Origin of the sequence: Dactylosporangium darangshiense (assembly GCF_039537565.1) — a bacterium.
In the GTDB taxonomy this organism is placed as follows: Bacteria; Actinomycetota; Actinomycetes; order Mycobacteriales; family Micromonosporaceae; genus Dactylosporangium; species Dactylosporangium darangshiense.
In genome coordinates, this window is record NZ_BAABAT010000018.1 from 1 (window position 1) to 57671 (window position 57671).

The 57671-nt window shown below is 73.4% G+C and carries 42 protein-coding genes (1 of these 42 running past the window's edge); 22 read left to right on the top strand and 20 right to left on the bottom strand.

Translation table 11 applies throughout. The annotated features are described in order from the left end of the window. The 4 genes from kdpB to ABD901_RS29200 form a co-directional block, all read right to left on the bottom strand. A partial coding sequence (gene kdpB / locus ABD901_RS29185) for a potassium-transporting ATPase subunit KdpB (protein ID WP_345131317.1) occupies window positions 1-1699 on the bottom strand: 1699 nt, incomplete at its 3' end. Continuing rightward, entirely contained in the window at window positions 1696-3363 is a 1668-nt protein-coding gene (kdpA, locus tag ABD901_RS29190; protein ID WP_345131319.1) for a potassium-transporting ATPase subunit KdpA, read from the bottom strand. The genes kdpB and kdpA, both read right to left, overlap by 4 nt. Continuing rightward, window positions 3363-3452 (bottom strand): K(+)-transporting ATPase subunit F, encoded by a 90-nt coding sequence (gene kdpF / locus ABD901_RS29195; protein ID WP_344617409.1) that lies wholly within the window; start codon window positions 3450-3452, stop codon window positions 3363-3365. Before kdpF ends, kdpA begins: the two co-directional genes overlap by 1 nt. A gap of 72 nt (window positions 3453-3524) precedes the next feature. Beyond that, complete coding sequence (locus ABD901_RS29200; RefSeq protein WP_345131321.1) at window positions 3525-3980, bottom strand: hypothetical protein; 456 nt, start codon at window positions 3978-3980, stop codon at window positions 3525-3527. 172 nt (window positions 3981-4152) lie between these two features. On the opposite strand from ABD901_RS29200, the gene ABD901_RS29205 reads away from it, so the two are divergent. Beyond that, window positions 4153-4683, top strand: coding sequence for a universal stress protein (locus tag ABD901_RS29205; RefSeq protein ID WP_345131323.1), 531 nt, complete (start codon window positions 4153-4155; stop codon window positions 4681-4683). 164 nt (window positions 4684-4847) lie between these two features. Further along, on the top strand, window positions 4848-5393 hold the full coding sequence (locus tag ABD901_RS29210) for an NUDIX hydrolase (protein WP_345131325.1): 546 nt from the start codon (window positions 4848-4850) through the stop codon (window positions 5391-5393). Here ABD901_RS29210 and ABD901_RS29215 read toward each other — a convergent pair. Further along, window positions 5374-5796 carry a hypothetical protein gene (locus ABD901_RS29215; protein WP_345131327.1) on the bottom strand — a complete coding sequence of 141 codons (423 nt, stop codon included), beginning with the start codon at window positions 5794-5796 and terminating at the stop codon, window positions 5374-5376. The two genes, ABD901_RS29210 and ABD901_RS29215, sit on opposite strands and share 20 nt — an antisense overlap. 158 nt (window positions 5797-5954) lie before the next feature. Between ABD901_RS29215 and ABD901_RS29220 the strand changes: the two genes are divergently transcribed. The 7 genes from ABD901_RS29220 (at window position 5955) to ABD901_RS29250 (ending at window position 13756) form a co-directional block, all read left to right on the top strand. Continuing rightward, a complete protein-coding gene (locus tag ABD901_RS29220; protein ID WP_345131328.1) occupies window positions 5955-7859 on the top strand; it encodes a diguanylate cyclase domain-containing protein in 1905 nt (634 codons plus the stop codon). A 70-nt stretch (window positions 7860-7929) separates the two neighbouring features. Continuing rightward, on the top strand, window positions 7930-8685 hold the full coding sequence (locus tag ABD901_RS29225) for a DUF5995 family protein (RefSeq protein WP_345131330.1): 756 nt from the start codon (window positions 7930-7932) through the stop codon (window positions 8683-8685). A gap of 18 nt (window positions 8686-8703) precedes the next feature. Then, a complete protein-coding gene (locus tag ABD901_RS29230) occupies window positions 8704-9501 on the top strand; it encodes an MIP/aquaporin family protein (protein WP_345131331.1) in 798 nt (265 codons plus the stop codon). Continuing rightward, window positions 9498-10976 (top strand): glycerol kinase GlpK, encoded by a 1479-nt coding sequence (gene glpK / locus ABD901_RS29235; protein ID WP_345131333.1) that lies wholly within the window; start codon window positions 9498-9500, stop codon window positions 10974-10976. Before ABD901_RS29230 ends, glpK begins: the two co-directional genes overlap by 4 nt. 1 nt (window position 10977) lies before the next feature. After that, on the top strand, window positions 10978-12663 hold the full coding sequence (locus ABD901_RS29240; protein ID WP_345131335.1) for a glycerol-3-phosphate dehydrogenase/oxidase: 1686 nt from the start codon (window positions 10978-10980) through the stop codon (window positions 12661-12663). 25 nt (window positions 12664-12688) lie between these two features. Next, entirely contained in the window at window positions 12689-13120 is a 432-nt protein-coding gene (locus ABD901_RS29245; RefSeq protein ID WP_345131336.1) for a MarR family winged helix-turn-helix transcriptional regulator, read from the top strand. Between the two features lie 54 nt (window positions 13121-13174). Next, a complete protein-coding gene (locus ABD901_RS29250) occupies window positions 13175-13756 on the top strand; it encodes a cysteine hydrolase family protein (RefSeq protein WP_345131337.1) in 582 nt (193 codons plus the stop codon). A gap of 7 nt (window positions 13757-13763) precedes the next feature. Here the strand turns inward: ABD901_RS29250 and ABD901_RS29255 are convergent, their stop codons facing one another. The 5 genes from ABD901_RS29255 to ABD901_RS29275 form a co-directional block, all read right to left on the bottom strand. Next, on the bottom strand, window positions 13764-14822 hold the full coding sequence (locus ABD901_RS29255) for a cytochrome P450 (protein WP_345131340.1): 1059 nt from the start codon (window positions 14820-14822) through the stop codon (window positions 13764-13766). Then, window positions 14819-15928 carry an AAA family ATPase gene (locus tag ABD901_RS29260; RefSeq protein ID WP_345131341.1) on the bottom strand — a complete coding sequence of 370 codons (1110 nt, stop codon included), beginning with the start codon at window positions 15926-15928 and terminating at the stop codon, window positions 14819-14821. Before ABD901_RS29260 ends, ABD901_RS29255 begins: the two co-directional genes overlap by 4 nt. 10 nt (window positions 15929-15938) lie before the next feature. After that, window positions 15939-17441: a glycosyltransferase family 2 protein gene (locus ABD901_RS29265; protein WP_345131343.1), complete on the bottom strand. Its 1503-nt coding sequence runs from the start codon at window positions 17439-17441 to the stop codon at window positions 15939-15941. Between the two features lie 67 nt (window positions 17442-17508). After that, complete coding sequence (locus ABD901_RS29270; RefSeq protein ID WP_345131347.1) at window positions 17509-18531, bottom strand: glycoside hydrolase family 5 protein; 1023 nt, start codon at window positions 18529-18531, stop codon at window positions 17509-17511. A 198-nt stretch (window positions 18532-18729) separates the two neighbouring features. Continuing rightward, window positions 18730-19698 carry a cation diffusion facilitator family transporter gene (locus tag ABD901_RS29275; protein WP_345131349.1) on the bottom strand — a complete coding sequence of 323 codons (969 nt, stop codon included), beginning with the start codon at window positions 19696-19698 and terminating at the stop codon, window positions 18730-18732. 152 nt (window positions 19699-19850) lie between these two features. Here ABD901_RS29275 and ABD901_RS29280 point away from each other — a divergent pair, with 152 nt between their 5' ends. After that, window positions 19851-21158, top strand: a complete 1308-nt coding sequence (locus ABD901_RS29280) for a cytochrome P450 (RefSeq protein WP_345131351.1) — start codon at window positions 19851-19853, stop codon at window positions 21156-21158. Window positions 21159-21219: 61 nt separating this feature from the next. Here the strand turns inward: ABD901_RS29280 and ABD901_RS29285 are convergent, their stop codons facing one another. Next, a complete protein-coding gene (locus tag ABD901_RS29285) occupies window positions 21220-22443 on the bottom strand; it encodes a cytochrome P450 (RefSeq protein ID WP_345131353.1) in 1224 nt (407 codons plus the stop codon). A gap of 118 nt (window positions 22444-22561) precedes the next feature. Here ABD901_RS29285 and ABD901_RS29290 point away from each other — a divergent pair, with 118 nt between their 5' ends. The 4 genes from ABD901_RS29290 to ABD901_RS29305 all read left to right on the top strand — a co-directional run bounded on the left by ABD901_RS29290 (window position 22562) and on the right by ABD901_RS29305 (window position 27031). Further along, a complete protein-coding gene (locus tag ABD901_RS29290; protein WP_345131355.1) occupies window positions 22562-23437 on the top strand; it encodes an alpha/beta fold hydrolase in 876 nt (291 codons plus the stop codon). Beyond that, window positions 23434-24669 (top strand): NAD(P)/FAD-dependent oxidoreductase, encoded by a 1236-nt coding sequence (locus ABD901_RS29295; RefSeq protein WP_345131357.1) that lies wholly within the window; start codon window positions 23434-23436, stop codon window positions 24667-24669. Before ABD901_RS29290 ends, ABD901_RS29295 begins: the two co-directional genes overlap by 4 nt. Before the next feature lie 122 nt (window positions 24670-24791). Further along, entirely contained in the window at window positions 24792-26201 is a 1410-nt protein-coding gene (locus tag ABD901_RS29300; protein WP_345131360.1) for an acyl-CoA carboxylase subunit beta, read from the top strand. Beyond that, a complete protein-coding gene (locus tag ABD901_RS29305) occupies window positions 26198-27031 on the top strand; it encodes a metallophosphoesterase family protein (protein WP_345131606.1) in 834 nt (277 codons plus the stop codon). Before ABD901_RS29300 ends, ABD901_RS29305 begins: the two co-directional genes overlap by 4 nt. Window positions 27032-27085: 54 nt before the next feature. On the opposite strand, the gene ABD901_RS29310 is transcribed toward ABD901_RS29305, so the two are convergent. From ABD901_RS29310 to ABD901_RS29320, 3 genes are read right to left on the bottom strand one after another with little or no spacing between them, the layout of a single operon-like run. Next, window positions 27086-27286: a ferredoxin gene (locus tag ABD901_RS29310; protein WP_345131362.1), complete on the bottom strand. Its 201-nt coding sequence runs from the start codon at window positions 27284-27286 to the stop codon at window positions 27086-27088. After that, window positions 27283-28422 carry a TIGR03620 family F420-dependent LLM class oxidoreductase gene (locus ABD901_RS29315; RefSeq protein WP_345131363.1) on the bottom strand — a complete coding sequence of 380 codons (1140 nt, stop codon included), beginning with the start codon at window positions 28420-28422 and terminating at the stop codon, window positions 27283-27285. Before ABD901_RS29315 ends, ABD901_RS29310 begins: the two co-directional genes overlap by 4 nt. A 14-nt stretch (window positions 28423-28436) precedes the next feature. Then, window positions 28437-29669: a cytochrome P450 gene (locus ABD901_RS29320; RefSeq protein WP_345131365.1), complete on the bottom strand. Its 1233-nt coding sequence runs from the start codon at window positions 29667-29669 to the stop codon at window positions 28437-28439. A 181-nt stretch (window positions 29670-29850) separates the two neighbouring features. On the opposite strand from ABD901_RS29320, the gene ABD901_RS29325 reads away from it, so the two are divergent. From ABD901_RS29325 to ABD901_RS59160, 4 genes are all read left to right on the top strand, one after another. Next, window positions 29851-31290, top strand: coding sequence for an FAD-dependent monooxygenase (locus ABD901_RS29325; RefSeq protein WP_345131367.1), 1440 nt, complete (start codon window positions 29851-29853; stop codon window positions 31288-31290). A gap of 71 nt (window positions 31291-31361) precedes the next feature. Beyond that, on the top strand, window positions 31362-32243 hold the full coding sequence (locus tag ABD901_RS29330) for a fructosamine kinase family protein (RefSeq protein WP_345131368.1): 882 nt from the start codon (window positions 31362-31364) through the stop codon (window positions 32241-32243). A gap of 865 nt (window positions 32244-33108) precedes the next feature. Continuing rightward, the gene (locus ABD901_RS29335; protein WP_345131370.1) at window positions 33109-33942 is read left to right on the top strand and encodes a carbohydrate-binding protein; all 834 of its coding nucleotides are present in this window, start codon (window positions 33109-33111) and stop codon (window positions 33940-33942) included. 27 nt (window positions 33943-33969) lie between these two features. After that, the gene (locus ABD901_RS59160; protein WP_425556726.1) at window positions 33970-36627 is read left to right on the top strand and encodes a beta-1,3-glucanase family protein; all 2658 of its coding nucleotides are present in this window, start codon (window positions 33970-33972) and stop codon (window positions 36625-36627) included. Between the two features lie 18 nt (window positions 36628-36645). Here ABD901_RS59160 and ABD901_RS29350 read toward each other — a convergent pair whose 3' ends face one another. Then, entirely contained in the window at window positions 36646-37248 is a 603-nt protein-coding gene (locus ABD901_RS29350) for a TetR-like C-terminal domain-containing protein (protein WP_345131371.1), read from the bottom strand. A 138-nt stretch (window positions 37249-37386) separates the two neighbouring features. On the opposite strand from ABD901_RS29350, the gene ABD901_RS29355 reads away from it, so the two are divergent. Next, a complete protein-coding gene (locus tag ABD901_RS29355) occupies window positions 37387-38877 on the top strand; it encodes an MFS transporter (RefSeq protein ID WP_345131373.1) in 1491 nt (496 codons plus the stop codon). 126 nt (window positions 38878-39003) lie between these two features. On the opposite strand, the gene ABD901_RS29360 is transcribed toward ABD901_RS29355, so the two are convergent. Continuing rightward, complete coding sequence (locus ABD901_RS29360; RefSeq protein ID WP_345131375.1) at window positions 39004-39231, bottom strand: DUF5988 family protein; 228 nt, start codon at window positions 39229-39231, stop codon at window positions 39004-39006. A gap of 132 nt (window positions 39232-39363) precedes the next feature. Beyond that, window positions 39364-42321 carry a helix-turn-helix transcriptional regulator gene (locus ABD901_RS29365; RefSeq protein WP_345131376.1) on the bottom strand — a complete coding sequence of 986 codons (2958 nt, stop codon included), beginning with the start codon at window positions 42319-42321 and terminating at the stop codon, window positions 39364-39366. A 605-nt stretch (window positions 42322-42926) separates the two neighbouring features. Here ABD901_RS29365 and ABD901_RS29370 point away from each other — a divergent pair. From ABD901_RS29370 to ABD901_RS29380, 3 genes are all read left to right on the top strand, one after another. After that, the gene (locus tag ABD901_RS29370) at window positions 42927-43367 is read left to right on the top strand and encodes a hypothetical protein (protein WP_345131378.1); all 441 of its coding nucleotides are present in this window, start codon (window positions 42927-42929) and stop codon (window positions 43365-43367) included. A gap of 361 nt (window positions 43368-43728) precedes the next feature. Continuing rightward, a complete protein-coding gene (locus tag ABD901_RS29375; protein WP_345131379.1) occupies window positions 43729-44484 on the top strand; it encodes an AfsR/SARP family transcriptional regulator in 756 nt (251 codons plus the stop codon). Between the two features lies 1 nt (window position 44485). Beyond that, window positions 44486-45265 carry a thioesterase II family protein gene (locus ABD901_RS29380; RefSeq protein ID WP_345131381.1) on the top strand — a complete coding sequence of 260 codons (780 nt, stop codon included), beginning with the start codon at window positions 44486-44488 and terminating at the stop codon, window positions 45263-45265. Between the two features lie 6 nt (window positions 45266-45271). On the opposite strand, the gene ABD901_RS29385 is transcribed toward ABD901_RS29380, so the two are convergent. The 3 genes in view from ABD901_RS29385 to ABD901_RS29395 are tightly spaced (each overlapping or abutting the next) and all read right to left on the bottom strand, a layout consistent with a single transcriptional unit that may run on beyond the window. Continuing rightward, entirely contained in the window at window positions 45272-46153 is an 882-nt protein-coding gene (locus ABD901_RS29385) for an alpha/beta fold hydrolase (protein ID WP_345131383.1), read from the bottom strand. Beyond that, complete coding sequence (locus tag ABD901_RS29390; protein ID WP_345131385.1) at window positions 46140-50381, bottom strand: type I polyketide synthase; 4242 nt, start codon at window positions 50379-50381, stop codon at window positions 46140-46142. Before ABD901_RS29390 ends, ABD901_RS29385 begins: the two co-directional genes overlap by 14 nt. Next, a protein-coding gene (locus tag ABD901_RS29395) for a beta-ketoacyl synthase N-terminal-like domain-containing protein (protein ID WP_345131387.1) crosses the window boundary here: on the bottom strand, window positions 50378-57671 show its 3' portion. Its footprint extends 3701 nt past the window's final position; 7294 of the gene's 10995 nt are visible here — the last part of the coding sequence; the start codon falls outside the window, past its right edge; it ends in the stop codon at window positions 50378-50380. Before ABD901_RS29395 ends, ABD901_RS29390 begins: the two co-directional genes overlap by 4 nt.

Below are 57671 nucleotides of genomic sequence, written 5' to 3' on the forward strand. Positions count from 1 at the left end.
CGATCTCGATGAGTTTCGTCGGGTCGGAGTCCAGGTCGACCATGTTCCCGGCCTCTTTCGCGGCCGAGGTGCCGGTGTTCATGGCCACGCCGACGTCGGCCTGGGCCAGGGCGGGGGCGTCGTTGGTGCCGTCGCCGGTCATCGCGACGAGCTTCCCGCCGGTCTGCTCCTTCTTGATCAGGGCCATCTTGTCCTCGGGGGTGGCCTCGGCGAGGAAGTCGTCGACGCCGGCCTCCTCCGCGATCGCCTTGGCCGTGAGCGGGTTGTCGCCGGTGATCATCACGGTGCGGATGCCCATCCGGCGCATCTCGTCGAACCGCTCGCGCATGCCCTGCTTGACGACGTCCTTGAGGTGGATGACGCCCAGGGTGCGGGCCGGCTGGCCCTCGACGTGCTCGGCGACGACGAGCGGCGTGCCGCCCGACAAGGACACCGCGTCCACAATGGACCCGACCTCTTCGGTCGGGCGGCCGCCGTTCTCGCGGACCCACTTCATCACGGCCGTGGCCGCGCCCTTGCGGACCCGCCGGTCGCCCTCGAGGTCCACGCCGGACATCCGCGTCTGCGCGGTGAACGGCACCCAGGTCGCGTGGGCGAGCTCGCCGGTGGAGCGCTCGCGCAGGCCGTGGTGCTCCTTGGCGTACACCACGATGGAACGCCCCTCCGGGGTCTCGTCCGCGAGGGAGGACAGCTGCGCCGCGCTGGCGAGGTCCTGGACGGCCACGCCCTCCACCGGCAGCAGGTCGCCCGCCTGCCGGTTGCCCAGCGTGATCGTGCCCGTCTTGTCCAGCAGCAGCGTGTTGACGTCCCCGGCGGCCTCGACGGCGCGGCCGGACATCGCCAGGACGTTGCGCTGCACGAGCCGGTCCATGCCGGCGATGCCGATCGCGGACAGCAGCGCCCCGATCGTGGTCGGGATGAGGCAGACCAGGAGGCTGACCAGGACGATGCCGGTGACGCCGTTGGAGTTGAGCGCGGCGCTGTCCGGCGCGAAGGCCTGCACACCCTTGGAGAAGATCGCCAGGGGCTGCAGCGTCGCCACGGCCAGCAGGAAGATGATGGTCAGCGAGGCGAGCAGGATGTTCAGCGCGATCTCGTTGGGCGTCTTCTGCCGGTTAGCGCCCTCGACGAGCGCGATCATGCGGTCGATGAACGACTCGCCGGGCTTCTGCGTGATCCGCACGACGATCCGGTCCGACAGCACCTTCGTGCCGCCGGTGACCGCGCTGCGGTCGCCGCCCGACTCGCGGATGACCGGGGCCGACTCGCCGGTGATCGCCGACTCGTCGACGGAGGCGATGCCCTCGATGACGTCGCCGTCACCAGGGATGATCTGCCCGGCCTCGACCACGACGATGTCGCCCAGCCGCAGGTCGCTGGCCTGAACGGTGGTGCCGTCCTGGCGGTGGGCGACGGTGTCCTGCTTGGCGCGGCGCAGGGTCGCCGCCTGCGCCTTGCCGCGGCCTTCGGCGACCGCTTCGGCGAGGTTGGCGAACAGCACCGTCAGCCACAGCCACACGGTGATGACCCAGGCGAACACGCTCGGGTGGATGACCGCGAGGACGGTGGTGAAGACCGAGCCGATCTCCACGACGAACATGACCGGGTTACGCCAGAGCGTTGCCGGGTTGAGCTTGCGCAGCGCGTCGGGAACCGACTTCCACAGCTGCTTGGGATCCAACAGACCCGCGGCAATCATGAGCTGCCGAGTCCTTCCGCGAGGGGGCCGAGCGCGACGGCCGGCAGGTACGTGAGCAGCACGACGACGACCGTGACGGCCACGACCATGCCGATGAACAAGGGTTGGTACGTCTTGAGCGTGCCCGTCGACGCCGGCACCGGCTGCTGGCGGGCGAGGGAGCCGGCCAGGCCGAGGACGAAGATGATCGGCAGGAACCGGCCGAGCAGCATGCACAACCCGAGCGCGGTGTTGTAGAAGTCGGTGTTGACGCTGATGCCGGCGAACGCGGAGCCGTTGTTGTTCGACGCCGACGTGAACGCGTAGAGCACCTCGGACAGGCCGTGCGCGCCGGGGTTGGCCATCGACGCGCGGGCCTTCTCGGAGCCCATCGCGATCGCGGTGCCGACCAGCACGAGCGCCGGTGTGGTGAGCAGGTAGAGCGACGCGAACTTGATCTCGCGGGCGCCGATCTTCTTGCCCAGGTACTCCGGCGTGCGCCCCACCATCAGCCCGGCCACGAAGACCGTGATGATCGCGAGGACGAGCATGCCGTACAGGCCGGACCCGACACCGCCGGGCGCCACCTCACCGAGCATCATGTTCAGCATCGTGACCATGCCGCCGAGCGACGTGTACGAGTCGTGGAACGAGTTCACCGCACCGGTCGACGTCAGCGTCGTGGTAGCGGCGAAGGTCGCCGACTGCGGCACCCCGAACCGGGTCTCCACACCCTCGCTCGCCGAACCGACCGCGGTCGGGACGGTGCCCGCGTGGTGGATCTGCAGCACGTTGAGGGCGATGACGCTGCCGATGGCCAGGATCGCCATGATCCCGGCGATCGCCAGGCCCTGGCGCTTGTCGCCGACCATCCGGCCGAAGACGCGCGGCAGGCAGAACGGGATCAGCAGGATCAGGAAGATCTCGAACCAGTTCGTCCATCCGGTCGGGTTCTCGAACGGGTGCGCGCTGTTGGCGTTGTAGAACCCGCCACCGTTCGTCCCCAGCTCCTTGATGACCTCCTGCGAGGCCACCGGCCCGCCGGTGATGTGCTGCGCCGTGCCGGCGAGAGTGGTCACGTCGGTGCCGGCGGAGAGGTTCTGCACCACGCCGCCGGCGATCAGCACGAGCGTGCCGAGGACCGCGACGGGCAGCAGGATGCGGATGCTGACGCGGACGAGGTCGACCCAGAAGTTGCCCAGCTGGTCGGTCTTGGCGCGGGAGAAGCCGCGCACCAGGGCGACGGCGACAGCAACACCGACGGCGGCGGAGACGAAGTTCTGCACCGCCAGGCCGCCCATCTGGACCAGGTGGCCCATGGTGGCCTCGCCGGAGTACGACTGCCAGTTCGTGTTCGTCACGAAGCTGACCGCCGTGTTCCACGCCTGGTCGGGTTTGACCGGGTCGAACCCGAGGCTGAGCCACAGATGGTTCTGCAGGCGCTGGAACAGGTACAGGAACAGGATCGACACGGCCGAGAACGCCAGCACGCTGCGTGCGTAGACGCCCCACGACTGCTCGCCGTCGGGGTTCACGCCGACGGCCCGGTACAGCACCTTCTCGGCGCGCAGGTGCCGCACGGACGTGATCGCCCGGTACATGTAGTCCCCGAACGGCCGGTACAGCAGCACCAGCACGAGGACCAGCGAGGCGATGAACAGCACGCCCGCCAAGGTGGGGCTCATCAGAACCGCTCCGGGAAGAGTAGGGCAGCGATCAGGAACGCGGTCAGGGCGACCGCGAGGACGAGGCCGACGAGGTTCTCGGCGTTCACAGCCGCTCCACCGCCCGCACCGCCAGGCCGAGGACCGCGAACAACGCGATCGTCAGCAGCACGAACACCACATCAGCCACGGGGGCTTGCCTCCTTATGTGCATGGACCGACGACGCGAACCCGTCGCCGTAGAGCCAGACGCGCATCCGGACCACGTCCCGCCGGTGCCGCGCCACCCGGTACGCCAGCGCGCCGAGCCAGCCGGCCAGGGCCGAGCCGGCGAGCACGCCGAGACGGGCCGCGTCCGCGGCGCCGTCCCAGGTCAGCGCGCCCAGCCGGTTCACCAGGAACCCGTCGAGCACCGACCAGGCGATGCCGGCCGTGGCGAGGGCGGCGATGAGGTCGCCGCCGAAGGCACCGATCGCGGCGACGCACAGCGCCATCGCAACCAGCCTCGCGACCAGTTCCGACGGCGCGATCAGCGCCGCGGCGGCCAGCGCCGCGGCGACGACCGCCGCCGAGCCGGCGGCGAGGGTGATGCCGGTCGGCGCGGAACGCAGCCGAACCAGCCACCATGTCCCGTTCATCGAGCACCCCGCTCCCACACTCGCGCCAGGGGCCTTCCGTCCGGCCCGCTGCCAGTGAAGACCGGGCGGTTTTCGCTGCCCAGGTGTCTTGACAGAATCCCTACGCGGTGGGTGCGTTTCTTGACGCGCTCTTGATGCCGCTCCCGCGGCCCGCCGGTCTACCGTCGGTTGCGTGGTCGAGCGTCAACGCCGCGTCGTCGTCGGCGTCTCCCAGTCCCTGGCCGGCCTCGCGGCCATCCGCTACGCGATCCGGGCGGCGCGCGAGCGCGGCACACCGCTCTACGCGCTGCGCACGTGGGCGCTGCCCGCGCACTGGCGCGGGCCGGCGGTGGATGCGTGGCAGTACGAGCTGAGCCTGGAGGCCCGCCGCTACGTCGTCGGTGCGTTCGACGCGGCGCTGGGCGGCCCGCCCGACCTCGACGTCTTCGTCGCGGCGCCGTACGGCCGCGCCGACCACGTCCTGACCGCGACCGCCGACGGCGAGGACGACCTGCTGGTGCTGGGCGGGCGCGGCGGCTTCTGGCGCCGCCCGAGCTGGATCGTGCGCGGCTGCATCGGCGCCGCGCGGTGCCCGGTCATCGTGGTGCCGCCGCCGGCGATGGCCTCGGACGCGGGCCCCTTGGCGCGGCGCCGCCTGTTCCGCGCGGTCGCACGCCTCAATGATGTCGGCGACGCGCGCCACCACGAGCGACCTCGGCGCTGAACCAGGTCAGGTTCCCGGCGCCGGGCACATCTGTCACGCCTTGGTGCAGGTGGTGCCGTTGACGGTGAAGTCGCCAGGTGCGCGTCGATCTTGGGCCTTGTCTATGTACTGCGCCTCGCTTAATCAACAGCGACCCGATGTGATCATGAACTAGGCTGCGAGGCGTGCTTGCCGACGCCCTGGACCGCTACCGTGCCGCCGACGCCGCCGAGGAGAGCGACGTCGAGCGGGTCCGCGCGCTGCTCGCCGGGCCCGGCGACCCGTGGACGCGGGCGAGCCCGTTGCACGTCACCGCGTCGGCGTTGATCGTGCACCCGCCGAGCGCGCGGGTGCTGCTGCGCTGGCACGAGCGGCAGCGGGCCTGGCTGCACGTCGGCGGGCACGCCGACGACGGCGAGACCGACCCGCTCGCGGTCGCGCTGCGCGAGGGGCGCGAGGAGACCGGCCTGTCCGACCTCGCGCCGTGGCCCGACGCCGGCATCGTGCACGTGGTGATCGTGCCGGTGAACGCCAAGGGCGACGAGCCCGCGCACGAGCACGCCGACGTGCGCCTGGTCCTGGCCACCGCCACCCCCGACGAGGCCCGCCCCGAGCGGCCGAGCGCGCCGCTGCGCTGGCTCACCGTCACCGACGCCCTCGCCGCCACCGGGGAGCCGAACCTGCGCGAGACGATCACCCGCGCGGCCCGGCTCATGACGCCCGGCGGCTGATCGGGTCGGGGAGCACCAGGAGTACCGACAACACCAGCACGGCACCGAGGGACACCGCGTTGCCGATGCGGTCGGCCGCCGGGAAGACGGCCAGGTGATCCACGTGCCACAGGAAATGCAGGGCGTTGAACACCAGCCAGGCGGCGCCGGTCATGCGCAGCGCCTGCGGGGTCGGGCGCAGGGCGGACCAGGCGGCCAGCACACACAGCGCCAGGTAGAGGGCGCCCACGTCGCGGACCAGGTGCTCGTTGTACGGGCCGATGGTCGACACCCAGCGGCGGCCGGGCAGGGGAAAGTCCGAGTAGAACGAGAACGGCAGGAACGCCGCCCACGCGCCGACGACGACGGCGGAGGCGGCGAGCAGGGCGGCGGCCGCCCGCTTGACGGCCAGGGTCACGGTCATGCGGCATGGACGGGGCAGCGGCGGCGAACGTGACGCCGGGCCGTTGATCCTTCTCAGCTCCCGTTGATCCTTCTCAGCTAAAGGGCCGTATGGACGATAAAGACGGCACTGTACGGTACCCGTCCAGGCGGTAGAGTCCGGCGCAATGAAGGAGTGCCGTGAGCACATCCCGTGAGGAGCGGACGCGCCCGGCGCCCTCGGCCGCCGTGCTGGGCGACCCTATCCTGCGCGCCCTGCTCGCGCTCACCGCCGCCTGCACCGTCTGGTATCTGCTGCCCGGCGGGGGCGCTGACGCCAAGCTGGCGCTGTTCTGGCCGATCCAGGTGCTGCTCGACGTGGTGTTCGCCGTCCTGTCGGCGCGGATGAGCGCAATGCCGGCCGCCGACCGCTCGGCCCGGCGGTTCTGGCGGTTGATCTCCACCGGCGCGGTGCTGTTCACGGTCGCCGACACGGTCCAGGGCGCGGCCACGTTCGCCAACCCGGTCGCCGGCATGGTGCAGGGCGGGCCGGTCCAGTCGGCGCTGGTGACGCTCGGCTCGCTGGTCACCCTGCTCGCGATGGTGCTGCACCCCACGCGCACGGCCGGGCGGGAGAAGCTGCGGTTCGTGCTCGACGCCGCCACAGTGGTCGCCGCGACGGCGGTCTTCGTCTGGTACCTCTCCCCGACCGTCGACGTGCGCCGGGGCGGCGTCGCGCTGCTACTGCCCTTGGCCTCCGCCGGCGCCAGCCTGGCCGGCTCGTTCGGCCTGGTGAAGCTCATCCTCGGCCGGAACATGCCCTTCGCCCCGTTCGCCGGCTGGTGCGCCGGGCTGGCCGGGCTGCTCGTCGGGCTCAGCACCGGGCTCACCGGCGCGCTGGTGGAGGTGGCCCGGCCCGAGGTGGCGATGCTCGCCCGGCTGGTGCCGTGCGTGCTGCTGGCCGCGGTGCCGCGGATCAACGAGGTCATCCTGCGCGCCGACCCGGACATCCTGGCCCGCCGCCCGGCGCGGCCGTTCAGCCTGCTGCCGTACTTCGGCGTCGCCGGCGTGTTCGCCCTGCTGGTCGTCGCGCTGTCCGACGGCGCGCTGACCGTGCGGGTGTGGGGCGTCGTCGTCGGGGTGGTGCTGGTCACCGGGATCGTGGTGACCCGCCAGCTCGTCGCGTTCGCCGACAACGCCCGGCTGCTCGGCGAGGTCGACCGCAGCATGCGGGCCCTGGCCGAGCAGGAGGAGCGGTTCCGGGCGCTGGTGCAGCACTCCTCCGACGTCACCGTCATCGCCGGCCCCGACCACGTCGTCTCCTACGCCAGCCCCGCCCTCGAGCGCACGCTCGGCGTGCCGGCCGAGGCGGTGATCGGCCGGCGCATCGAGGACCTGGCCGCGCCCGGGGAGCTGGCCGCGCCCGAGGGCCACGACGCGCTGCGCGCCCAGCTGGCGGGCCTGCTCGCCCGGCCCGGGACGAGCACGACGCTGCGGCTGCGGGTCCCGCACGCCGACGGCACGGTGCGCTGGCTCTCGGCGGTCGCCACCAACCTGCTGCACGTGCCGAGCATCCGCGGCGTCGTCTACAACGCGCACGACATCACCGAGGTCGTCGCGTTCCAGGACCGGCTGCGCCACGAGGCCACGCACGACCCGCTGACGGGCCTGGCCAACCGCGCCCTGTTCGCCGAGCGCATCGCCCTGGCCGGCGGCACGGCGGCCGTCATGATCATCGACCTGGACGGCTTCAAGGCGGTCAACGACACCCACGGCCACCACGCCGGCGACGCGCTCCTGCGGGCCGTCGCCGGGCGCCTGCGCGCCTGCGTGCGCCCGGGCGACACGGTGGCCCGCCTCGGCGGCGACGAGTTCGCGGTGCTGCTGCCGGGCGCCACGCCGGCCTACGCGCGGGAGCTGGCGGCCCGCGTGCACGAGGCGTTCGCCGAGCCGGTCCCGATCGACGCGGTCACGGTGGCGATCCGGGCCAGCATCGGCGTCGCGCACGGCGCGCTGGCCGCCGCCGAGCAGCTGCTGCGCGACGCGGACGTCGCGATGTACTCCGAAAAGCACGGCCGCGACCGCGAGACCGCCGCGAGGGTCTGACCCCGTCGGCTCATGTGACGCACGCCACAGCTGTCGATCACGCGTGGTGACGGCGTGGGAACATTTCGCCGTGTACGACAGCATTCCGGCGCTCGTCGAACGGATGCAGGGCGAACTCGCGCGGCTGGGCGAGCGGGACGCGCGGCGGTACTTCCTCGCGACCTACCTGCGGACCACCGTTGCCGTGGCCGAGGAGATCGAGCGGGGCGGGTTCCTCGACGGGGAATGGCTGGAGCGCTGGGATCTCATGTTCGCCCAGCTGTACCTCGACGCGCTCGACGCCGAGCTCGCCGGGCGACCCGTGCCGGCGCCGTGGCGGATCGCGTTCGACGTGGCGCGGGACCGGCCGGACCTGCCACCGCTGCGCCATGTGCTGCTCGGCATGAATGCCCACATCAACTACGACCTGCCCCAGGCCCTCGTCGCGGTCATCGCGCCCGAGGAGTTCGACGAACCGGCGACGATGGCGAGGCGGGAGCGCGACCACACACACGTCGACACGGTCCTGCTCGCCCGGGTCGGTGCCGAGGACGACCAGATGCGGGCCGCCTCGCGCGTGAGCCTGCTCGACCGGGTGCTCGGGCCGCTCAACCGGGCGGCGACGCGGCGGCTGCTGGCCGAGTCGCGGGCCAAGGTGTGGCACAACACCGGCGTGCTCGATCGGGCGCGGCGGGAGGGAGCACAGCGGTACGACACCGTGCTGAAGGACCTCGAAGGGCTCTGCGCCGCCAAGCTCGTCGAGCTGACCGCGCCGGGCCAGGTGCTGCTGCGCCTCGCCCGCCGCGGGTTCGGCGTGCGCCTGAATGAACGCAGCCCTGCCGGGTAGTCCGGCGCGATGCGCTGGATGCGGGAGCGTGGGCTGGCCGGGGAGCTGGTGGCCGAGTTCGCCGGCACCATGATCCTCATCCTCTTCGGGTGCGGCGTCGTCGCGCAGGTCATCGGGGCCGGGCTCGGCGGGCACGACAGCATCGCATGGGCGTGGGGTTTCGGGGTCATGTTCGGCGTGTACGTCGCCGGGCGGATCAGCGGCGGGCACCTCAACCCCGCCGTGAGCGTGGCACTGGCGATGTTCAGCGGGTTCGAGTGGCGCAAGGTGCTGCCGTACTCGCTGGCGCAGACGGCCGGCGCGTTCGTGGGAGCGCTGCTCGTGCGCTGGAACTACGACACGATCCTGCAGGCCGTCGACCCGCGGCACACCACCAAGACGCAGATCGTGTTCTCGACGTTGCCGGGCAACGGGACGCTGCCCGTCGACCCGGTCGGGGCGTTCCGCGACCAGGTCATCGGCACGGCGATCCTGCTGTTCCTCATCCTCGCGGTGACGGACACGTTCAACCTGGCGCCGAAGGCCAACCTCATGCCGTTCGTCGTCGGGCTCATCGTGGTGGCGATCGGCATGGCGTGGGGCGCCGCGGCCGGATACGCCATCAACCCGGCGCGCGACTTCGGGCCGCGGCTGGCCTCGTTCCTGACCGGGTACGGCGGCGCGTTCGTCGACCAGACCGGCTATCCGTACTTCTGGGTGCCGATCGTCGCCCCGATCCTCGGCGGCATCATGGGCGCCGCCCTGTACCGGGTGGCGATCGGGCGGTTCCTGCCGGCGCCGCAGCGCGAACCGGGCAGGGTGGAGGTAGAGCCGTGACTGAGTACATCGGCGCCGTCGACCAGGGCACCACCAGCACCCGGGCGATGGTCTTCGACCACGACGGCGGCGTCGTCGCCCGCCACCAGATCGAGCACCGGCAGATCCTGCCGCGGGCCGGCTGGGTCGAGCACGACCCGGCCGAGATCTGGCGGCACACGCAGGAGGCGATGCGGGAGGCCTTCCAGGGGTACCAGATCCGGGCCCTCGGCGTCACCAACCAGCGCGAGACGACCGTGGTGTGGGACCGGCGCACCGGCCAGACCTTCGGCAACGCGATCGTGTGGCAGGACACCCGCACGGACCGGATCGTCGACGCGCTCGATCACGACCGGCGCGGCGAGATCGTCAGCCACCGCAGCGGGCTGCTGCCGGCCACATACTTCTCCGGGGCCAAGCTGCAGTGGATCCTCGACAACGTCGACGGTGCGCGGGACGCGGCCGAGCGCGGCGACGCGCTGTTCGGCACGATGGACACCTGGGTCCTGTGGAACCTCACCGGCGGGCGGGTGCACGCCACCGACGTGACCAACGCCAGCCGGACCATGCTCATGGACCTGGATACCCTGGACTGGGACGACGAGCTGCTGGGCTTCTTCGGGGTACCGCGGGCCATGCTGCCGCGGATCCGCCCGTCGAGCGACCCGGAGGGCTACGGCACGACCGGCGACGGCGTGCCGATCACCGCGGTGCTCGGCGACCAGCAGGCGGCCACCGTCGGGCAGGTCTGCTTCGCGCCCGGCGAGGCCAAGAACACCTACGGCACCGGGAACTTCCTGCTGCTCAACACCGGCACCGAGCCGGTGCGCTCCAAGCACGGGCTGCTCACGACGGTGGCGTACCAGCTCGCCGACGAGCCGCCGGTGTACGCGCTGGAGGGCTCGATCGCCGTCACCGGCGCCGCGATCCAGTGGCTGCGCGACCAGCTGCGCATCATCGACACCGCGGCGCAGAGCGAGGAGCTGGCCGCGAGCGTGCCCGACAGCGGCGGCGTGGCCTTCGTGCCCGCGTTCTCCGGCCTGTTCGCGCCCTACTGGCGCGCCGACGCGCGCGGCGCGGTCGTCGGGCTGTCGCGCTTCAACACCGGCGCGCACCTGGCCCGGGCGGCACTCGAGGCGATCTGCTACCAGTCCCGCGACGTCGTCGAGGCGATGGAACAGGACTCGGGCGTGGCCCTCGGCGTGCTCAAGGTCGACGGCGGGGTCACCGCCAACGACCTGTGCATGCAGCTGCAGGCCGACATCCTCGGCGTGCCGGTCAGCCGGCCCGAGGTCGCCGAGACCACCGCGCTCGGCGCCGCATACGCCGCCGGGCTCGCCGCCGGCTACTGGGGCGACACGGACGAGCTGCGCGGCAACTGGCACGAGTCGCGCCGCTGGCAGCCGGGCTGGACGGCGGCGCAGCGCCGCGACGGGTACCACCAATGGCGCAAGGCCGTCGAACGCACGCTGGACTGGATCGAAATCGAGGCCTGAGATGGACACCGGGACCATGTCACCGGCCGCCCGCGACGCGGCCATCGCGGCGCTGACCGGCGCGGAGCTCGACGTCGTCGTGATCGGCGGCGGCGTCGTCGGCGCCGGGTGCGCCCTGGACGCGACCACCCGCGGCCTGTCCACCGGGCTGCTGGAGATGCGCGACTGGGCCGCCGGCACGTCGAGCCGCTCCAGCAAGCTCATCCACGGCGGGCTGCGCTACCTGGAGATGCTGGACTTCCGCCTCGTCCGCGAGGCGCTGCACGAGCGCGGGCTGCTCCTGAGCCACTTGGCCCCGCATCTGGTACGACCTGTGCCGTTCCTCTATCCGCTCACGCACGCGGTGTGGGAGCGCGGCTACGTGGGCAGCGGGCTCGTGCTGTACGACGCCATGGCGGGCCGCGGCCCCGGCGCCCTGCCGCACCACCGGCAGCTGACCCGGCGCGGCGCCCTGCGCGCCTGCCCGGCGCTTCGCCCCGACGCGCTCACCGGCGCCCTGCAGTACTGGGACGCGCAGGTCGACGACGCCCGGCACACCCTGTTCGTGGCGCGCACCGCCGCGGCCTACGGCGCGCACGCGGTGTCCCGCGCGCAGGTCGTCGGCTTCCTGCGCGAGGGCGGACGGATCAGCGGCGTGCGGGTGCACGACCTCGAGCGCGACCGCGAGTTCGAGGTCCGGGCCCGGCAGGTGATCAACGCGACCGGCGTGTGGACCGACGACGTGCAGGCGATGATCGGCGAGCGCGGCCAGTTCCGGGTGCGCGCCTCCAAGGGCATCCACCTGGTGGTGCCCCGCGACCGGATCCGCTCCACGACCGGCGTCATCCTGCGCACGGCGACGAGCGTGCTGTTCCTCATCCCGTGGGGCCGGCACTGGATCATCGGTACCACGGACACCGACTGGACCCTGGACAAGACGCACCCGGCGGCCACCCGCGGCGACGTGGACTACCTGCTGCACGAGGTGAACCAGGTCCTCGCCACACCGCTGCGCCGCGACGACGTCGAGGGCATCTACGCGGGCCTGCGCCCGTTGCTGGCCGGCGAGTCGGAGCCGACGTCGAAGCTGTCCCGCGAGCACGTGGTCTCCGCGCCGGTGCCCGGGCTCGTCGCGGTCGCCGGCGGCAAGTACACAACGTACCGGGTGATGGCCGCCGACGCCGTCGACGCGGCCGTGCACGGGCTGAACAACCCGGCGCCGCCCTCGTGCACGGACCGGGTGCCGCTCGTCGGCGCCGACGGGTACACGGCGCTGTGGAACCGGCGCGAGACCCTCGCCGCCGATAGCGGCGTGCACGTAGCCCGGATCGAGCACCTGCTCGGGCGGTACGGCACCCTCATCGACGAGGTCCTCGCGCTCGTCCGCGCCGACGCGCGCCTGGCCGGGCCGATCCCCGGCGCCGACGACTACCTCATGGCCGAGGTCGCCTACGCCGTCGACGCCGAGAGTGCGCGGCACGTCGAGGACGTGCTCACGCGGCGTACGCGGATCTCGATCGAGACGTTCGACCGCGGCCTGGAAGCGCTGGAGCCGGTCGCCACGCTCATGGGCGAGCGGCTCGGCTGGACGGCGGAGCAGGTCCAGGGCGAGATCGACGGATACCGGGCGCGGGTGGCGGCGGAGCGGGCGTCGCAGGACGAGCCGGACGACGAGGCCGCCAACCGGGCCCGGCTGGCGTTTGTGTAGGTAACCTACGTAGTATCCTACGGATGTGAGCCCAGATCCGTCGCCCGCCGCGGCCGCCGCGGCGCGGGACCTCGTCGTCGTGTTCCGCCGCCTGCGGGCCCGGCTGCGCGAGCTGCCCTCCGGCGGCCTGACCCCGTCGCAGACGTCGGTGCTGGTGCGCCTGCACCGCGACGGCGCCTCGACGACCACCGCCCTGGCGCTCGCCGAGGGCGTGCGATCCCAGTCGATGACGGCGACGCTCAGCGCGCTCGACGACCTCGGCCTGATCGAGCGCTCCCCCGACCCCGACGACGGCCGGCGGCACATCATCGCGCTCAGCGCGGCGGGGCGGGCCAAGGCGAGCGCGGACAAGCAGGGCCGGGGCGAGTGGCTGGCCCGGGAGCTGGACCGCCGCTTCGACGCTTCGCAGCTCGAGACCATCAGTGCAGCACTCGCCCTGCTCGGCGAGCTTGCTTAGACGAGTTTGCTCACACGAGTTTGCTTAGATCAGTTTGCTAGAGAGGAACCATCCATGTCCGACGCCCGTCAGGTCCTGCTCGTCATGGACTTCCAGCAGGGCATCGTCGCGCGGCTCGGCAACGAGGCCGTGCTCGCCGCGGCCGGCCGCGCGGTCGAGGCCGCCCGAGCCGCCGGCGTGCCGGTCATGTTCGTGCGGGTCGCGTTCCGCCCCGGCTTCCCGGAGGCGGCCGAGTCGAACCGGACGTTCGGCGGCATCCGCGGCACCGGCGACGCGATGACCCAGGACAGCCCGCTGACGCAGATCCATCCCGCGCTCGCGCCGCGCCCCGACGAGCCCGTCATCGTCAAGCGCCGCGTCAGCGCCTTCAGCGGCAGCGACCTGGACGTCCTGCTGCGCGGCGCGCGGGCCGGCTCGCTCGTGCTGGCCGGCATCTCCACCAGCGGCGTGGTGCTGTCAACGCTGCGCCAGGCGGCCGACCTCGACTACAGCCTCACGGTCCTCGCCGACGCCTGCGCCGACCCCGACCCGGAGATCCACCGGGTGCTGACCGAGAAGGTGTTCCCGCGCCAGGCCGACGTCGTCGGGGTCGACGAGTGGGCCGGCACCCTGGCGCCGGCTCAGCCCGTGCGGTAGCCGCGGTTCAGGCGGTCACGAGCAGGCGGGTCGGGGCGTGCACGATCGGGTCGTGGTCACGCCACGGCGGGTCGGGCTCGGCGAGCGTCAAACGGGGAAACGCGTCCAGCAGCGCGGCGAGGGCGGCCCGCGCGGTGAGGCGGGACAGCTCGGCGCCCGGGCAGTAGTGGCGGCCCAGCCCGAACGACAGGTGCGGGTTGGGGCGGCGCGCGACGTCGAAGCGGTCCGGGTCGGGGAAGCGGGCCGGGTCCCGGTTCGCCTCCGCGGTCATCACGACGAGCTCGGCGCCGGCCGGCACGGAAACGCCGCCGAGGACGACGTCGCGGGTGGCGCGGCGCAGGACGCCGAGCACCGGCGGGGCGAGCCGTGCGCCCTCCTCGACGGCGCCCGCCGCCGGTGCGGGCCACAGGTCACGGGACAGCAGGGCGTGGACGGTGTTCACGATGAGGTTCTGCGTGGTCTCCACGCCGGCGAAGAGCAGCATCAGGCTGTGTGCGGGCACGAGGTCGTCGTCCGCGCCCCATGCCGCCCGCAGGGCCGTCGGGATCGGGGCGTCCACCGGCGTGCGCAGCGCGGCGGTGACGGCGGCGATCGCGTCCAGGCCGGCGCCGCGGGCGGCCCGGTCGCGCGCCGCGGCGTCGGCCCGCTCCAGGGTCCGGGCGTGTGCCAGGAACTCCTGCGTCGCCGGGCCGGGCTGGCACAGCAGGCCGGCGATGACCCGCGCCGCGAGGGGGTGCGCGAAGTCGGCCAGCACGTCGAAGCCCGGCCGGGGCAGGGTGGCGACGAGCCCTGCGGCCAGCTCGGCGACCGGCGAGGCCAGATGACCGACCGAGCGAGGGGACAGCGCCCGGGCGACCGGGGCCCGCCGGGGGGCGTGCTCGGGCGGGTCCAGGAAGAACAGCCAGCGCGCCGACAGCCGGGTGAAGTCGGACAGGCGGTCGCGGTCGGCCGGCGGGACCTGCGGCACGACGGCGGAGGAGAACGCAACGGGGTCCTGCAGCACGGCGACGACGTCGTCGTAGCGGGTGACCACGAAGCGTTGCAGACGGTCGCTCCAGGCCGTCATAGCAGGATGTCCACCGCCTCGACGGCGGTGGCGAAGCACTGGTCGCGGTCGCCCTCGAGCGTGAAGTACGGCTGCGAGAGGCGGTCGAGCTCGCGTCGGCAGGCGTCGTAGAACTCGCGGCGCTGCGATGGTTGGTTGCTGATGTTGGGGCCGACGAACGGGACGTCGGGGGACGTCAGCAGGTACAGGTCGGCTGTCGGGCGGTCGGCGGCGTCGACGAGCCACTGCGGCGCCGCGCCGAAGAGGCGGTCGGACCACAGGCGGGCCGAGAGGATGTCCGTGTCGCAGATCAGCACCCGGCTCGCCCGGCGGGCCAGGAGGTCCTCGGCGGCCTGCTGGCCGAACGCCGCCCGGGCGACGTCCACGGGGGCGACCGGGAAGCCGACGGGGGTGCGCAGTCGCTCCGGCACCCAGAGCGTGTCGTAGTGCGCCGCGAGACGGACGGCGAGGGTGGTCTTGCCCGAGGACTCGGGGCCGATCAGGCAGACGCGCTTCGTGTACCAGGCCCGCACCGGCGGCGGCAGGTAACGCTCGTATGCCCACGGGTCGGCGCGGATCTGCGTGCCCGACACGGGGATGATTTCGCGGTCCACCCCGACGTAGCTCGCCCGCAGGCGACCGGCCAGGGCGTAGGCCCAGTTCTCGCCGGCGAAGACGTAGTCGGGGTGGACCTCCGACAGGATCCGCTCGGTCCACCTGAGCTCGTTCACGTCCGGGCCGGGCGTGTCCTCGATCGCGGCGACGTGCGCCCGCGGGAACAGCTCGGTCAGCCAGGCCTGGCGGACGGGCCACGGCACCGGGTCGTCCGGCGTGACGCGAACGAAGATGTAGACCTCGCCGGCGTGGGCGCTCGCGAACTCGATGAGGTACCGGTGGCCGTCGTGCACCGGCATGAAGCGGCCTGGCACCACGGCGGTGCGCTCGGCGCCGCCGGGGTGGGGGCCGAACCGTTCTGGCGTGAACCCGGCCGTGCGCACGGCGCGGGCCGCCGCGGCGGCGGCGTCGCGCTCGGCGTCGGTCGGGGGCTCCGGCTCCGGCTCGTCGTCGTAGTAGGCGAAGCTGGAGCCGTACCAGGCCAGCGGGGGCGGGCTCGCGGCGAGCGTCATGCCCCAGAGGCTACGAGGGCTTCGCAATCACGGCGAAGCGGTTCTCGGTGCGGCGCGCGAACTTCATGAAGCCGCGCAGGCCCGGGATGCCCTCCATCAGGCCGAAGATCGGGATCAGCATGACCACGGCGACGGGTTCCCACCATTTGCGGCGGCCGTCACCGGAGACCTCGGCGTTGACGCGCAGGCCCTCCCAGTACATCCACACGACGTACGCCATGTTCAGCGCCCACACCGGGATGACCAGCGCCGTCACCGGGGACGTGTTCGGGTCGGCGATGAGCACGCCCAGCAGCATGATCACGCCGACGTTCTGGATCGGGCCGACCACCCACGACAGCACTGAGTAGCCGAGCAGGACCCGGTTGCGCAGCTGCAGGGAGCGGTTGAACACGAGCGCGGCCAGTCCCCAGGACCAGCGCTCCCGCTGGCGGAAGAAGTCGCGCATGGTGGCCGGCGACGCGCCGTAGCAGCGGCCGGCGAACCAGGCGCTGTGGCCGGGGTACCGCGCGCTGAAGATGAGGGCGAACTGCGCGTCCTCGACGAGGCTGCGCGGTCCGAAGTCCCAGCCGATCGTGGCCTCGATCGAGGCCCGCACGAGCAGCAGCTCGCCGTGCACGCCGGCGCGCGGTGTGCCGCTGCCGGTCCAGGCGGAGAAGCGGCCGACGTCCTCGGCCGGGCGGGCGGAGTCGGCGAGCCAGGTGAGGCGGTTGCGGGCGTACTCGCGCGGATAGGTCAGGATGCCCTGTGCCAGGTGCCGGGGCGGCCCCTCGCCGCCGGCCGCCTGCTCGGCGATGAACCGGGCCATGGCCAGGGCGGTATCGGGGCCGACGCCGGTGTCGTCGTCCATGTGCAGCACCCACACGTCGTCGCGCGCCTCGCCCTCACGGATGCGCTGCTCGTGCAGGTAGTGGCTGGCGCGCGCCTTGAAGCGGGTGCCGTTCGGGGTGCGGTACGCCTCCGGCACCGTCACCAGGCGCACCGCGTCACTGCTCGCGGCCAGCTCGGCGATCCGCTCGGCGGCCTCGCAGCCCTCGTCGACGACGAGGTCGATGCGCAGGCGCGGGAAGCAGCGCGGCAGGTGGTCCAGGTAGGAGCGCACCGAACGCTCCAGCGCCGGGTAGGTGTCGTGCCGCCCCACGGTCGGCACGGTGACGACGAGCAGGTCGTCACTGGTGGTCACGCCCTGCCCGGCCCAGCGCCCGGCGGAGCGGCGCAGCGCCTGCCGGGTGCGGCGGATGCCGATGATCCCGGTGATGGTGGTGAAGATCGGCCATGTCCACAGCACCGTCAGCGGCCAGCCGAGGGTGCCGGGTGTCGGGCCGTTGGACCAGTAGTCGCTGGCCACGATGACGATGTACGCCACGATCAGCGGGAGGTATCCCGGTCTCCACCGGGCCAGGCGGCGGTAGACGTCCGCCGCGCGCCGCGCACCGACCACGCGCGGCGCCGCTTGGCCCTCCTCCTCGAGCCGGGCGTCCCAGTCCGGACTCAGCGCCTCGGGTTGTCCCACCAGGGGCAGGTACCCGCGGACGCCGCGGTGTTGGGCCGTACCTTTGGGGGACTATGCCGCCGGGGGACTACGCCTTCGCCACGGCGCCGCCGAAGACGGCAGCTTCGCGCGCGGTGGCCTTGATCCCGTCTGGGCCGTTGAAGACGCGCTCGCCCCACTCGGTGAGGCGGCCGGGGTCGAAGCCGTCGGCCATGTCGAGGTACTCCACGCCGCCGCTGTTGCCGCTCCACGACCACGCGAGGTAGCCGATCCCGCGCTGCTGCGCGCCGCTCATGATGGTGTCCTCGTCGACGTCGCCGTCGGTGTGCTTCCACCCGAACTCGCCGACGACGAGCGGCAGGCCGGTGCGGCGGAACGCGTCGTAGTAGTCGGTCACCTTCGCGGCGGTGCTGTAGACGCCGTACATGTGCACGGAGAACACGGTGTTGTGCCGCGGGTCGCTGGCGAAGACCGCCGGCGCGTTGTCGCGCATGACGCCGGACCAGTCCTGGCCCCAGTTCGGCGCGTCGACCATGAGCAGGTGGCGCAGGCCGGCGGCGCGCAGCCGGGCGATCGCGCCCTTCGTGTCGGCGGTCCAGGCGTCGGTGCCCTGGTTGCCGTAGGGCTCGTTGCCGATGTTGACCACGACGTAGTCCTCCTGGCCGGCGAGCACGTCGCGCAGCCCGGTCCAGTAGTCGGCGGCGGCGTCGAGGCTCACGGTGCCCGGCTGGTCGCCGTGCCCGGTGGTGTCGTGGTACTCCAGCACGCAGATGAGCCGGTTGGCCTTGCACTTGGCGATGACGTCGGCCACCTGGCCGGCGCCGGTGCTGGCGGTCAGCACGACGCGCACGGTGTTGGCGCCGAGCCGCTTGATGTCGGCGAAGGCCCCGTCGCGCCCGCCGTGCCAGGCGTAGCCGTGGCTGACGCCGCGCATGACGAACGGGCGGCCGCCCGCCTCGACGATGTTCTGACCGCTCACATGCAGGCCGCCGCCCTCACGGGGCGACGGCGCGGATCGGCCGGACTTGGCCGGCTTGTGCATGGCGAATACGACAACGAACGCAATGAGCAGAGCGCACACAGCACCCAGCATGACCGCAGACTTCCTCAAGGATTCTCCGTCGACGTCGGCAATAGGATGACCGGCCGCAGATCCGGCGACGCGCGGTGAAGTGTACGGGCGGGAAGCTCACCCGCCCACTCACCCGCTGGGCGCGGCAGAACGGTCACCCTGCACTCGGCCTGCTGTACCTCAGGCGCTCGTCAGGGCCGTGACGTCAGCGACGGACAGTCGTCAGGCGAACAACACTCAGCGGGCGCGGGTACGGGCGGCCTCCGCGCGCAGGGCGGCGTCGTCGCGCGGTACCGGCTCGATGAAGACCTCGCCGACCGCGGCGAAGCGGTCGGCGAGCAGGGCGTGGAAGCGCACGCAGGCGTGTTCGGCGCCGCTGGAGGACACGGCGTCGGCGAAGTCGACGCGGGCGCAGACGAGCACGCGGCCGGTGCCCATCATCATGGTCCGCACGTCGACGACGGAGGCGACCTCCGGCTGCTCGGCCAGGCAGCCGGCGATCTGGCCGACCAGGCGCGGGTTGGCCTGCCGGCCGATGAGCAGCACGCCGTTGGTGCGGGCCAGTTCGAAGGCGACCACGATGAGCAGCGCGGCGATCGCGAGCGCGGCGACACCGTCCCAGAGCTCGTCGCCGGTGAGCTGGCGGGCCAGCAGGCCGGCGCCGGCGAGGGCCAGGCCGATGAGCGCGGCGGCGTCCTCGAGGATCACCGACTTGACCGTCGGGTCCTCGGGCTCGCGGAGGTAGGCGGTCAGCGTCGTCGACGCGGCGCGGGACTCGCGGCGGGCCCGGCCGTACGCCTGGGTGAGCGACACCGACTCGCTGGCCGCCGCCAGGAGGATCACGATGTAGCCGACGTAGGGCGCAGCGGTGTCCGCCTCGCCGCGCACGATGGTCGAGACACCCTGGTAGACGGAGAACCCGGCACCGAGGCCGAAGATGGCCATCGCGGCCAGCAGGGACCAGAAGTACCGCTCCTTGCCGTGGCCGAACGGGTGGCGCGGGTCCGCCGGGCGCCTCGAGCGGCGCAGCGCCGTCATGAGGAACACCTCGGTGGTGCAGTCCCCGACGGAGTGCGCGGCCTCGGCGAGCAGGCCGGCGGACGCGGTCAGCACCCCGGCCACCGCCTTGATCACCGCGACCACCAGGTTCACCAGCAGCGCGATAACGACGGTGCGCATGCTGTCGTCACGCGCATCGCCCGCCATGCGCGTCGTCGTACCCGCGCCGGGTCACCCGGAAACGCCACCCCCGGGCGGCTCGGCGAGCGTCGCGGCCGCCTGCTGCAGGTTCGCCCCGATGCGCCACGGCGATGTACCGCTGGTCGTTTCCGGGGCGGCCGGAGGGGTACGCCCGCGGCATGGCCCTCGACGTGACCACCCCGACCGGACGGCACGCGGCCGGCCTCGGCGTGCTCGACACGATCCGGTGCGCCGGCGGGGTCATCGCCCCGGTCCTCGCGCAGGGCGTGGTCCGCCGCCGCAACCGCGTCGTGCGCCTCGCGCAGCGCCTCGACGCCGACCGGCGCGCCGCCCGCCTCCTGACCCGGTTGCGCGAGCGGTACGGCGCCGGGCCGCTGCGGCTGCGCGTGCCCGGGCGCAGCGTCGCGGTGCTGCTCGACCCGGCCGACGTCGACCGGGTCCTGGCCGGGTCGCCGGAGCCGTTCGCGCTCGCCACCGTCGAGAAGGTCGCGGCGCTGCGGCACTTCCAGCCGCACGGCGTCCTCGCCTCCACCGGCGAGCTGCGCACGGCCCGCCGCCACTACGTCGAGACGGTCCTGCAGGCCGACGCTCCGGCGCACCGCCTCGCCGGGCGCATCGGCGTCATCGCGCGGGAGGAGGCCGACCGGCTGCCCGCCGGGCCGGCGCTGGGCTGGGCGGCGTTCGACGCGATGTTCGCCCGGGTCGTGCGCCGGGTCGTGCTCGGCGATGCCGCCGCCGGCGACACCCGGCTCACCGCCGAGCTCGACCGGCTGCGCAACGCGGCGAACTGGTCGTACCTGCGTCCGCGGCAGGAACACCTGCGGGCCCGCTTCCAGCGAAGGGTCGAGGCCTACGTGCGCGCCGCCGAACCGGGCAGCCTCGCCGGCGTCATGGCCGCCACACCGGCCGCCGACGGCGTCGATCCCGCCGGGCAGGTGCCGCACTGGCTGTTCGCGTATGACTCCGCCGGCATCACGGCGTTTCGCACCCTGGCGCTGCTCGGCTGCGACCCGTCGCGGCTGGCCACCGCCGCCGGCGACGAGGGGCCGCTGTACCCGTACCTGCGCGCCTGCGTCCAGGACACCGTCCGGCTGTGGCCGACGACCCTGTTCGTGCTGCGCCAGAGCACCGAGCCCACCGACTGGGGCGGCGTCGAGCTGCCCGCCCGGACCACGTTCGTGCTGCCCAGCTCGTACCACCACCGCAGCGACGACCTCGGGCACGCTGCCGATGCGTTCGCGCCCGAGTCCTGGCTCGCCGGCGCGCCCGGGCGCGGCTGGACGGTGTACCCCTTCAGCGCCGGCCCGGGCGTGTGCCCCGGCCGCAACCTGGTCCTGCTCACCACGGCCACGCTGCTGGCCCAGCTGCTGCGCCGCTTCCCCGCCCTGCACACGCCGCACCGGATGCGCACACCGCTGCCGCGCACTCTCGACCACACCGGCCTCCGACTGGCCCTCACATCATGAATGCGTGAGGGCCACGCCGTCAGGTCAGTGCTGGCCCGTCGGGTGCCCAACCACGCCGGTGTCAGCCGAGGGTGAGCTCCAGGTTGGCCAGTCCGCGCGACGGGCTGTAGTGGTGGGTCGGGCGGGTGCCGGGCGTGAGCCGGTAGCTGGGGATGCGGGCGTGCCACTCCTCGATGGCGAGGTTGAGCACGCGGCGCGCGACGTACATGCCGAGGCACCGGTGCGGCCCGACCGCGAACGCGAGGTGCCGGGTCGAGGTGCGGTCGAAGTCGACCTCGTCGGGGTTGTCGAACACGCCGGGGTCGCGCCCGGCCATTCCCCACGACAGCATGACCCGCTCGCCCTTGCGCATGGTGACGCCGTGGCGCTCGACGTCCTGGGTGAGCACCCGGCCGGTGGTCACGATCGGCTCGTGGCGCAGCAGTTCCTCGGTGACGACGGCGGTGCGCTCGGGCGCGCCGGCGACCTCCTTCTGTACCTCCGGATGCTGCGCCAGGTAGTGGAACATCAGCCCGAGCGCGGCGGTCGTGGTGTCCAGCGCCGCCACCATCGTCACGAACGCGGTATTGATCATCTCGTCCTGGGTGAGGCTGCGCCCGTCGAAGCTGGTCTTGATGAGCTGGCTGAGCACGTCGCGGCGGCCCTCGACGCCCTCGGCGCGGCGGCGGTCGATCGCCTCGCTGAAGAAGTCCTGCAGGGGCCGGTTGGCGGCGAACAGCTCCTCCTGGTTGCGCGCGTTCGGGATGCCCTCGCGGCGCAGCCAGTTCTTGTGGTCGAGCATCGACTGGACGTACTCGCGCCCGATGCCGAAGGTGATGATGAACGTCTCCGCGGGCAGCTTCACCGCGACCTCGGACATGAACTCGACCCGGTCGCGCCCGACGAGCGGCTCGATGGTCTCGACCACCGCCTGGCGGATCTGCGGCGTGAAGTGGTTGACGACGCCGGGGTTGAACAGGTCGGACAGCGCCACCCGCCACTTGCGGTGCTCCTCGCCGTCCAGCTGCACCGGGATCTGCTTCTCCGGGAAGAACTGCCGGTGCGGGATGGCGACCTGGGCGCTGGAGAAGATCTCCGGGGTGCGCGCCGCCCACTCGATGTCCTCGTACCGCGTGAGGATCCAGAACCCGCCGGCCTCCTCGGAGCGCACGATCGGCGCGCGGTCGCGGATCTCCGTGAAGTACGTGACCGGGTCGTCCTGCAGCCACGGCTGGTAGACGCTCCACTGCCGGATTCGCTCCTCGACGGTCGCCGGCCCGCTGAAGGGGCACTCCGCGTTCGTCATCGTGGCACTCCTCGTCGCTCGTCTTGCCGGCCAGCCTGGGCGGCCCGGCTTACGGAGCGCTTGGCGGGCGCTAAAGCGGCCAAGGGCGGCTTTAGCGGTGCGGTCGACGATCGGGGGCATGGACCTGCGTGAGTTCAACCGCCACCGCAAGACCGTGCAGACCCGTTCGGGCGTCCGGGGGTACCTCGACGTCGGCGAGGGCCCGGTCGCCGTCTTCGTACACGGCCTGGGCACCAACGCCTACCTGTGGCGCAACGTCATCGGCCTGCTGCGCTCCGAACGGCGCTGCATCGCGATGGACCTGCCGCTGCACGGCCACAGCCCGGTCGGCCCCGACGACGACCTGTCGCTGCCGGCCCTCGCCCAGTCGGTCGAGGACTTCCTCGACGCCCTCGACCTCACCGGCGTCGACCTCGTCGCCAACGACACCGGCGCCGCCGTCTCGCAGATCTTCGCCGCCAACCACCCTTCGCGGCTGACGAGCTTCACGCTCACCAACTGCGAGGCGAAGGACAACATCCCCAACGAGGCGTTCACCGGCACCGTGGAGCTGGCCCGCCGCGGCGAGCTCGCCGCCGTGGCGGTGGAGATGGTGCGCACGATCGAGGAGGCGCGCTCCGGCGACCGGGCCATCGGCCTGAACTACGAGCACCCGGAGCTGCTCACCGACGAGACCCTGCGCACGTACCTCGAGCCGATCTGCGGCACCCTGGACAACGCCCGGCACTTCGAGCGCCTGCTGTGCGCGCTGGACTCGAAGGACCTCCTCGCGGCGCTGCCGGGCCTGGAGCGGCTGACGGTCCCGACGCTGATCGTGTGGGGCACCGCCGACTTCCACTTCGAGGTCTCGTGGGCGTACTGGCTGCGCGACACGATCCCCGGCGCCACCGAGGTGGTCGAGATCGAGGGCGGCAAGCTGTACTTCCCGGACGAGCGCGCGGCGGAGTTCGTGCCGCACCTGCGCCGCCACTGGGCGGCGGCCCGACCGTCATGACCGCGCACGTGCACGTCCTGATCGTCGGGGCGGGCCTGGCCGGCCTGCGCTGCGCGGAGGCGTTGCGCGGCGCCGGCCACGCCGGCCCGGTGACGCTGCTGGGCGCGGAGCGGCACCTGCCGTACGACCGCCCGCCGCTGTCGAAGGCGATCCTGGCCGGCACAGCGCCCGAGGAGACGGCCACGCTCCGCTCGTCGTCCGATTTGTCCGGATTGGGCGTGCAGCTGTGCCGCGGCCGCGCGGCGGCGGGCCTGGACACGGCGGCGCGCACCGTGAAGCTGGCCGACGGCGACGTGATCGCCTACGACCGCCTGGTCATCGCGACGGGCGTGGCCCCGCGCCCGCTGCCCGCCCTGACCGCCCGCGCCGGCGTCCACACGTTGCGCACCCTCGACGACGCGCGCGCGATCCGCCGCGCGCTCGGCTACGGCCCGCGCCGTGTGGTGGTGGTCGGCGCCGGCGTGCTGGGCTGCGAGACGGCCGCCACCCTGCGCACGGCGGGCCACGACGTCTCGTTGGTCGAGCCGGCGCCCGGCCCGCTGTGGCAGGCCCTCAACGGCGCGGCGTCCGCGACCGCGTGCGACGTGATCCGCTCCTGGCACGAGCGCCGCGGCGTGGCGACGCACTTCGGCCTCGGCGTGGCGGCCCCGCTCAACGACGGCGACCGGGTCCGCGGCGTGCTCCTCGACGACGGCACCGAGCTGCCCGCCGACCTGGTCGTGGTCGCCGCCGGCTCGCTGCCGCAGACCGACTGGCTGCGCGACTCGGGCGTGCCGCTCGCCGACGGCGTGGCGTGCGACCGCTTCGGCGCGGTCCTCGGCCCCGACGCGCCCGACGTGTGGGCGGCCGGCGACGTGGCCCGGGTGCACCGCGACGGGCGCTCGTTCCGCGTCGAGCACTGGACCCACGCCGGCGACAGCGCTCGAGCGGTCGCCGCGAACATTTGCGCGGCCGCGTCCCACGAACGCACCGAGCTGCCGACGCCGGAGCTGGCCTACTTCTGGAGCGACCAGTTCGACCTCAAGCTTCAGGTCGTCGGCGATCCTGCCGCCGCCGACGAGGTCGTGCTGGCCGCCCCCGAGGCCGACACCGGGCGCTTTCTCGCGCTGTTCGGCGCGCGTGGGCGGTTCGTGGCCGCGGCCGGTGCGGGCAAGGTGCGCGCGGTCATCGGGTCACGGCAGTTCCTCGGCGGCGACCGGTCCCTCGCCGACGTCGTAGCGCACTGGACCTGACGGCTTCAGGCGGTGGCGCGCCGCTTGATCTCACCTTACACAACCCCACCAAGTCGATCACCGGTCCGATCACAACCCGTGATCGAACCATCGACACATACACTACCAAGAGGCGGATTCCCATGACGGTGCTGAGCCCGCAGCGGGCGGCCGAGACGGATCACCGGGACCCGTTCGTGCGGCTCGAGCAGCTGCTCGACCCCGGCACGCCGGTGCCGATGCGCGCCGGCGACGGCAGCGGGGTCTGCGCGGTGCGCGGCGCGATCGACGGCGTCGCCGTCGTCGCGTACTGCACCGACGCCACCCGCATGGGCGGCTCCATCGGCGGCGAAGGCAGCCGGCACATCGTCGAGGCGATCGACCTCGCGGTGCGGGAGCGCTGCCCGGTCGTCGGGCTGTGGCACTCCGGCGGGGCCAAGCTCGCCGAGGGCGTCGAGTCGATGGACGGCGTCGGGCGGGTGTTCGCGGCGATGATCCGGGCGTCGGGGCGGGTGCCGCAGGTGTCCGTCGTGCTCGGGCCGGCGGCCGGCGCGGCCGCGTACGGGCCGGCGCTGACCGACGTCGTGGTCATGGCGCCGGCCGGGCGGCTGTTCGTCACCGGGCCCGAGGTGGTGCGCTCGGTCACCGGCGAGCAGATCGACATGGAACAGCTCGGCGGGGCCGACGCGCACGGGCGGCGCTCCGGCGTCGTGCACGTGCTGGCCGCCTCGGAGCCCGACGCCTACGCGCGGGCGCGGCGCATCGTCGGGCACCTCGCCCGGCCGGGCCGGTTCGACTGCGCGGACCTGCCCGACGACCCGGCGTTCGACACACTGCTGCCGGAGTCGCCGCGCCGCGCGTACGACGTGCATCCTGTCATCCTCAACCTGGTCGACGACGACTTCGAGGAGTTCCAGGCGCGCTGGGCGCCGAACATGGTGGTCGGGCTCGGGCGCCTCGCCGGGCGCTCGATCGGCGTCGTGGCCAACAACCCGCTGCGCCGCGGTGGCTGCCTGGACTCGCTGAGCGCGGAGAAGGCGGCCCGGTTCGTGCGCTTCTGCGACTCGTTCGGCGTGCCGCTGCTCGTCGTCGTCGACGTGCCCGGCTACCTGCCCGGCGTCGGGCAGGAGTGGGACGGCGTGGTCCGCCGCGGCGCCAAGCTGCTCTACGCGTTCGGCGAGTCGGTGGTACCCCGGGTGACGCTCGTGACCCGCAAGTCCTACGGCGGCGCGTACATCGCGATGAACTCCCGCGCGCTCGGCGCCACCCGCGTCTTCGCCTGGCCCGGCGCCGAGGTGGCGGTGATGGGCGCCGAGGCCGCCGTCGGCATCCTGCACCGCAAGCGGCTCGCCGCCGCGCCCGAGGAGGACCGGCCGGCGCTGCTGGGGCGGCTGGTCGCCGAGCACGAGCGCATCGCCGGCGGCGTGAGCCGCTCGCTCGACCTCGGCGTCGTGGACGAGGTCATCGCGCCGGCCACGAGCCGCCGCCGCATCGCCGAGGCGCTCGCGAGCGCGCCGAGCGGGCGCGGCCACCACGGCAACATCCCGCTCTGAACGGGACCGGGCCGGCGCTGCTGGCCGTCAGCGACCTGCACGTGGCGTTCGCGGAGAACCGGGAAGTGGTACGCCGGATGCGCCCGGCAAGCCCGGAGGACTGGCTGCTGGTGGCCGGCGACGTCGCGGAGCGGTTCGCCGACGTGCGCTGGGCGCTGCAGACCCTGCGGCCGCGGTTCGCCGAGGTGGTGTGGGTGCCGGGCAACCACGAGCTGTGGACGCCGCGCGACGATCCGGTGCGGCTGCGCGGCGAGCGGCGGTACCGCCACCTCGTGGCCCTGTGCCGCTCCCTCGGCGTGCACACGCCGGAGGACGAGTATCCACTGTGGACCGGGCCGGGCGGGCCGGCGACGGTGGTGCCGCTGTTCCTGGGGTACGACTACTCGTTCCTGCCCGACGGCGCGCACACCGCCGAGGAGGCCCTGGAGCTCGCCCGGCGGGCCGGGGTCTCCTGCACCGACGAGCTCCTGCTGCACCCCGACCCCTACCCGAGCCGGTCGGCGTGGTGCGCGGCTCGCATGGAGTACACCCGGCGCCGCCTCGACACGCTGGACCCCTCGTGCCCGGTGGTCTTCGTCAACCACTATCCGCTGCACCGCGAGCCCACGCTGTGGCTCGCCAACCCTGAGTTCGCGCCCTGGTGCGGCACGACGCGCACCGCCGACTGGCACGTGCGCCACCGCACGGCAGCGGTCGTCCACGGCCACCTGCACATCCCGCGCAGCGCCCGCATCGACGGCGTCCGCTTCGAGGAGGTGTCGCTCGGGTACCCGTCCCAGTGGCGCCCGCGCGGCGGCGCACCCCGCCCGCGCGTGATCCTGCCCGCCTGACACGACGAGGCCCGCCGTCCGATGTGGACGACGGGCCTATCTGTTGCCGAGCGTTCAGGCCATGCCGTCCAGGGCGATCGCCCGCTCCGGGCAGGCCTCCTGGCCGCGGCGGGCGGCGTCGGCGAGCCCGTCGGGGATCTCGACGTCGCCCATCTCGTTGAAGCCGGTGTCGTCGTTGATGCGGTACACCTGCGGCGCCAGCGCCTGGCACATGCCGTGCCCCATGCACCGGTCCGCGTCCACTGCCACCTTCATCGGGTCTCCTCCTTCACGGCCGGCGGCCGCTCGCAGACCGCCTCGGCGATCTCCCGCCACTCGCGGGCCGGCAGCCGGCCCGGGTCGGCGGTGAGCACCTGCAGGCAGACGTGGTCGGCGCCGGCGTCGCGCTGCTCGCGCACGCGGGCGGCGATGTCGTCCTGGTCGCCGTACGCGACGAGGGCGTCGACGACCTTGTCGGAGCCGCCGTCGGCGAGCTCGGCCTCGGCGAAGCCCAGCGCGACGAGGTTGCGCACGTAGTGCTCGACCCGCAGGTACGCCGCGACGTGCGTGCGGGCGACCTCGCGGGCCCGGGCGCGGTCGGCGTCGAGCACCACCGCCTGCTCGACGCCGAGGAACGCCTCCGGGCCCATGGTGTCGCGGGCCTGCGCGGTGTGGGTGGTGGGCACGAGGTAGCTCAGCGAGCCCCAGGCCTTGTCGGCGGCGAGGCGCAGCATCCGCGGGCCGAGCGCGGCGATGACCCGGCGCGGGGTGACCGGCAGCGCGGGGCCGAGCGGCGCCTCGCTCATCGCGTCGAGGTACTTGCCCATGGTGGCGACCGGGCGGCCGAACTGCCCGCCGCGCACCCGCTCCACGCCCATCGGCGAGCTCAGGCCCATGCCGAGCAGGAACCGGCCGGGGAACGCGCCGGCGAGGGTGCGCTGCCCCTGGGCCATGGTGACCGGGTCGCGGCCGAAGATGCAGGCGATGCCGGTGGCCACGACGAGCCGGCCGGTCATCGACAGCAGCAGCGCGGCCTGGCTGAACGCCTCCCGGCCGAACGCCTCGCCGAACCAGACCGCGCCGTAGCCGAGCTCCTCGATCTCCACGGCGGCGTCGCGCAGCGCCGCGACCGGCAGCTCCTCGAGCGCGAACGTCCACAGCCCGACCGGACCGAGCCGCATCGTCTCGGGCGGCGGCGTGTCGGCGTGCACGGCGATGGCGCCCTCGGGGCAGGCGGCGGCGCCCCGCGTGGCCGCGGCCCGCCGGGCGAACGGCAGCGCGAACTCGCCCATCTCGTTGCGGCCGGTCCGCGGGTCGAGCGCGTACACGTCCGGGGCGACGGCGTGGCACATGCCCCGCCCCTGACACCGTCCCGCGTCCACGCGTGCGGTCACGCCGGGGGTGCGATCCACGGGTGCTCCTCCGATCAGCCGAAGCTGAGCTCGAGCCGGGACAGCCCCCGGACGGTGGTGTAGTAGCGGACGGGCTTGGAACCCTGCGTCACGTGGTACCGCGGGACCCGGTTGTGCCACTCCTCGATCGCGGTGCGGATGACCCGCCGGGCGAGGTGCATGCCGAGGCAGCGGTGCGGGCCCACGGCGAAGACGAGGTGCCGGATGCTCGGGCGGTCGAAGTCGACCTCGTCCGGGTTGTCGAACACCTCCGGGTCGCGCCCGGCCATGGCCCACGGCATCAGAACCATGTCGCCCTTCTTCATCGTCACGCCGTGGCGCTCGACGTCCTGGGCGACCTGGCGCGCGGTCGCCGATACCGGGTCCCAGCGCAGCAGCTCCTCGATGACGGTCGGGATCATCTCCGGCTGCTCCCGGACGAGGTCCTGGACCTCCGGGTTGGCGGCCAGGTAGTTGAAGATGACGGCGACCGCCGCGGTGGTGGTGTCGAACGCGGCCAGCATGTTCATGAACGCGATGTTGACCAGCTCGTCCTGGGTCGGCTCGCGCCCGTCGAAGCGCACCCGCAGCAGCCCGCTGAGCACGTCGCGGGCGCCCTCGGTGCTCTCGGCCCGGCGCCGGTCGATCGCGTCGCGGAAGAACTGCCACAGCGGCTGCGCTGCGGCGACGACCTCCTCCTGGTTGTTGGCCTTCGGCATCTCCTGCCGCAGCCACTCCTTGTAGTCCAGGATCTGGTCGAGGTTCTCCCGGCCCATGCCGAAGGTGATGAGGAACGCCTCGGCCGGCAGCCGCACCGCGACCTCGGAGATGAACTCGCACTGCCCCTTGGCCAGCAGCGGCTCGATCGTGTCGATCGTCGCCTGGCGGATCTGCGGCGCGAAGTGGTTCACCATCGCCGGGTTGAACAGCTCCGACATCGCGCGCCGCCACTTGCGGTGCGTCTCGCCGTCGAGCTGGATCGGGATCGCCTTGTCCGGGAAGACGTCGTGCGGCGGGATGGACAGCATCGTGTTGGAGAAGATCTCCGGGTTGCGGGCCGCCCACTCGATGTCGGCGTAGCGGGTCAGGACCCAGAAGCCCCCGAGCTCTTCGGAGCGCACGATCGGTGCGTGGTCCCGGATCTCCTTGAAGTGGGTGACCGGGTCCTCCTGCAGCCAGGGCTGGTACACGCTGAACTGCCGGATGCGCTCCTCGAGGGTCTCGGGGGCGGTGAACGGGCACCTGCCGGTGTCTACCGCGTCGGTCATTGTCGCCCCTTCTGTGTTTTTCGGTGAAGCGGACTTACGTTGAAGCTCGCACGGTCAGGCTCGTGCAGCCGCCTAAGTTGCCTCTTAAGCCGCGCTCCGGCTTTAGCTGCCCTCAAGGACGGCCAAAGTCCGGCGGGCGATCCTTCGCTGGATCTCGTCGTCGACGCGGAGGTGCGTGGCCATGAACCGAACTGTCGTGATCGCCGGCGCGGGACCGGTGGGACTGATGCTCGCCGGCGAGCTCCGGCTGGCCGGCGTGCCGGTGGTCGTGCTGGAGCGGCTGATCGAGCGGGTCGGCTGGGCGCGGTCGCTGTTCGTGCAGAACCGCTCGGTCGAGGTGCTGCGCCAGCGTGGCCTGGACTGGTTCGGCGACTCGCCCCGCTGGGTCAACTACAACTTCGGCTTCCTGAACCTGCGCCGCCTGAAGAACGACCGCGACTTCGTGCCGTTCTACGCGCCGCAGCACAAGTTCGAGGAGCTGCTGGAGGAGCGCGCCGTCAAGCTCGGCACCGACCTGCGCCGCGGCCACGAAGTGGTTGCTCTGGAGCAGGATGATTCGGGTGTACGCGTACAGGTGCGCACCGCCGAGGAGACCTACGAGCTGCAGGCCGCCTACCTGGTCGGCTGCGACGGCGGCCGCAGCGCCGTGCGCAAGCTCGCCGGCATCGACTTCCCCGGCACCGACTCGACCGTCAGCGGCATCACGGCCTGGGTGACACTGACGGAGGAGCAGTTCCCGAAGGGCGTGTTCGCCGACATCTACCCCACCGGGATCGTGTCGATCGCGCAGCTGGAGCCCGGGATGTACCGCGCGACGTCCATCGACTTCGAAACCCCGCTGCCGCCGCGCGACGTGCCCGTCACGGTCGAGGAGTTCAAGGAGCGCATCCACGCCATCTCGGGCATCGACATGAAGATCGACCAGGTGCCGTGGATCAGCCGCTTCGGCAACGCCACGCGCCTGGCCGCGCAGTACCGCCAGGGCGGCGTCCTGCTGGCGGGCGACGCCGCCCACATCCACTTCGCCTCGGCCGCGCAGGGCCTGAACACCGGCATTCAGGACGCCGTGAACCTGGGCTGGAAGCTCGCCGCGGAGATCAACGGCTGGGCCCCGCCGGGCCTGCTGGACTCCTACCACACCGAGCGCCACCCGGTCGGCCGCCGCGTCTGCATGTTCTCGCAGGCCCAGGTCGCCCTGTACCACCCCCTGGACCGCGTGGGACCGCTGCGCGAGCTGCTCGGCGGCCTGCTGCAGCTGGAGGACGTGAGCCGCCAGATGCTGGGCCTGGCCACGGGCGTCGACATCCACTACGAGATGCCGTCCGCCGCGAACCACCCCCTGGTCGGGCGCCGCATCCCCGACGCGGACCTGACCGGCGGCACGACGGTCTTCTCCACCCTGCGCGAGGGCCGCGGCGTGCTGCTCGACTTCACCGGCGACCGCGGCTTGCCGGCAGCGTGGTCGGACCGCGTCGAGACGGTTCATGCCGAGCCGGTCCCCGACTACGCGGCCGCGCGGCTGCTCGTGCGCCCCGACGGCTACGTCGCGTTCGCCGACCCCGACGGCACCGACGACGAGGGCCTCCGCGCGGCGCTGACCACGTGGTTCGGCACCCAGTAGCCGCACGCTGATCGGTCGTTCACATAAGATCTGGCGAACGAGCAGCCGGCCGAGAGGGGCAGCAAGTCGCCATGGTCTCGACGACGTTTCTGCTGGAGTGCCTGCTCCGGGCCGGGATGCGCGAAGTTGTCGCGGTGGAGCCGGCCGCCGGTGGGCTCGCGGCGCTCGCGGGCATCGCCACCCGCCGGGGCGCGCCGCCGGTGTTCGTCAAGGCCTTCGACGACCCGCCCGCCGACGACGTCTTCGCCGCCGAGGCCGAAGGGCTGGCCGCGCTGCGCGAGCTCGGCGGCGCCGCGACGCCCGAGGTGATCCTGGCGGACCGGGAGCTGCTGGTGTTGTCGATGCTGCGGCCGCGGCCGAGCAGCGAGACCTTCTGGGAGCAGTTCGCGCACGCGCTCGCCCGCCTGCACATGAGCACGACCCATCCCCGCTTCGGATGGCACCGCGACAACTGGCTGGGCCGCCGCCGGCAGATCAACACCTGGGGCGACGACGGCTTCGCGTTCTTCGCGCAGCACCGGCTGCTGCGGTGGCTCGGGGAGCCCCGCGTCGAGGCGGCACTCGACGCCGCAGACCGGGCGGCGCTGGAGCGGCTGTGCCATCGGTTGCCCGACCTGCTGCCGGACCGGCCGGCCTGCCTGACGCACGGCGACCTCTGGGCCCAGAACGTCATGGCCACCCCGGACGGGCGGCCCGCGCTGATCGACCCGGCCGTGTCCTACACGTGGGCCGAGGTCGACCTCGCCCACGTGTGGTCCACCTCGCCCCCGCCCGAGGCCCAACGGTTCTTCGCGGTCTATGCGGAGCTGACCGCCCTCGATGGCGACTGGCAGGCCCGCATGCCGATCGTCCAGCTGCGACAGCACCTCGCCGTGCTGGCCCAGTTCGACGACGACTGGGGCGCGGGCGACCAGATCCGCGCGACCCTCGCCCCGTTCCGGACGCGAACCTGACCCGACGCCTCAGTTGACCGCGGCTGCCCTCCGCGGCCTCAACGCGTGCCCTCCGCGTCTCCCGTGGTCCGGCGAAGATCAGCACCAGAGAGCGCTCTCTGGCCCTAGTCGAAGATCAGTCCGGAGCCCGACGAAGATCGTCTACAAGCCGGCATCTATGGGCACTACCTGGTGAAACGTGCATTGCAGCGAACCCTGGTGTTGACAGCGACAGTTCGTAACTGTATTAACAATTCTCGACGTCTGAGAGCGCTCTCAGGCATCGCTGACAGGTTCGCCGGTAGCTTGCCCCGCCGGAAACGGCGAACCGACGCCCCGTTGACATCCGCACCCTTCGGAGGGAAGCGATGACAGCACAACCAGATTCGGGTACCGCCAGACCCGAGACACCGCACCGAACCAGGATCAGAATCCTCGCCGCGACCTCGATCGCGACGGCGATGGTGGCCGTCCCGGTCGCCACGGCGTTCCACGCGGAGGCGGCCGCGCCGCCCACCCCCGCCGGCTGGACCCAGAACTTCCTGGACGACTTCACCGGTAACAGCCTCAACACCGGCAACTGGCAGGTCGACGCGGGTACGTCGTACCCGGGTGGTCCGGCGAACTTCGGCACCGGCGAGGTCGAGACCTCCTCGGCCAGTGCGGTGTCGGTGGCCAACGGGAACCTGCGCATCACCGCCTCCGGTGGCGGGTTGGGTCCGTGGACGGCGGCGCGGATCGAGACCAACCGGGCCGACTTCCAGCCGCCCGCCGGCGGCAAGCTGCGGGTCGAGGCCCGGCTGCAACTGCCCGAGGCGCCCAACGGAAACTCCGCCGGGTACTGGCCGGCCTTCTGGATGCTGGGCGGCCCGTACCGGGGGAACTGGTGGAACTGGCCCAGTGTCGGCAGTTCGACATCATGGAGTCGGTCAACGGGGCCAACCGGACCTGGCAGACCATGCACTGCGGCACCTCCCCGGGCGGCGTGTGCAGCGAGAAGTCCGGCGTCGGCAACGGCGGCCCGTCCGGCTGCACGCCGACGGCGTGCACCAAGGGCATGCACCGCTACACCCTGGACTGGTCCCGGGCCGACAACTCGGCCACCTGGTACGTCGACGGCCGCCAGGTGTGGCGCACACAGCGCGGGGGCAACATCGACCCGGCCGCGTGGGACGCCGCCACCAACCACGGTTTCTTCATCCTCCTGAACCTCGCCATGGGCGGCGAGATGCCGTGCAACACCCTCGGTTGTCTCGGCAGCGGTACGGGCGGCGGCGGGCACATGGACGTCGACTACGTCGCGGCCTACACCGGTCCGGCCAACGCTCCGCCCCCGGCGCTGGGACCGGGCGACGGTACCGGGACATCGCCGACCCCCGGGCCGTCGACCTGCGGCCCGCTGATCTCGCAAGGCAGGCCGACCACCTCCTCCGGCAACGAGAACGGCACTGCGCGAGGCACCGTATACGGGTACTCGCTGTGGGAGTTTCAGGTGTATGGCGCCTGCGGTACCAGTCCCTCGCCGCCGGCCGGCACCTCAAGCCCGCCGGGGGCCAGCACCCCGCCGCCCGGGCAGTACCCGGCCTGGGCACCCAACACCGCCTACCACGTGAGTGACCGGGTCTCCTACGCCGGCCTGGCCTACGAGTGCCGGCAGGCACACACGTCGATCGTGACCTGGGAGCCGCCGAACACTCCGGCGCTCTGGCTGCAGTTCTAACGAGCACTCTCAAGCGTGGAGGGAACAATGAGGACAAGACTGCGGTCCCGAGCGAGGCTCCGGCTGCTCGCCACCGGCCTGGCCGTCCTGGGTCTGCTCGTGTCGTGGGCCATCACCCGGGTCACCGCGGATGCGGCGGTCCCGGCGCCCGCGGGCTGGAACCTGATCTTCAGTGACGACTTCAACGGCGCGGCGGGCTCGGGCGTCAACGCAACCAACTGGCAGTACACCACCGGCACCAGCTACCCGGGCGGACCGGCGAACTTCGGTACCCACGAGATCGAGACGATGACCGCGAGCACCGCGAACGTCGCGCTCGACGGCGCCGGCAACCTCGCCATCACACCGCAGCGGGACGGCGCGGGCAACTGGACCTCGGGCCGGATCGAGACCCGGCGCGCCGACTTCCAGCCACCGGCCGGCGGCAAGCTCAAGGTCGAGGCGCGGATCCAGATGCCGAACATCACCGGTGCCGGCGCGGCCGGCTACTGGCCGGCGTTCTGGATGCTCGGCGCGCCCTTCCGGGGCAACTACTGGAACTGGCCGGGCATCGGCGAGCTGGACATCATGGAGAACGTCCAGGGCATGAACAACGAGTGGGCGACCATGCACTGCGGCGTCGCACCGGGCGGCCCGTGCAACGAGTTCACCGGCATCGGCGGCCAGAAAGCCTGTGCCGGTAGCACTTGCCAGGCCGGCTTCCACACGTACGGCCTGGAATGGGACCGCAGCATCCAACCCGAGACCATCCGTTTCTACCTCGACGGGGTGCAGTTCCACCAGGTCAGCGCTACCAACATGGACGCGGCGACCTGGGCCAACGCGACCAACCACGGATTCTTCATCATCCTGAACGTGGCCATGGGCGGAGACTTCCCGGCCGCCTACGGCGGCGGCCCGACCGCGGCCACCGTGCCGGGCAAGCCGATGGTCGTCGACTACGTGGCGGCCTGGCAGTCGGCCGGCGCAGCGACCCCGACGCCGACCGGCGGCACGCCACCGCCGCCACCGAGCGCCGACTACACCCAGAACGTCGCCACGCTGAACGCGACCCAGGCGAAGATCTCGTTCCACCCGACCGTGCCGTCCTCGCTGGTGGACGTGCACTACCTGGTCAACGGGGTGAACCAGCAGAACTTCCGGATGGCCAGCAATGCGGGCACCTGGGAGCAGACCGTCAGCAACCTGAGCAGCGGCACGGTCCTGGAGTACTGGTTCACGTACGAGAAGAACGGGCCGCTCTACGACACCCCGCACTACACGTACACCCACGGCACCCCGCCGCCACCGCCACCGACCACGGTCGCGACACCCACGTTCACCCCGCCCGCCGGCGCCTACACCAGCGCCCAGTCGGTCGCGATCAGCACCTCGACGGCGGGCGCGACCATCCGGTACACCACCGACGGCAGCACCCCGACGGCCGCCTCGGCGCAGTACACCGGCCCGATCACGTTGACCGCCGACACCACGCTCAAGGCGATCGCGGTCAAGTCGGGCCTGACCGACTCCGCCGTGGCCACCGGGGCGTACACCATCACCCCCGTCTGCACGGGCGGCTGCGGCGGGCCGGGGACCTTCCCGATCACGTTCCAGAACAACACCCGGGGCACCTGGTCCAACAGCCAGATCTACATCACCATGCTGTACGTCGACGCCGGTGGACAGTGGAGCTACCTCAAGCCGAACGGCACCGGCGCGCATCTCGACCACACCATGGCCGACGCGCCCGGGCACCTGAGCAAGAACGGCGTGAACTACCCGAACATGTCCTTCACGGTCGCCCAGGCGCCCACCACGTTCAGCCCGACGTACGTGCGCGGCGGCCGGATCTACATCTCCGTCGGCTCGCCCGTCTACATCCCGGTGTCCGTGGACAACATGGGCTGGGGCGGGCCGGACCTGAACAATCCGAACGACCCGAACAAGGACGTCTACTACGACTGGTACGAGTACACCTACGTCTACAACCAGGTCTCCTACGGCGGCAACACCACCGCCGTCGACCAGTTCGGACTCCCGATCACGTCACGCCTGGTGCAGACGTCGAGCGGCTACGACCGGACGCTCGGCATCAGCCAGACCCGGGACCAGGTCATGGCCGGATACCAGGCGGCCGTCGGTGCCGCGTTCGCGGGGCTGGCGGGCCAGTACCGGATCGTGGCGCCCCGGTCGGCGTCGCAGTTCAAGCCCGGCGGAGCCCAGGCCGGCTACCTGCAGTCGTACATCGACCAGGTCTGGAACTACTACACCGCGAACCAGTGGACCGAGGTGCACGACGGGGTCACCTTCACCGGCCGCGTGGTGAACGGGGTGCTGACCGGGACGAAGCAGGGCGGCATCCCGTTCAGCGTGCGCAAGCCGACCACCACCGAGGTGTTCGAGTGCTCCGGCGCGCTGGCGCTCGGCAACGATCAGGGCGGTACCGACACGATCCGGGAGGTGGGCCGGGACTTCTGCGCCGCGTTCCACCGGGGCGTCGCGCTGAACACCGCCTACTGGTACGACCCGACGAAGTACTACCTCACCAGCCCGAAGGACGACTACTCCGCCTACTTCCACACGATCGGGATCGACCACCGGGCGTACGCGTTCGCCTACGACGACGTGAACGACCAGAGCTCCGTGCAGATCCTCGGCAACCCGAACCCGCCGACGTCGCTGACCCTCGGCATCGGCTGGTAGCGCTAAACCCGCGGAACTTCACCGTGGGCGGAGCATCGGCAGGACGACCCCGTCGACGACCGCGATCACGAAGTCGTCGGGCAGGTCGGGACCCTCCAGGAAGTGACGGTGGATGAGCATCGCCGGGCCGACGTTCGCGGCCAGAACGGTGCTCTCCTCCGTCGCCGTCACCTCCGGTCGGACCTCGCCGCGCTCGACGCCGGCGCGTAGGGCGTCGGCGACCAGGCGGCGGTACGGGGCGAAGACACGGTCCCGCACCGCCGCGTGGACCAGGCTGGCGCCGGGGCCGGGCTCGGCCTTCAGGACCTGGAACGTGGCGCCGTAGGAGGACTCGAGCGCGTCTCGCATGCGCATGAGCAGCGCAAGGATGTCGGCACGCAGCTCCCCGCTGGACGGCACGTCCGCCGTGGACGGCATGGCCGCCCGCAGCGCGTCGACGATCAGGGCGTTCTTGTCCGGCCAGCGGCGGTAGAGCGCCGCCTTGCCGGTGCGCGCGGCCGCGGCCACGCCCTCCATGGTGAGCCGGCCGTAGCCGACCTTGCCGAGCTGTTCGAAGACGGCCTCGAAGATGGCCTGCTGCAGGGCCTCGCCGCGACGCCTCGTCTGCACGTCAGATGTCACCGGATCACCTCGCCTCTCTCCCCAGGATAGTGAACGAGCGCGTACTCTTCCAATAGACGGTGGCGTTCCCTATACTCGGGCAATAAGGTACGACTGCGTTCACTATTGCCATCCGGTTTCTTGGGGAGGCGCACTCTCATGTCATCGCCAGCCAGCTCAACGGCCGCGCCGCCGACGACGGACAAGGGTAACGGGCTCACGCTCGCCATCATCCTGTCCTTCATGCTCCTGATCGGCGTGGACTCCACGATCGTCAACATGGCCCTGCCGCAGCTCAAGGAGTCGCTCGGCTTCTCGACGGCCGACCTGTCCTGGGTGCTCAACGCCTACACGCTCACCTTCGGCGGGCTGCTGCTGCTCGGCGGGCGGCTGGGCGACGTGCTCGGCCGGCGCAGCGTGTTCGTCGCGGGCGTGCTGGTCTTCACGCTCGCCTCGCTGCTCGGCGGCCTCGCGACCACCTCGTGGTGGCTGCTCGGCGCCCGGGCCCTGCAGGGCGTCGGCGCCGCGCTGGCCGCTCCGAGCACCATGGCCCTGATCGTCACCAACTTCGAAGGCCAGGCCCGTGCGCGCGCGTTCGCGGTCTTCTCGGCCGTGATGGGCGCCGGCGCCTCCGTCGGCCTCGTCATCGGCGGTGTGCTCACCGACCTGGTGTCGTGGCGCTGGGTGCTGTTCATCAACGTCCCGCTGGGCATCGCCGTGGCGCTGCTCGCGCCCCGCTACGTCAAGCAGCCGGACACGCACCCGGCCAGGTTCGACATCCCGGGCGCGATCACGTCGACGATCGGCATGGGCTCGCTGGTGTACGCGTTCATCCAGGTCGGCAACAAGGGCTGGTCGGACCGCACGGCGCTGGGCGCGTTCATCGTCGCCGCCGTCATGCTCGCCGTGTTCTTCGTCATCGAGACGCGGGTCAGCCAGCCGATCACGCCGCTGCACCTGTTCGCCAACCCCTCGCGCGCCGGTGCCTACTCGGCGACGCTGCTGCTGACCGCGGCCATGTTCAGCGTGCTGTTCCTGCTCACCCAGTTCCAGCAGGGCGTGCTGAGCTTCAGCCCGATCCGCGCGGGCCTTGCGTTCCTGCCCATGACGCTGATGCAGTTCGCCGCGGTGCGTCTCGTGCCCAAGCTGCTGCCCAAGCTCGGCGCCCGGCCGCTGCTCGTCGGCGGCGCGATCTGCATCGCCGGCGGCATGGCCTGGCTCACGCAGCTCAGCACCGACAGCAACTACTTCGCCGCGATTTTCGTGCCGCTGTTCCTGATCGGCCTCGGCGTCGGCATCAGCTTCCCGACGCTGAACATGACCATCATGTCGGGCGTCGCGCCGCAGGACTCCGGTGCCGCCTCCGGCCTGCTGCAGACCCTGCAGTGGCTCGGCGGCACGCTGGGCCTGGCCATCTTCGTGACGGTGCTCGGCTCGGCGAGCCGCTCCGTGGCCGGGCAGCCGGCCGGCGCCTCGGTGCAGGAGCAGGCGAACTACGCGCTGACGCACGGCATCACGGCCGCGTTCCTCGCGGCCGGCATCTCCGCGGCCGGCGCGCTCATCCTCGCGTTCTTCGCGCCGGGCAAGCCGGCCGCGAAGCAGGAGGAGGCGGCCAAGCCCGCCGCCGCGGCGGCCGCGGCAGCCAAGTAACACACGGAACGACAATCACGCCGGGCGCCCGCCCTACCCCCCGGGGGTGCGGCGCCCGGCACAAAGTTGGGCCGGGTGGCGCATCGCGCGCCGCCCGGCCCAAATCTCTTCCACTATGGACGGACGTCACTCCGCGATGCGGGTGCGTGCCGTCCAGCGGTACACGACGTGCGCGTCGCCGTCCACGCTGCCGGCGCGCTCGAAGTGCTCGTAGCCGCCCAGGTGCGGCACCTTGATGCGGTCGTCGCCGGACGGTGCCGGCTGGCGCCGCAGCGCCTCGGGCAGGCTGCTCGGGCCGCCCTCGAGCACCGCCGTGAGCGCCTCCTGGGCCTGCGTGTCGATGTCGTCGTTCAACGGGCACCTCCTGAAAATCCCCGTGGTGTACCGGAAACGGCACATCCATGATGATCGATAGCGCCCGCCCGTACCACGGTCCCGCACCCCTAACCTGAGACTTATTCGCGCAGGTTAGGGGTGGCTGGCGCCTCAGAATGGGGGTACCGAGTCCAGCAGCGACGTCGGCAGGTCGGTGCGGCTGGCGACCTTGAGCTTGCGGTAGATGCGCGTCAGGTGCTGCTCCACGGTGCTGATGGTCACGTAGAGGCGGCTCGCGATCTGCCGGTTGGTCAGGCCCCGCGCGGCGAGCTCGGCCACGCGCCGCTCGGCGTCGCTCAGTTCACCGGGCCCGGGCGCGCCGCGGTCGGGCGCAGGGCCCTCGACCGCGGAGCGGAACGGCCGGCAGCGCTCGCGCAGCGAGACGGTGGCCGGCGCGGCTTCCTCCTCGCTGCCGTCGGCCGCCTCCACTGCCGACCGCGCGGAGCACTCCGCGTGCCCGACGCCGGCCGCATCGTTGGCGGCGGCCCGGGCCGGGGCTAAGTGCGCGGCATCGCCGGCCTCGAGCTCCAGCCGGGCCACGACCGCGTCGGCGCCGCACTCTGCGGCGAGCCGGGCGGCCAGGCCGGCGGTCGTGCGGGCCACGTGGGGTTCGCCGATCGCGCGGTACGCCGCCGCGAGGTCGCCCAGCGCCCCCGCCAGCTGGAACTGGTCGCCGCAGGCGGCGAAGCTTTCGCGCGCCTCGCGCAGCAGGGTGACGCGCGCCCGCGGCTCGCTGAGCGCGGCGAGCACGCGCAGGGAGGTGCCGCGCGAGCGGGGCTGGCCGGCCGGGGACATCGCCAGCTGCTCCTCGGCGAGGCGTCTGGCTTCGTCGGTACGACCGAGCCGGTGCAGTACCAACGCCGCCTCCCCTCGCCACGGCACCAGCGCGACCCGGTCGACGCCCCAGCGGCGCATGAGCTCGCCGCAGGTGAGGAACTCGTGCAGCGCCGCGGCGTGCCGGCCGGTGGCGGCGTAGTAGCAGCCGCGGGCGTGCATGTAGTGCAGCCCGAACGGGGTCTGGAACATCGGCTCCGGCACCGGCTTGGCGAGGTGCTCGGCGGCGGCGTCGTGGCGGCCGCGGGCCAGGGCGACGAAGACCTCGGTGGCCAGGGGCCAGCCGACGGCGACGCCCCAGCTGCGGTCGGACACGAGGGACCGCGCGAGCCGGGACTGCGCCTCGGCGGCGCGCAGGTCGCCCTGGCGGCCGCTGATCGACGCGCGCACCGCCGTGAACAGGGCCTGCCACATCAGCGCGCGGGGCGCGGCGGCGTCGAGCATCCGGTCGCACCAGGCCGACGCCGACTGGAGCTGGTCGGTGTACACGAGCGACGCCAGCGCCACGATGATCGACTCGACGGAGAGGTCGTCGAGGTAGGACTGCTGCAGCACCTGCTCGGCCGCGCTGGTGATCTCCGGGATGCGCCCGCCGCGCTGTGCGACCGCGAGCGCGTCGACGGCGCGCAGCCGAGGGTCGGCGAGCACGCCGGCCCACTCGTTGCGCTTGGGCATGATCTCCTCGGCCATGAAGGACTGGAAGACCTCGGGGTAGATCAGCGACAGCCACAACTGGGCCGTGGTGAGCAGGAGCGCCGTCTCCGCGGTCATGGTGCGGATGCGGGCGACGCCGTCGCGCAGCGCGTCCATCGCCTGGTCGACGCAGCCGCGCCAGAGCAGGTGCTTGACGAGCACCGGGGCCTGCCGGATCGGCAGGCGGCCGTCGCGCGCGGCGGCGGCCAGGTGCGGCAGGTGCCGGGCGGCGGTCGAGGGGTCCAGGCGCCACTCGACGCTGGCGGCGTTGGCCGCGGTGGTGAGCCGGCGGTCGTCGTCGAGGTCGGCGTGCCGGGCCAGGCGCAGGAAGTCCAGGGCGCGGGTGAGCTCGCCCTGCGCCGCGCTCGCCTCGGCGGCCTCGTTGAGCACGTCGACCATCCAGGGCGCGCGGCAGTGCGCGGCGGCGACGAGGTGCCGGGCGATCGTGGCGGCGTCGGCGCCCTCCTCGTGCAGGATCTCCGCGGCCCGGCGGTGCAGCGCCGCGCGGTCGGCGGCGGCCATGCCCTCCAGGATCGCGGCCTGCACGCAGGGATGTCGGAACCAGCCGTCGGGCCCCAGCAGGCCGGTGAGCGCGAGCACCTTCGCGGTGCGCTGCACCTCATCGGGGGTCAGCCGCACGAGCCGGCCGAGCCGGGAGGCGGGCGCGCCGGGGCCGAGCAGGGCCAGGCCGCGGGCGCACTCCAGGGCGCGGGAGCCGCTGCGGTACAGGCAGCTGAGCACGGCGCTGCTGTAGGTCTCGCCGACGACCGGCCCGGCCGGGTTGACGGGGTTGACAGGGTCGCCGGGTGTGCCGGACTGATGGTCGGTGACGAGCGCGTGCACGAGCAGGGGGTTGCCGCCGGTCAGGCCGAAGTACTCGCGCTCGAGGAACTCCGGCCCGTCGATCCGGTCGCGCACGATCTCGGCGACGCCACCGGCCGACAGCAGGCTCAGGCGGATCAGGTGGCAGCGGGGGTGGCGCAGCAGCTCGCCCTGCAGCAGCGGGTGCACGAGCTGGATCTGGGCCGGCGCGTTGACGGCGAGCAGGATCGGCACGTCGTCGATGCGGCGGGAGAGGTACAGCAGGCACTGCAGCGACGCCACGTCGGCATGGTGGATGTCGTCGATGCCGATGAACAGCGGCCGGACGGCGGCCAGGTCCAGCAGCTCGCGGCACAGGTCGTGCAGCACGGTCGCCATGGCCTGCTCGGTGCGGGCGGTGCCTGGCTCGTGCCCGCAGGCCACCTCGGCGCCGGCGGCGACGAGCCGCTGGATGCGCCCGGCCGGCCCATGCGGGACGTCGGCGCCGGGCAGCAGTTGCCCGATCAAGGCGAGCGGCAGCATGCGCTCGGCGGATGCGGCGACCGCCCGCAGGGTGGTCATGCCGGCGCGGGCCGCCTCGTCGCTGACCGCCCGCAGCAGCTCCGTCTTGCCGCTGGCGACCGGGCCGCTGACCACAGCGATGTTCCCGGTGCCGGCGACGGTGCTGCTCAGGATCTCTCGTAGGGCCTCGAACTGCTCGCCGCGCTCCACGAGCGTCATCCGGTCTTCCTCCCGGACCGGACGCCGGCACTACCGTCGCCAGCAGGCATGGTGCTCGTCTCCCCGTCGTCGAGCGTCAACGTCTTGGTGGGCCTTCTCGGGCATGGCCGACCCGAACGCGGTTGTTGTATCCGATAGCCGCGCTAGGAAGAAGATCTGCATGTCCAAGCATCCACACTGATGCGTCGTCTATATTTCCTGGGCGTTACCTGAAAGAAATCATCTCCCTCGTCGGGAGCGAATCCACTAATTTTACGGTCATCAATCTTATGGAGGATCATCGACACACTTGGGCTCCACCATACAACGCAATCTCGCGCGTGCTTGGTCGATCATCCGACGCCCGGCGGCGCGTCGCGCGGCGGATCGCGGGCGGCTCGGCGCGGCGCTGCAGTAACGGAAGATACGGCCGCAAGGTTGCCGGCACGCCCGTCGCAACTAGTGACATTTCCCACACGGCGCGTATATGCCAGGTGCCACCTGCGGCATCGCCCGTTTCCGCTGTCCGTGGTCGTTTAGCCGCCGGTAAGGCGGCCCTTAGCCGGCCGCGCGACGGTGACCGCGGCGGCCGCCGCCCTCCTCCGGCCGCCGGGAGGACACCCCACATGGCCCGGAGCGTTCCCAGCGCCGGCGGCGGCGACGACCTCGTCGTCGCCGTCATCGACGAGCGGCAGTGCAGCCTGGCCGCGGTGCGCCACGCCGCGCAGCACTCGGGCCGGCTGGTGGTCCTCGCCCGGCCCCGCCAGCTGCTGTCCGAGCCGGTGCTGACCGCGCACGGCCTGACGTTCCAGCCCGACGACCGGCTCGCCGCCGAGCTGTTCGCCGAGGCCGCGGTGCTGCTGGCGGCGTGCGACCGGCGCTGGCACTTCGGCCTGCTGCCCCCGGGCCGCACGCTGCACCAGGCCCTCGCGGCCGCCGCGCCGCCCGGCGGCCCGGCGCTGGTCGTCGCCGCCCGGCACCGGCACGGCGCCGGGCGCCTGCCGTGGCTGGGCGACCCGCCGCTCCCCCGCCTCGGCCGCGCCGCATGGGTGTCCTGCGACGTTTGACGAGCCCGCCCTATATGCCTGATTTGCCGCGATGTCCTGCTTTGCCGCTATGTCCCGCTTTGCCGCTAAACGGGCGTTTATCGGGTGTTGCCCGCGGATACCGGACAACCACTTAGGGGTTGAAGGCAATGTATGCCGTGGATATCGTTCGGCACGGCCCTCCTTTGAGATCAAAAGCGCTTGACCAGCGCGAGATTTCACCGATTGCTGCGGCCTCAGCAATTGCGTGGGAGGCGCCGACGTCGTATCGGGGAGGCGGACAGTGCGGACAGCAAACAGGGCACCGGTAGATAGTCACAATACATCGGCCGAGATAATTGCCGATGCAGATTTCCGAGAATCAGGACTGCGGTACGAGGTCATGGGTCCGCTGCGGGTGCAGGGCGGGCAGCACGGCACCACGGTGAGCGCACACAAGATGGAGATCCTACTGGCGGTCCTGCTGATCAGGTCCGGGCAGGTGGTGCCGATCAGCCAGCTCATGCACGAGGTGTGGGGCGAGCACCCGCCGCAGCGAGCGAAGGCGGCGGTGCACGTGTACATCTCGCAGCTGCGCCGGTTCCTGGCCCGCCCGGGCGTGGCGGAGAGCCCGATCGTGACGAAGGCGCCCGGGTACCTGCTGGACGTGGGGCCCGGCGAGATCGACCTGGCGCTGTTCCGCGACCGGATGCGCACCGGGCGCGCGCAGCTCGCCGCCGCCCGGCACGCCGAGGCCGTGCGCACGTTCGAGGCGGCGCTGCGGCTGTGGCGGGGACCGGCGCTGGTCGGGCTGCGGGAGAGCCCGGCGATCAACACGTTCGTCATCTGGCTGGAGGAGGCGCGCCTGGAGTGCGTGGAGCTGATGGTCGAGGCCAACCTGGCCCTCGGCCGGCACCGCGACATGGTGGGCTTCCTGTTCCAGCAGGTCGCCGAGCACCCGTTCCGGGAGGCGTTCCACCGCCAGCTCATGCTCGCGCTGTACCGCTCCGAACGGCAGGCGGACGCGCTGAAGGCCTACGCCGCGGCGCGCCACACGCTCAACCGCGAGCTCGGCCTGGAGCCCTGCCGGGCGCTGCGGGACCTGCACCGCGCGATCCTGGCCGCCGACGACCGGCTGTACCACACGGTGGCGGCCTGACATGGCGGCCACCGGCAACCACATGGACGACACCGGCGCGTGGGTGCGCCGCTACCACCCGGCCGACGACGCGGCCGTGCGGCTCGTGTGCTTCCCGCACGCCGGCGGCTCGGCGACCTTCTACCGGCCGATGTCGGCCGCGCTCTCGCCGGCCGTGGACGTGCTCGCGCTGCAGTACCCGGGCCGCCAGGACCGCCGGCACACGCCCGGCATCGAGCACCTGCCGGACCTGGCCGACGGCGTCGTCGAGGCACTGCTGCCGTGGACGGACCGGCCGTTCGCGTTCTTCGGCCACAGCATGGGCGCGATCGTCGCGTTCGAGGTTGCCCTGCGGCTGCGCGGCGCCGGCCGCAACGGCCCGGTGCGGCTGTTCGCGTCGGGCCGGCGGGCGCCGTCGCGGTGGCGGGAGGGCCGCGTGCACCTGCTCGACGACGCCGGCATCATCGCCGAGCTGCGCGGACTGAGCGGCTCCGACCCGCGCATCCTCGGCGACGAGGAGCTGCTGCCGATGATCCTGCCGGCGCTGCGCGCCGACTACCGGGCCATCGAGCGGTACACGTGCGAGCCCGCCGCCCGCGTCGCGTGCCCGGTCACGGTGCTGACCGGCAACGCCGACCCGCAGGTCGACATGGACGACGCCTGCGCGTGGGAGCGGCACACCGACGGCGGCCTGACGCTGCGGGTGTTCACCGGCGGGCACTTCTTCCTCACCGACCACGCCGCCGAGATCCTCCGGCTGGTCCGCCAGGACCTGCTCGGCACCGCGGCGGCGCGGCGCTGAGCCACCTCAGACGGCCCGGGGCTCGCCCCGGGCCGTCCACAGCTTGCGCAGCAGGGGCACCAGCTCGTCGGCCCGCTCGTCGGGGAAGAACAGCCGAGCGCCGGGCAGCTCGACCAGCTCCGCGCCCGGGATGGTGTCGCGCAGCCAGTGCGCCCAGGCGACGTCGAAGTGGTCGTCCGCGGTACCCCAGGCAATGAGCGTGGGCACCGCGAGCGCCCGCAGCCCCGGCTCCGCCGCGCGCAGGTGTGCCGGGTCGAGGGAGGTGAGCAGCCGCTCGAACTGCCGGGCCGCCTCGAGCGTGCCGGCGAGCGGCGCCATGTACGAGCGCATCGTGTCGATGTCGACCCGCTCCGGGTGCTCCCATCCGTGCGCGAGCGGCCGCCGCCCCGGCTCGAGCTCTTCGAGGTTCCGGTAGGCGGCGTGCACCCGCGGCGCGAACTCGCCGCGCGCGGCGGCGTCGACGGCGCCCTGGAAGGCGGGCGCGGGGATGTTGCCGTCGGCCTCGCAGTTGGTGAGCGCGAGGCTGCGCAGCCGCTCGGGGTGCGCCGCGGCGTACAGCTGCGCCAGGGCCCCGCCGGTGTCGTTGCCGACGAGGTCGATCGCCTCGGCGCCCACGCCCGCCCGCACCGCCTCGATCGCGCGGGCGAGCGCGGGCAGCGAGAGATCCTGGCCGGGCCGCGCCGCGCTGTGCCCGTGCAGCGGCAGGTCGATCGCGATGCACCGGCGCTCGTCGCGCACGGCGTCGACGACGTTGCGCCAGAACCGGGCGTTGAGGCCGATGCCGTGCACGAACACAGCCACCGCCCCGCCGCCGATGTCCACATAGGACACCTCGCCGTCGGGGCCGCGGGCGGTGCGGCGGTGCGCTTCGAAGTCAGCCGGCTGCATCGGGGAGGTCCTCCTTGGTGGTGAGCTCGGCGAGCAGGAACTCGACGAGGGCGGCCGGGGTGCGCAGCTCGAAGACGACGACCGGGGCGAGCTCGAGGCCGGTCGCCTCGGCGAGGAGGTTGCGCAGCTCCAGCGCGGTGAACGAGGAGAAGCCGAGGTCGAGGAAGTCGCCGGTCTCGTCGATGGCGTCGGCGGAGGCGTGGCCGAGCACGTCGGCGGCGCGGGTGCGCACGACGTCGAGGACGATGGCGCGCCGTTCGCCGGCGTCGGCCCCGGCGAGGCGGCGGCGCAGCGACTCGGCGTCGTCGGCGGCCCGCCCGAGGCCGGCCCGGCCGTGGTGGCCGAGCTCGGGCAGCGCGCGGGCGAGGGGCCCGACGGCGGCGGGTTCGATGGCGGCCCAGTCGACGTCGGCGAGGGCGACGGCGGCCTCGCCGTGCCCGACCGCGGCGCGGATCAGCTCGAACACGTGCGCGCCGCCGGTGTCCAGGTCGGGGACGGGCCCGAGCGCCACGGTGAGCGCGGGGCGGCCGTCGGCGCGCAGCCGGCGGCTCAGCGCCTCCAGCCGGGCCTGCGCCGCGGCCGAGTCCGGGTCGGCGGCCTCGGAAAGGGCGCCGCTGAGCGGCGTGCAGAACACGATGGCGTCGAGGTCGAGCCCGGCCACCTCCTCGGCGAGCGCGACGGCCGTCTCCGGCGCGCCGATGTGGACGACCGCGGTCGGCGGCGCGTCCGGGTCGGGCGCCGCGCCGGCGGCGGTGAGCCACGCGGCGAACCGGGCGCCGAGGGCGGTGTCCGCACCGACGACCCTGACGGCGCCACGGGGCCGCCACCAGGTTTCCGGGTCGCTCTCGAGGTTCGTGCGCACGAGGCGGCGGGCGTACACGCCGGACGGGCGCACCGCGACGGCCTCCTCGGCGGACCCCTGCTGGAGGACGGCGGCGAGCCGGGTCCGACAGCGGGCGTCGAGCCGCTCCGGCAGGCCGATGCAGCCGGCGCGTCCGGGTTCGTCGTCCTGCGCGACCTGCCACAGCGGGACGTCGCGGATCTCCTCGGGCAGCACTCCGGCGAGTCGGTCCGTCCGCTGCCCGGTGCGCAGGAGGATGCCGGCGATCGCCTCACCGGCCGCGGCGTCCTTGAGCCGGTCCTCCAGGGCGCCGTCGGCGTCGGCGGCCAGGTCGAGGGAGACGCGCAACGGCCGGCCGCCGTGCTCGGCGATCGCCTCCGCGCAGGCCGCCAGCAGCTCGGGGCCGGTGCCGTCGTCGACGAGCAGCCACGCACCGGTGAGCGCGGCCGTGACGGGCTCGGCGATCGGGGTCCAGGCGATGCGGTACGCCCAGTCGCGCCGCCGCCGCCAGGCGTCGATGGCGGGCACCAGCCCGGCGAGCCCCTCCCGCCGCGCCGGGTCCACGTGCAGCAGGTCGCCGAGCGCGCCGGCGTCGAGGCCGGCGACGGCGGCCCAGAAACGGGCGTCGGCGCCGTGCTCGGCCGCGGCCGGCCCGGTGTCGGCGTCGAGCCAGTACCGTTCCCGCTCGAACGCGTACGTCGGCAGCTCCACCCGCCCGCCGGTCGGTGGCGCGGCGGCGGCCCACGCGACCCGGTGGCCGCGGACCCACAGCTGGGCGAGGGCGGCGAGCAGGGTGCGTGTCTCCGGCTGGTCGCCGCGCACGACGGGCAGCACGGTCGCGGGCGCGCCGGCGAGGCACTCGTGGACCATCGGGGTCAGCGCCGCGGACGGGCCGATCTCCAGGTAGGCGGCGACGCCGCGGTCGCGCAGGTGCTCGACGCCGCCTGCGAACTGCACCGCGCGGCGGATGTGCGCGGCCCAGTAGCCGGGGTCGGCGAGCTGTTCGGCGCCGGCCTGGGCGCCGGTGAGGTTGGACACGACGGGAACGACGGGTGCCCGGAAGGTCAGCGTGGCCGCGGTACGCCGGAACTCCTCGACGATCGGCTCCATGTGCGCGCTGTGGAAGGCGTGCGACACGTTGAGCCGGCGGGTGCGGTAGCCGTCGCCGCGCAGCCGGGCGGTGGCGGCGGCGACGGCGTCGGGGTCGCCGGCGATGACGGTGCTCGTGGGGCTGTTGACCGCGGCGATCCCGGCGCCGGGCAGCTCGGCCAGGTAGGGCTCGACGACGGCGGCGGGCGCCTGGACGGCGGTCATCGCGCCGGGGGTGGCGATGCCGTCCATGAGCGCGGCGCGGGTGGTGATGAGCTTCGCGGCGTCGGCGAGGCTGAGCACGCCGGCGAGATGGGCGGCGCTGAGCTCGCCGATGGAGTGGCCGATGAGGTGGTCGGGCTCGACGCCGTGGTGTGCCAGGAGCCGGTGCAGGGCCGTGTGGAACGCGAACAGCGCCGGCTGGGTGTAGCGGGTGGTGTTGAGCAGGGCGTGCTCGGGGGTGCCGGCGGGCGCGAACATGATCGGGCGCAGGGGCTGCGGCAGGTGCGGGTCGAGGTGGGCGCACGCCTCGTCGAGCGCTTCGGCGAAGGCGGCGTGGTCGGCGTACAGCTGCCGCCCCATCTCGGCCCGTTGGCTGCCCTGCCCGGAGTAGACGAACGCGACCGGCCCGCCGCCGGAGGCCGCGCCGGTGACCAGGTTCGGCGCGGCGGCGCCCTCGGCGAGCGCGCCCAGCGCCCAGCGGAAGCCGTCGGGCTCGTCGCCGACGATGACGGCCCGGTGCTGGAACGTGCCGCGGGCGGTGGCGAGGGCGTGCGCGACCGTGGCCGGCGCGGCCTGGAGGTTGGCGAGCCGGGCCGCCTGGCCGCGCAGCGCGGCCTGGGTCTTGGCCGACAGCACCCACGGCACGAGCCGGGGATCGCCGCCGGGCGCGGGCGCCGCCTCCGCCTCGCCGGCCGGGGCCTCTTCCAAGATCAGATGCGCGTTGGTACCGCTGATGCCGAACGACGACACCGCCGCGCGCCGCACGCGTTCCCCGGCGGGCCAGGGCCGCTCCTGCTGCAGCAGCTCGACGCGGTCGCCGTCCCAGTCGACGTGCGCGCTCGGCGTCTGCGCGTGCAGGGTGCGCGGCAGCAGCCCGTGCCGCATCGCCATCACCATCTTGATGACCCCGGCGACGCCGGCCGCGGCCTGCGTGTGGCCGATGTTCGACTTGATGGACCCGAGCAGCAGCGGGCACCCGGCCGGGCGGTCCTGGCCGTAGGTGGCCAGCAGCGCCTGTGCCTCGATGGGGTCGCCGAGGGTGGTGCCGGTGCCGTGCGCCTCGACGACGTCCACGTCGGACGGTGCGAGGCCGGCGCCGGCGAGGGCGCGGCGGATGACCCGCTGCTGTGCGGGGCCGTTCGGGGCCGTGAGCCCGTTGCTGGCGCCGTCCTGGTTGACGGCGCTGCCGCGGATGACGGCGAGGACGGGGTGGCCGTTGCGCTGGGCGTCGCCGAGCCGCTCGAGCAGGACGAGGCCGGCGCCCTCGCCGAAGCCGGCGCCGTCGGCGCCGTCGCTGAAGGACTTGCACCGCCCGTCGGGCGACAGGCCGCGCTGCCGGCTGAACTCGGTGAACAGCCCGGGCCCGGCGAGCACGGTGACGCCGCCGGCGAGGGCCAGGTCGCACTCGCCGGCGCGCAGGGCCTGCGCGGCCATGTGCATCGCGACGAGGGAGGAGGAGCAGGCGGTGTCGACGGTGACGGCGGGTCCTTCGAGGCCGAAGGTGTAGGCGACGCGCCCGGAGGCGACGCTGCCGGCGCTGCCGTTGCCGAGGTACCCCTCCAGGTCGGCCGGCACCTTGCGGACGCGGCCGCCGTAGTCGGCGTACATCAGCCCGGTGAACACGCCGGTGGCGCTGCCGCGCAGGGACTCCACGTCGAGGCCGGCCCGCTCGAACGCCTCCCACGCGGTCTCCAGCAGCAGCCGCTGCTGCGGGTCGGTGGCGACCGCCTCGCGCGGGCTGATGCCGAAGAAGCCGGCGTCGAACATGGCGGCGTCGTAGAGGAAGTAGCCCTGGCGGGTGTAGCTCTTGCCGGTGGCGTCGGGGTCGGGGTCGTAGAGGTTCTCGACGTCCCAGCCGCGGTCGGCCGGGAACCCGCCGATGACGTCGGCGCCGGCGGCGACGAGGTCCCAGAGGTCGTCGGGGGTGCGCACGCCGCCCGGGTACCGGCAGCTCATCGACACCACCGCGATCGGCTCGGTGCGGGCGCGCTCGCTCTCGGCCAGCTGCTGGCGGGTGCGGTGCAGGTCGGCGGTCACCCACTTGAGGTAGTCGACCAGCTTCTCCTCGTTCGTCATCGCACGCTCCTGCCCAGCTCGTTGTCGATCAGGTCGAAGATGTCCGCGGCGGTGGCCGCCTCGATCCGCCCGGCCAGGTCCGGTTCGGACGGGCCGGGGACGTTCGCGGTGAAGCGGGCGAGCATCGCCTGCAGCCGGCTCGTGATCTGCTGCCGCTCCTGCTCCCCGGGCGTAAGCCCGGCGAGCGCCGCGGCGAGGCGGTCCAGCTCGTCGAGCGTCGAGGCGGGCCCGGTCGCCGGTGCGAGCTCCTGCAGCAGGTGCTCGATGAGCGAGTTCGGGTTGGGGTGGTCGAACACGAGGGTGGCGGGCAGCCGCAGCCCGGTGCTGCCGCCCAGCCGGTTGCGCAGCTCCACGGCGGTGAGCGAGTCGAACCCGAGGTCCTTGAACGCCAGCCCGGCGTCGAGCCGTTCGGCGGAGGCGTGCCCGAGCACGGTGCCGACGGTGCCGAGCACCATGTCGGCGAGGACCTGCCGCTGCCCGTCGGGCCCGGCCTGGGCGAGCCGCTGCCGCAGCGTCGACGCGTCCGCACCGGCGCCGACCCGCCGGGCCGGCAGCCGGACGAGCCCGCGCAGCGGCGGCGCGACCATCCCGGAGGCGGCGAGGCCGCGCAGCGCGGGCAGGTCGAGCCGGGCCGGCGCGACCGCCGCCCGCCCGGTGGCGAGGGCCGTGTCGAGCAGGGCGAGGGCGTCGTCGGTGGCCAGCGGCGTGACGCCGCCGCGGCTGATCCGGGCGAGGTCGGCGGCGTCGAGGTGCCCGGTCATGGAGCTGGCCTGCCCCCACAGCCCCCACGCCAGCGCGAGCCCCGGCAGGCCGAGGCTCCGGCGGTGCGCCGCGAGGGCGTCGAGGAACGTGTTGGCGGCGGCGTAGTTCGCCTGGCCGGGGTTGCCGAGGGTGCTGGCGAGCGAGGAGTAGGTCACGAACGCCGCGAGGTCGTGCCCGCGGGTCAGCTCGTGCAGGTGCCAGGCGGCGTCGACCTTCGGGCGCAGCACCCCGCTGAACCGCTCGGGGGTCAGGGAGGCGAGCACGCCGTCGTCGAGCACGCCGGCGGTGTGGAAGACCGCGGTGAGCGGCCGGTCGGCCGGCACCCCCGCGAGGACCGCGGCGAGGGCCGCGCGGTCGGCGGTGTCGCAGGCCGCGTACCGCACGTCGGCCCCGAGCGCGCCCAGCCCGTCGGCGAGCTCGGCGGCACCGGGCGCGTCGGCGCCGCGGCGGCTGACGAGCAGCAGGTGCCGGATGCCGTGGCGCTCGACGAGGTGCCGGGCGAGCAGCCCGCCGAGGGTGCCGGTGCCGGTGAGCAGCACGGTCCCGCCCGGGTCGAGCGGCCGCGCTCCGGCGTCGTCCTCGCGCGGCAGCCGCCCGAGCCGGGGCGTGTGCACGGTGCCGGCGCGCAGGGCCAGCTGCGGCTCCCCGGTGGCGAGGGCGGCGGGCAGGGCGCGGCGGCTGTCGGGGTGGTCGTCGAGGTCGACGATCTGCAGCCGGTCGGGGTTCTCCGCCTGCGCGGTGCGCACGAGGCCCCAGATCGGGGCGGCGGCGAGGTCGGCCGGGCCGGTGCCGTCGGGGTCGACGGCGCCGCGGGTCATCACGACGAGCTTCGTGCCCTCCAGCCGCGGCTCGCCGAGGTGCTCGACGACCAGGGCGAGCATGCGGTGGGCGAGGGCGTGTACCGCGGCGGGCTCCTGCTGCGCGGCGACGGCCTCGACGAGGACCGCGGACGGCGCCGGACGGCCTTCGTCCAGGGCCGCGCGCAGCGCGTCGAACCCGGCGTCCAGGGTCACCCAGTCGGCGGGGGCGGGCGCACGGTCGCCGGGCAGGGCGAGGGTTGGCCAGGTCATGGCGTACAACCCGTCGTGGTAGCCGGCCCGCGCCCCGCTCAGCTGCTCCTCGGAGACGGCCCGGATGACCAGCGAGCCGACGTTGAGCACGGGCGCGCCGCCGGCGTCGAGGACGGTGAGCGACACGGCGTCGTCGGCGAGGGGTTCGATGACCGCCCGCACGGCGGTGGCGCCGACGGCGTGCACGGCGACGCCCTCCCACGAGAACGGCAGCCGGACGGGTTGCTGTTCGGCGCCGTCGCGCTGGGCGGCGTCGGCGCCGATGGTGTGCAGGACCGCGTCGAGCAGCGCCGGGTGGAGGTTGCACTGCCCGGCCCGCTCGAGCTCCTCCTCGGGCAGCGCCACCTCGGCGCAGAGCCGGTTCCCGGCGCGCCAGGCCGCGCGCAGCCCCTGGAACGCCGGCCCGTACTGCAGCCCGTGGTCCGCCAGCCGCTCGTAGAGGTCGCCGAGATCGATCCGCTCGGCGTCGGCGGGCGGCCAGGCCTCGCCGCCGGTGGGCGGCGCGGCGACGATCCGCCCGCTGAGCGAGCCGGTGGCGTGCCGCGTCCACTCGCCGTCGCCGTCCTCGGCGGACGGCCGCGAGTGCACGCTGATGCTTCGCCGCCCGTCCTCGTCGGCGGCACCGGCGACGACCTGCACCTGCACCGCGCCGGCGGCCGGGATGACCAGCGGCGCCTCGATGGTGAGCTCGTCGAGGTGCGGCGCGCCGGCGTGCCGCCCGGCGGTGAGCGCCAGCTCGACGTGCGCGGTGCCGGGCAGGATGACGGTGCCGGCGACGGCGTGGTCGGCGAGCCAGGCGTGTGTGGCGAGGGACAGCCGGGCGGTGAGCACGACGCTCTCGCCGTCGGCGACCTCGAGCGCGGCCGCGGCGAGGGGGTGCCCGGCGGGCGTGAGCCCGACCGCGGCCACGTCGCCGGTCGGCGCGTTCTCCTCGAGCCAGAACCGCTGCCCCTGGAACGGATAGGGCGGCAGTTCGGCGGCCGGCGCCTGCGGGAGGTGCCAGTCGACGGGCCCGGTGATGTGGTTGACGTACGCGGTCGCGAGGCTGGTGAAGAACCGCAGATGATGGTCCTCGCCCCGCCGCAGCGTCCCCACGGTCGTCACCGGCCCGGCGTCTGCGGCCTCGGCGGTGTCGGCGATCGCGGTCGTCAGCACGGGATGCGGGCTTGCCTCGACGAAGTTGGTGTGCCCGGCCGCGATCAGCGCCTCCACGGCGGCCTGGAACGCCACCGGACGCCGCAGGTTCTCGTACCAGTAGCCGCCCGTCAGGGTGGTGGTGTCGATCTGGCCACCGGTGACCGCCGAGTAGAACGCGATCTCGGCCGGCTGCGCGGTGATGTCGCCGAGCGCACCGACAATCCGCTCCTGCAACTCGTCGATGTGGTCGGAGTGGCTGGCGTACGTCACCGGGATGCGCCGGGCACGGATCTCCCGCTCCTCGCACCACACCTGCAGCTCATCCAACGCCTCCGCCCCACCCGCCACGATGGTGTGCGCCGGACCGTTCGTCGCCGCGATGCTCAAACCCTGACCGATGACGGCTTCCGCCTCCGCCGGCGTCATCGGCAGATACGTCATCCCACCCGCGACACTGATGTGGTTGAGCGCCTGAGCACGCAGCGCACTGATCTTCGCCGCATCCGCCAGGCTCAACGCCCCCGCGATGTGCGCCGCCGCGATCTCGCCCTGCGAGTGCCCGACCACCGCATGCGGGCGCACCCCGTGGTGCTCCCACAGCCGAGCCAGACTCACCATCACCGCGAACAGCACCGGCTGCACCACGTCGACCCGGTCGAACGCGTCCTCACCGCCCGTCGTGACGACCTCGATCAGGTCCCAGTCCGTGTGCGGGCGCAGCGCCGCGGCGCAGGCGTCCAGGTGCGCGGCGAAGACCGCATCCGTGCGGTACAGCTCCCGGCCCATGCCCGTCCACTGACTGCCCTGACCCGGGAACACGAACACGGTCCGGCCCGGCGACGGCGTCGTGGTCTGGACGAGGTTCGGGTGCGGGACCTGGTCGACGAGCGCCGTGAGCGCCTCCTCGCCGATGGCGACCGCGCGCACCGGATGCCCGGAGCGGACCCGGTCCAGCGCGACCGCGAGCTCCAGCGGGCGCCCGGTCAGGTCCCTGAGGCCGGCCGCCTGGGCGCGCAGCGCCTCCGCGGAGTGCGCCGACAGCACCCACGGCACCACCTCGGGCTCCGCCGGCGGGTCCAGCGCCGCCTCGGGGCCCTCTTCGAGGATGACGTGCGCGTTGGTACCGCTGATGCCGAACGACGACACCGCACCGCGCCGCGGCCGGTCCGTCCGCGGCCACGGCTCGGCCTCGGTCAGCACCCGGAGACTGCCGCCCGACCAGTCGACGTGGCGGGACGGGGAGTCGACGTGCAGGGTGCGCGGCAGGACACCGTTGCGCAGTGCCATGACCATCTTGATGATGCCGCCGACGCCGGCCGCGGCGACGGAGTGCCCCATGTTCGACTTGATCGAGCCGATCCGCAGGGGCCGGTCGGCCGGGCGCTGCCGGCCGTAGGTGGCCAGCAGCGCCTGCGCCTCGATCGGGTCGCCGAGGGCGGTGCCGGTGCCGTGCGCCTCGACGGCGTCGACGTCGTTGCCGTTCAGCCCGGCGGCGGCGAGCGCGTCGCGGATGACCCGCTCCTGCGACGGGCCGTTCGGCGCCGTAAGACCGTTGCTCGCACCGTCCTGGTTCAGCGCCGACCCGCGCACCACGGCCAGGATCCGCCGCCCGTTGCGCCGCGCGTCCGACAGCCGCTCCAGCAGCAGCACGCCGACGCCCTCGCCCCACCCGGCGCCGTCGGCCGCGTCCGCGAACGCCTTGCAGCGCCCGTCGGGCGACAGGACCCGCTGGCGGGAGAACTCGACGAAGCTGACCGGAGTCGCCATGATGGTCGCCCCGCCCGCGAGCGCGAGGTCGCACTCCCCTTGCCGCAGCGACTGCACGGCCAGGTGCAGCGCCACCAGCGACGAGGAGCACGCGGTGTCGACGGTGACGGCGGGCCCTTCGAGCCCGAGCGTGTACGCGATGCGCCCGGACGCGACGCTCGTCGTCGTCCCCGTCGACAGGTACCCTTCGAGCCCGTCTGGCACCGGGTACAGCCGCGCGCCGTAGTCCGTGGCGACGACACCGGCGAACACCCCGGTCCGCGTGCCGCGCAGCGCCGCCGGGTCGAGCCCCGCGTGCTCGACGGTGTTCCAGGCCGTCTCCAGCAGCACCCGCTGCTGCGGGTCGATGGCGAGCGCCTCGCGCGGGTTGATGCCGAAGAACCCGGCGTCGAACCGGTCGGCGTCGTAGAGGAACCCGGCGGTGCGCGCGTAGGACTTGCCGGCGGCGGCCGGATCGTCGTCGAAGAGCCGCTCGAGGTCCCACCCGCGGTTGGCCGGGAACTCCCCGATGGCGTCGGTGCCGGTGTCCACGAGCCGCCAGAGGTCGTCGGCGGAGCGGACCCCACCCGGGTACCGGCAGCCGATCCCCACGATCGCGATCAGCTCGTCGGCGGCGGCCTTGGCTGCCCGCCCCGCCGCCGCTTCCGCCGTCCCGTAGAGCCCGGCGAGCACCAGGTCGGCGACGGCGATCGGCGTCGGGTGGTCGAAGACGAGCGTCGCCGGTAGCCGCAGCCCGGTGGCGCCGCCCAGCCGGTTGCGCAGCTCGACGGCGGTCATCGAGTCGAACCCGAGATCCTTGAAGGCCCGATCCGCCGGTACCGCCTGACCTCCGTCGTGCCCGAGCACGCTCGCCACCGTGGCGCGCACCAGCTCGACGACGGCGTCGCGGCGCCGGTCGGCGCTCAGCCCGGCCAGCCGCTGCTCGAGCGTCCCGCCGCGGCGCCCGGCCCGGCGCTCCGGGGCGGTGCGGACCAGCCCGCGCAGCGCCTCGGGCAGCACGGCGGCCTCGCGCTCGTCGCGCAGCAGCGGCCGCCGGCCACGCGGGTCCTCGGCGAGCGGCCCGTCGAGGGACGCAAGGGAGACGGCCGCCCGCCCGGCGGCCCGCCGCCGTCGAGCGAGGGCGTCCAGGTATCCGGCGGCGGCCGCCTGGCCCACGGGCGTGTCGGCCGTCGCGAGCAGGATCAGGGTGGCGCCGGGCGCGGCCGCGTCGAGGAAGCCGGCCGTCTCGAACCCGCCCGGACCACCGTCGGCGGCGTGGACCACGACCGTGGCCGCCGCGACGAGCGCCGTGCGTTCGTCGGCGTTGCCCTCCAGCTCGACGTGGTGCAGGGACCGCTCCTCGACGAGGTGGCGAACGAGCGGCGCGACGGCGGCGCCCGGACCCGACGTGACGAGGGTGCCGCCGCGGGTGATCCGCGGCGGCATCGCGACCACGACCGGGCCCGCGGTGCTCGGCTGGGCGAGGTGCTGCAGCGCCTCGGGCGTCCGGCGTACGTCCCAGGTCTCGTTGCCGCCGGCCGGTGCGTCCCCGGCCAGCCGGTCGACGAGATGGGCCATGGTCCGGCGGTACTGCTCCGGGTCGCCCGCCGGCCCGGGCTCGCCTTCGACGGTCGCCGCCAGCGCCTCGAGCGTCGCCACGGCCGCATCGGCGTCGGCCCAGGCATCCGGAACCGGCACCACGAGCCGCCCGTCCGTGACCGCAACGGTGGCGGCGGCACCAGCGAACAGCCCGGCGACGCGGTCGCCCAAGCCGAGTCCCCCCGACCCGTCGCCGACGGCGGTGACAACGCCGGCGGCGGCCACGCCGATCGGGGCCGCGTCCGGCCGTCCGAGGGCGAGCAACGCGTCGTGCTTGCCGATCGCGACGGCCCGGACCTCGATCCGCACCTCCCCCGGCCCCGGTTCCGCGGCGGCCACGGCGACGGCAACCGGCGGCTCACCGTCCGGGGCCGTGGTCACCTTCCAGTCCTCGGCGCCGAGCGGCGGGAAAACGGCGTCAACGGCCGGCGGGGTGGCATCCGCGCCGATCAGCACGGCACCATCACGCACGGCGACGATCGGCGCACCGGACTGCAGGGCGGCCCACAGGCCGGGCACCGGCCCGGACCCGTCGAGGTCGAGCAGGGTGACTCGCCCCGGTCGCTGCGCGAGGGCCAGCCGCGCCGCCGCCCAGACCGCGGCCCGCTCGGGCTCGTCACCGTCAGCGGCGGCGCGCAGGGTCACGACGACGATTCGTTCAGCGGCGCGAAGTTCGACGGCCTCGGCCCGCGCGAACGGCAGCACCTCGATCGCCACCGCCGCCGAGTCGTCACCGGTCGGCAGCGCCGCGCGAAGGGCGTCCAGGATCGCGGGCTCGTCGCGGATCGCGGGCTCGTCGCGGACCGCGGGCTCGTCGCGGACCGCGGGCTCGTCGCGGACCGCGGCCTCGTCGCGGACCGCGGCCTCGTCGCGGACCGCGGCCTCGTCGCGGACCGCGGCCTCGTCGCGGACCGCGGCCTCGTCGCGGACCGCGGACCACGTCCCGGTCGGCGGGACGGCCACCGCCGACTCGAAC

Excerpts from the sequence above, each read along its gene's own strand:
- ABD901_RS29330 (WP_345131368.1), top strand. The coding sequence starts at position 31,362 with ATGGTCTCGACGACGTTTCTGCTGGAGTGCCTGCTCCGGGCCGGGATG.
- ABD901_RS29310 (WP_345131362.1), bottom strand. The coding sequence starts at position 27,286 with ATGAAGGTGGCAGTGGACGCGGACCGGTGCATGGGGCACGGCATGTGC.
- ABD901_RS29380 (WP_345131381.1), top strand. The coding sequence starts at position 44,486 with ATGGCGGCCACCGGCAACCACATGGACGACACCGGCGCGTGGGTGCGC.
- ABD901_RS29385 (WP_345131383.1), bottom strand. The coding sequence starts at position 46,153 with ATGCAGCCGGCTGACTTCGAAGCGCACCGCCGCACCGCCCGCGGCCCC.
- ABD901_RS29295 (WP_345131357.1), top strand. The coding sequence starts at position 23,434 with ATGACCGCGCACGTGCACGTCCTGATCGTCGGGGCGGGCCTGGCCGGC.
- ABD901_RS29280 (WP_345131351.1), top strand. The coding sequence starts at position 19,851 with ATGGCCCTCGACGTGACCACCCCGACCGGACGGCACGCGGCCGGCCTC.
- ABD901_RS29250 (WP_345131337.1), top strand. The coding sequence starts at position 13,175 with ATGTCCGACGCCCGTCAGGTCCTGCTCGTCATGGACTTCCAGCAGGGC.
- ABD901_RS29390 (WP_345131385.1), bottom strand. The coding sequence starts at position 50,381 with ATGACGAACGAGGAGAAGCTGGTCGACTACCTCAAGTGGGTGACCGCC.
- ABD901_RS29260 (WP_345131341.1), bottom strand. The coding sequence starts at position 15,928 with ATGACGCTCGCCGCGAGCCCGCCCCCGCTGGCCTGGTACGGCTCCAGC.
- ABD901_RS29200 (WP_345131321.1), bottom strand. The coding sequence starts at position 3,980 with ATGAACGGGACATGGTGGCTGGTTCGGCTGCGTTCCGCGCCGACCGGC.
- ABD901_RS29290 (WP_345131355.1), top strand. The coding sequence starts at position 22,562 with ATGGACCTGCGTGAGTTCAACCGCCACCGCAAGACCGTGCAGACCCGT.
- ABD901_RS29320 (WP_345131365.1), bottom strand. The coding sequence starts at position 29,669 with ATGACCGACGCGGTAGACACCGGCAGGTGCCCGTTCACCGCCCCCGAG.
- ABD901_RS29240 (WP_345131335.1), top strand. The coding sequence starts at position 10,978 with ATGGACACCGGGACCATGTCACCGGCCGCCCGCGACGCGGCCATCGCG.
- ABD901_RS29285 (WP_345131353.1), bottom strand. The coding sequence starts at position 22,443 with ATGACGAACGCGGAGTGCCCCTTCAGCGGGCCGGCGACCGTCGAGGAG.
- ABD901_RS29255 (WP_345131340.1), bottom strand. The coding sequence starts at position 14,822 with ATGACGGCCTGGAGCGACCGTCTGCAACGCTTCGTGGTCACCCGCTAC.
- ABD901_RS29215 (WP_345131327.1), bottom strand. The coding sequence starts at position 5,796 with ATGACCGTGACCCTGGCCGTCAAGCGGGCGGCCGCCGCCCTGCTCGCC.
- ABD901_RS29375 (WP_345131379.1), top strand. The coding sequence starts at position 43,729 with ATGGGTCCGCTGCGGGTGCAGGGCGGGCAGCACGGCACCACGGTGAGC.
- kdpA (WP_345131319.1), bottom strand. The coding sequence starts at position 3,363 with ATGAGCCCCACCTTGGCGGGCGTGCTGTTCATCGCCTCGCTGGTCCTC.
- ABD901_RS29370 (WP_345131378.1), top strand. The coding sequence starts at position 42,927 with ATGGCCCGGAGCGTTCCCAGCGCCGGCGGCGGCGACGACCTCGTCGTC.
- ABD901_RS29325 (WP_345131367.1), top strand. The coding sequence starts at position 29,851 with ATGAACCGAACTGTCGTGATCGCCGGCGCGGGACCGGTGGGACTGATG.
- ABD901_RS29300 (WP_345131360.1), top strand. The coding sequence starts at position 24,792 with ATGACGGTGCTGAGCCCGCAGCGGGCGGCCGAGACGGATCACCGGGAC.
- ABD901_RS29275 (WP_345131349.1), bottom strand. The coding sequence starts at position 19,698 with ATGGCGGGCGATGCGCGTGACGACAGCATGCGCACCGTCGTTATCGCG.
- ABD901_RS29355 (WP_345131373.1), top strand. The coding sequence starts at position 37,387 with ATGTCATCGCCAGCCAGCTCAACGGCCGCGCCGCCGACGACGGACAAG.
- ABD901_RS29365 (WP_345131376.1), bottom strand. The coding sequence starts at position 42,321 with ATGACGCTCGTGGAGCGCGGCGAGCAGTTCGAGGCCCTACGAGAGATC.
- ABD901_RS29230 (WP_345131331.1), top strand. The coding sequence starts at position 8,704 with ATGCGGGAGCGTGGGCTGGCCGGGGAGCTGGTGGCCGAGTTCGCCGGC.
- ABD901_RS59160 (WP_425556726.1), top strand. The coding sequence starts at position 33,970 with ATGAGGACAAGACTGCGGTCCCGAGCGAGGCTCCGGCTGCTCGCCACC.